The 54382-nt window shown below is 67.6% G+C and carries 57 protein-coding genes, 1 tRNA gene and 1 pseudogene (2 of these 59 only partly in view); 28 read left to right on the forward strand and 31 right to left on the reverse strand.

Annotation, left to right across the window (positions count from 1 at the left end):
* Positions 1–1016, forward strand: partial view of a cell wall hydrolase gene (locus tag ASE02_RS05870; RefSeq protein ID WP_056732113.1) — the 3' portion only. Its footprint begins 190 nt before the window's first position; the window shows 1016 of its 1206 coding nt (coding positions 191–1206); its start codon lies beyond the left edge, outside the window; the stop codon is at positions 1014–1016.
* Position 1017: 1 nt separating this feature from the next.
* Here ASE02_RS05870 and ASE02_RS05875 read toward each other — a convergent pair whose 3' ends face one another.
* Complete coding sequence (locus ASE02_RS05875) at positions 1018–1506, reverse strand: GNAT family N-acetyltransferase (protein ID WP_056732120.1); 489 nt, start codon at positions 1504–1506, stop codon at positions 1018–1020.
* Between the two features lie 56 nt (positions 1507–1562).
* Here ASE02_RS05875 and ASE02_RS05880 point away from each other — a divergent pair, with 56 nt between their 5' ends.
* Complete coding sequence (locus tag ASE02_RS05880; protein WP_200957616.1) at positions 1563–2168, forward strand: hypothetical protein; 606 nt, start codon at positions 1563–1565, stop codon at positions 2166–2168.
* Between the two features lie 168 nt (positions 2169–2336).
* Here the strand turns inward: ASE02_RS05880 and ASE02_RS05885 are convergent, their stop codons facing one another.
* Together ASE02_RS05885 and trxB are read right to left on the reverse strand one after the other, a co-directional pair.
* Positions 2337–3635, reverse strand: a complete 1299-nt coding sequence (locus ASE02_RS05885; protein WP_056732124.1) for a UDP-N-acetylglucosamine 1-carboxyvinyltransferase — start codon at positions 3633–3635, stop codon at positions 2337–2339.
* 89 nt (positions 3636–3724) lie between these two features.
* Positions 3725–4732 (reverse strand): thioredoxin-disulfide reductase, encoded by a 1008-nt coding sequence (trxB, locus tag ASE02_RS05890; protein ID WP_056732126.1) that lies wholly within the window; start codon positions 4730–4732, stop codon positions 3725–3727.
* Positions 4733–4843: 111 nt separating this feature from the next.
* Here trxB and pseI point away from each other — a divergent pair, with 111 nt between their 5' ends.
* Positions 4844–5902: a pseudaminic acid synthase gene (gene pseI / locus ASE02_RS05895; protein WP_056732128.1), complete on the forward strand. Its 1059-nt coding sequence runs from the start codon at positions 4844–4846 to the stop codon at positions 5900–5902.
* Between the two features lie 4 nt (positions 5903–5906).
* On the opposite strand, the gene pseG is transcribed toward pseI, so the two are convergent.
* From pseG to greA, 4 genes are read right to left on the reverse strand one after another with little or no spacing between them, the layout of a single operon-like run.
* Positions 5907–6956 carry a UDP-2,4-diacetamido-2,4,6-trideoxy-beta-L-altropyranose hydrolase gene (gene pseG, locus ASE02_RS05900; protein ID WP_056732129.1) on the reverse strand — a complete coding sequence of 350 codons (1050 nt, stop codon included), beginning with the start codon at positions 6954–6956 and terminating at the stop codon, positions 5907–5909.
* Between the two features lie 45 nt (positions 6957–7001).
* Positions 7002–7175, reverse strand: a complete 174-nt coding sequence (locus ASE02_RS05905) for a hypothetical protein (protein WP_156405925.1) — start codon at positions 7173–7175, stop codon at positions 7002–7004.
* 43 nt (positions 7176–7218) lie between these two features.
* Positions 7219–8217, reverse strand: a complete 999-nt coding sequence (locus ASE02_RS05910) for a mitochondrial fission ELM1 family protein (RefSeq protein WP_056732133.1) — start codon at positions 8215–8217, stop codon at positions 7219–7221.
* A gap of 7 nt (positions 8218–8224) precedes the next feature.
* A complete protein-coding gene (gene greA, locus ASE02_RS05915) occupies positions 8225–8698 on the reverse strand; it encodes a transcription elongation factor GreA (protein WP_056732134.1) in 474 nt (157 codons plus the stop codon).
* 221 nt (positions 8699–8919) lie between these two features.
* On the opposite strand from greA, the gene ASE02_RS05920 reads away from it, so the two are divergent.
* Complete coding sequence (locus ASE02_RS05920) at positions 8920–9543, forward strand: glutathione S-transferase family protein (protein WP_056732135.1); 624 nt, start codon at positions 8920–8922, stop codon at positions 9541–9543.
* Positions 9544–9554: 11 nt separating this feature from the next.
* Here ASE02_RS05920 and ASE02_RS05925 read toward each other — a convergent pair whose 3' ends face one another.
* Both ASE02_RS05925 and ASE02_RS05930 read right to left on the reverse strand, forming a co-directional pair.
* Positions 9555–10055, reverse strand: coding sequence for an ATP-binding protein (locus ASE02_RS05925; protein WP_162257137.1), 501 nt, complete (start codon positions 10053–10055; stop codon positions 9555–9557).
* A gap of 79 nt (positions 10056–10134) precedes the next feature.
* Positions 10135–10932, reverse strand: coding sequence for an SDR family NAD(P)-dependent oxidoreductase (locus tag ASE02_RS05930; RefSeq protein WP_056732743.1), 798 nt, complete (start codon positions 10930–10932; stop codon positions 10135–10137).
* A 124-nt stretch (positions 10933–11056) separates the two neighbouring features.
* Here ASE02_RS05930 and ASE02_RS05935 point away from each other — a divergent pair, with 124 nt between their 5' ends.
* Complete coding sequence (locus ASE02_RS05935) at positions 11057–11575, forward strand: GNAT family N-acetyltransferase (RefSeq protein WP_056732138.1); 519 nt, start codon at positions 11057–11059, stop codon at positions 11573–11575.
* A 19-nt stretch (positions 11576–11594) separates the two neighbouring features.
* Here the strand turns inward: ASE02_RS05935 and ASE02_RS22235 are convergent, their stop codons facing one another.
* The 3 genes from ASE02_RS22235 to ASE02_RS05945 form a co-directional block, all read right to left on the reverse strand.
* On the reverse strand, positions 11595–11843 hold the full coding sequence (locus ASE02_RS22235) for a hypothetical protein (RefSeq protein WP_156405926.1): 249 nt from the start codon (positions 11841–11843) through the stop codon (positions 11595–11597).
* 198 nt (positions 11844–12041) lie between these two features.
* Entirely contained in the window at positions 12042–15335 is a 3294-nt protein-coding gene (gene carB / locus ASE02_RS05940) for a carbamoyl-phosphate synthase large subunit (RefSeq protein WP_056732139.1), read from the reverse strand.
* A 192-nt stretch (positions 15336–15527) separates the two neighbouring features.
* Complete coding sequence (locus ASE02_RS05945; RefSeq protein WP_056732141.1) at positions 15528–15734, reverse strand: cold-shock protein; 207 nt, start codon at positions 15732–15734, stop codon at positions 15528–15530.
* Between the two features lie 804 nt (positions 15735–16538).
* On the opposite strand from ASE02_RS05945, the gene ASE02_RS05950 reads away from it, so the two are divergent.
* The 4 genes from ASE02_RS05950 to ASE02_RS05965 all read left to right on the forward strand — a co-directional run bounded on the left by ASE02_RS05950 (position 16539) and on the right by ASE02_RS05965 (position 19036).
* Positions 16539–17093, forward strand: coding sequence for a sigma-70 family RNA polymerase sigma factor (locus ASE02_RS05950; RefSeq protein WP_056732745.1), 555 nt, complete (start codon positions 16539–16541; stop codon positions 17091–17093).
* Positions 17090–17812 (forward strand): anti-sigma factor domain-containing protein, encoded by a 723-nt coding sequence (locus tag ASE02_RS05955; protein WP_056732143.1) that lies wholly within the window; start codon positions 17090–17092, stop codon positions 17810–17812. Before ASE02_RS05950 ends, ASE02_RS05955 begins: the two co-directional genes overlap by 4 nt.
* A 67-nt stretch (positions 17813–17879) precedes the next feature.
* Complete coding sequence (locus ASE02_RS05960) at positions 17880–18350, forward strand: YbjN domain-containing protein (RefSeq protein ID WP_162257138.1); 471 nt, start codon at positions 17880–17882, stop codon at positions 18348–18350.
* A 194-nt stretch (positions 18351–18544) separates the two neighbouring features.
* Positions 18545–19036 (forward strand): fasciclin domain-containing protein, encoded by a 492-nt coding sequence (locus tag ASE02_RS05965; protein WP_235536625.1) that lies wholly within the window; start codon positions 18545–18547, stop codon positions 19034–19036.
* Between the two features lie 61 nt (positions 19037–19097).
* Here ASE02_RS05965 and carA read toward each other — a convergent pair whose 3' ends face one another.
* Positions 19098–20264, reverse strand: coding sequence for a glutamine-hydrolyzing carbamoyl-phosphate synthase small subunit (gene carA / locus ASE02_RS05970; RefSeq protein WP_056732146.1), 1167 nt, complete (start codon positions 20262–20264; stop codon positions 19098–19100).
* A gap of 239 nt (positions 20265–20503) precedes the next feature.
* Positions 20504–21640, reverse strand: a complete 1137-nt coding sequence (locus ASE02_RS05975; protein ID WP_056732148.1) for a response regulator — start codon at positions 21638–21640, stop codon at positions 20504–20506.
* A gap of 156 nt (positions 21641–21796) precedes the next feature.
* Here ASE02_RS05975 and ASE02_RS05980 point away from each other — a divergent pair, with 156 nt between their 5' ends.
* From ASE02_RS05980 to sigJ, 4 genes are all read left to right on the forward strand, one after another.
* Positions 21797–22492, forward strand: a complete 696-nt coding sequence (locus ASE02_RS05980; RefSeq protein WP_156405927.1) for an HAD family hydrolase — start codon at positions 21797–21799, stop codon at positions 22490–22492.
* Positions 22493–22681: 189 nt separating this feature from the next.
* A complete protein-coding gene (locus ASE02_RS05985; RefSeq protein WP_056732152.1) occupies positions 22682–23062 on the forward strand; it encodes a hypothetical protein in 381 nt (126 codons plus the stop codon).
* 2 nt (positions 23063–23064) lie between these two features.
* Positions 23065–23616, forward strand: a complete 552-nt coding sequence (locus tag ASE02_RS05990) for a hypothetical protein (RefSeq protein ID WP_056732154.1) — start codon at positions 23065–23067, stop codon at positions 23614–23616.
* A 12-nt stretch (positions 23617–23628) separates the two neighbouring features.
* On the forward strand, positions 23629–24492 hold the full coding sequence (sigJ, locus tag ASE02_RS05995) for an RNA polymerase sigma factor SigJ (RefSeq protein WP_200957617.1): 864 nt from the start codon (positions 23629–23631) through the stop codon (positions 24490–24492).
* On the opposite strand, the gene ASE02_RS06000 is transcribed toward sigJ, so the two are convergent.
* The gene (locus ASE02_RS06000) at positions 24489–25433 is read right to left on the reverse strand and encodes a DUF808 domain-containing protein (protein ID WP_056732158.1); all 945 of its coding nucleotides are present in this window, start codon (positions 25431–25433) and stop codon (positions 24489–24491) included. The genes sigJ and ASE02_RS06000 overlap by 4 nt on opposite strands.
* Positions 25434–25672: 239 nt before the next feature.
* Here ASE02_RS06000 and ASE02_RS06005 point away from each other — a divergent pair, with 239 nt between their 5' ends.
* The 4 genes from ASE02_RS06005 to ASE02_RS22625 all read left to right on the forward strand — a co-directional run bounded on the left by ASE02_RS06005 (position 25673) and on the right by ASE02_RS22625 (position 31755).
* The gene (locus ASE02_RS06005; RefSeq protein ID WP_162257139.1) at positions 25673–26686 is read left to right on the forward strand and encodes a sensor histidine kinase; all 1014 of its coding nucleotides are present in this window, start codon (positions 25673–25675) and stop codon (positions 26684–26686) included.
* A 57-nt stretch (positions 26687–26743) separates the two neighbouring features.
* Complete coding sequence (dnaG, locus tag ASE02_RS06010; protein WP_056732162.1) at positions 26744–28648, forward strand: DNA primase; 1905 nt, start codon at positions 26744–26746, stop codon at positions 28646–28648.
* Between the two features lie 82 nt (positions 28649–28730).
* The gene (gene rpoD / locus ASE02_RS06015) at positions 28731–30677 is read left to right on the forward strand and encodes an RNA polymerase sigma factor RpoD (RefSeq protein ID WP_056732163.1); all 1947 of its coding nucleotides are present in this window, start codon (positions 28731–28733) and stop codon (positions 30675–30677) included.
* A 187-nt stretch (positions 30678–30864) separates the two neighbouring features.
* A complete protein-coding gene (locus tag ASE02_RS22625; protein WP_200957618.1) occupies positions 30865–31755 on the forward strand; it encodes a hypothetical protein in 891 nt (296 codons plus the stop codon).
* Positions 31756–31794: 39 nt separating this feature from the next.
* Here the strand turns inward: ASE02_RS22625 and ASE02_RS06025 are convergent, their stop codons facing one another.
* Together ASE02_RS06025 and ASE02_RS06030 are read right to left on the reverse strand one after the other, a co-directional pair.
* Positions 31795–32415, reverse strand: a complete 621-nt coding sequence (locus tag ASE02_RS06025) for a TIGR02466 family protein (RefSeq protein WP_056732165.1) — start codon at positions 32413–32415, stop codon at positions 31795–31797.
* Between the two features lie 48 nt (positions 32416–32463).
* On the reverse strand, positions 32464–32685 hold the full coding sequence (locus ASE02_RS06030) for a flagellar basal body rod C-terminal domain-containing protein (RefSeq protein ID WP_056732167.1): 222 nt from the start codon (positions 32683–32685) through the stop codon (positions 32464–32466).
* 141 nt (positions 32686–32826) lie between these two features.
* Between ASE02_RS06030 and ASE02_RS06035 the strand changes: the two genes are divergently transcribed.
* Entirely contained in the window at positions 32827–33186 is a 360-nt protein-coding gene (locus ASE02_RS06035; protein WP_056732169.1) for a hypothetical protein, read from the forward strand.
* A gap of 1 nt (position 33187) precedes the next feature.
* Here ASE02_RS06035 and ASE02_RS06040 read toward each other — a convergent pair whose 3' ends face one another.
* Positions 33188–34444 (reverse strand): serine hydrolase, encoded by a 1257-nt coding sequence (locus tag ASE02_RS06040; RefSeq protein ID WP_056732174.1) that lies wholly within the window; start codon positions 34442–34444, stop codon positions 33188–33190.
* A 186-nt stretch (positions 34445–34630) separates the two neighbouring features.
* Here ASE02_RS06040 and ASE02_RS06045 point away from each other — a divergent pair, with 186 nt between their 5' ends.
* The 3 genes from ASE02_RS06045 (at position 34631) to ASE02_RS06055 (ending at position 36558) form a co-directional block, all read left to right on the forward strand.
* Positions 34631–35509: an alpha/beta hydrolase gene (locus tag ASE02_RS06045; RefSeq protein WP_056732179.1), complete on the forward strand. Its 879-nt coding sequence runs from the start codon at positions 34631–34633 to the stop codon at positions 35507–35509.
* A 237-nt stretch (positions 35510–35746) separates the two neighbouring features.
* On the forward strand, positions 35747–36103 hold the full coding sequence (gene panD, locus ASE02_RS06050) for an aspartate 1-decarboxylase (protein WP_056732181.1): 357 nt from the start codon (positions 35747–35749) through the stop codon (positions 36101–36103).
* Positions 36100–36558 (forward strand): hypothetical protein, encoded by a 459-nt coding sequence (locus ASE02_RS06055; RefSeq protein WP_056732183.1) that lies wholly within the window; start codon positions 36100–36102, stop codon positions 36556–36558. Before panD ends, ASE02_RS06055 begins: the two co-directional genes overlap by 4 nt.
* A gap of 37 nt (positions 36559–36595) precedes the next feature.
* Here the strand turns inward: ASE02_RS06055 and ASE02_RS06060 are convergent, their stop codons facing one another.
* Entirely contained in the window at positions 36596–37333 is a 738-nt protein-coding gene (locus ASE02_RS06060; RefSeq protein WP_056732746.1) for an SIMPL domain-containing protein, read from the reverse strand.
* Positions 37334–37470: 137 nt separating this feature from the next.
* Between ASE02_RS06060 and ASE02_RS06065 the strand changes: the two genes are divergently transcribed.
* Positions 37471–37546 (forward strand) — tRNA-Ile (locus ASE02_RS06065).
* A 45-nt stretch (positions 37547–37591) separates the two neighbouring features.
* On the opposite strand, the gene ASE02_RS06070 is transcribed toward ASE02_RS06065, so the two are convergent.
* From ASE02_RS06070 to ASE02_RS06080, 3 genes are read right to left on the reverse strand one after another with little or no spacing between them, the layout of a single operon-like run.
* Positions 37592–38647: a 2-oxoacid:ferredoxin oxidoreductase subunit beta gene (locus ASE02_RS06070; RefSeq protein WP_056732184.1), complete on the reverse strand. Its 1056-nt coding sequence runs from the start codon at positions 38645–38647 to the stop codon at positions 37592–37594.
* The gene (locus tag ASE02_RS06075) at positions 38644–40470 is read right to left on the reverse strand and encodes a 2-oxoacid:acceptor oxidoreductase subunit alpha (RefSeq protein ID WP_056732186.1); all 1827 of its coding nucleotides are present in this window, start codon (positions 40468–40470) and stop codon (positions 38644–38646) included. The genes ASE02_RS06070 and ASE02_RS06075 overlap by 4 nt, the downstream gene beginning before the upstream one ends.
* A complete protein-coding gene (locus ASE02_RS06080; RefSeq protein ID WP_056732199.1) occupies positions 40461–42242 on the reverse strand; it encodes an FAD-dependent oxidoreductase in 1782 nt (593 codons plus the stop codon). Before ASE02_RS06080 ends, ASE02_RS06075 begins: the two co-directional genes overlap by 10 nt.
* A gap of 336 nt (positions 42243–42578) precedes the next feature.
* Here ASE02_RS06080 and ASE02_RS22240 point away from each other — a divergent pair, with 336 nt between their 5' ends.
* Together ASE02_RS22240 and ASE02_RS06085 are read left to right on the forward strand one after the other, a co-directional pair.
* On the forward strand, positions 42579–42743 hold the full coding sequence (locus ASE02_RS22240; protein WP_156405928.1) for a hypothetical protein: 165 nt from the start codon (positions 42579–42581) through the stop codon (positions 42741–42743).
* A gap of 171 nt (positions 42744–42914) precedes the next feature.
* Positions 42915–43673, forward strand: coding sequence for an NTP transferase domain-containing protein (locus ASE02_RS06085; protein WP_056732200.1), 759 nt, complete (start codon positions 42915–42917; stop codon positions 43671–43673).
* On the opposite strand, the gene ASE02_RS06090 is transcribed toward ASE02_RS06085, so the two are convergent.
* From ASE02_RS06090 to ASE02_RS06110, 5 genes are read right to left on the reverse strand one after another with little or no spacing between them, the layout of a single operon-like run.
* Positions 43670–44434: an NTP transferase domain-containing protein gene (locus ASE02_RS06090; protein WP_056732202.1), complete on the reverse strand. Its 765-nt coding sequence runs from the start codon at positions 44432–44434 to the stop codon at positions 43670–43672. The genes ASE02_RS06085 and ASE02_RS06090 overlap by 4 nt on opposite strands.
* Entirely contained in the window at positions 44431–45579 is a 1149-nt protein-coding gene (locus ASE02_RS06095; protein ID WP_056732204.1) for a GNAT family N-acetyltransferase, read from the reverse strand. The genes ASE02_RS06090 and ASE02_RS06095 overlap by 4 nt, the downstream gene beginning before the upstream one ends.
* Entirely contained in the window at positions 45576–46634 is a 1059-nt protein-coding gene (locus ASE02_RS06100; protein WP_056732206.1) for an LptF/LptG family permease, read from the reverse strand. The genes ASE02_RS06095 and ASE02_RS06100 overlap by 4 nt, the downstream gene beginning before the upstream one ends.
* Positions 46631–47872 carry an LptF/LptG family permease gene (locus ASE02_RS06105; RefSeq protein ID WP_056732208.1) on the reverse strand — a complete coding sequence of 414 codons (1242 nt, stop codon included), beginning with the start codon at positions 47870–47872 and terminating at the stop codon, positions 46631–46633. The genes ASE02_RS06100 and ASE02_RS06105 overlap by 4 nt, the downstream gene beginning before the upstream one ends.
* Entirely contained in the window at positions 47857–48294 is a 438-nt protein-coding gene (locus ASE02_RS06110) for an HIT family protein (protein WP_056732748.1), read from the reverse strand. Before ASE02_RS06110 ends, ASE02_RS06105 begins: the two co-directional genes overlap by 16 nt.
* Positions 48295–48357: 63 nt before the next feature.
* On the opposite strand from ASE02_RS06110, the gene ASE02_RS06115 reads away from it, so the two are divergent.
* Positions 48358–48828 (forward strand): DUF2141 domain-containing protein, encoded by a 471-nt coding sequence (locus ASE02_RS06115; RefSeq protein ID WP_056732209.1) that lies wholly within the window; start codon positions 48358–48360, stop codon positions 48826–48828.
* Here the strand turns inward: ASE02_RS06115 and ASE02_RS06120 are convergent.
* Positions 48819–49712, reverse strand: coding sequence for a metallophosphoesterase (locus ASE02_RS06120; RefSeq protein ID WP_056732212.1), 894 nt, complete (start codon positions 49710–49712; stop codon positions 48819–48821). The two genes, ASE02_RS06115 and ASE02_RS06120, sit on opposite strands and share 10 nt — an antisense overlap.
* A gap of 603 nt (positions 49713–50315) precedes the next feature.
* On the opposite strand from ASE02_RS06120, the pseudogene ASE02_RS22890 reads away from it, so the two are divergent.
* From ASE02_RS22890 to ASE02_RS06135, 3 genes and pseudogenes are all read left to right on the forward strand, one after another.
* Positions 50316–50868, forward strand: a pseudogene (locus ASE02_RS22890) (CDP-alcohol phosphatidyltransferase family protein); the annotation flags it as partial.
* A complete protein-coding gene (locus ASE02_RS06130) occupies positions 50853–51791 on the forward strand; it encodes a diacylglycerol kinase family protein (RefSeq protein ID WP_082601898.1) in 939 nt (312 codons plus the stop codon). The pseudogene ASE02_RS22890 and the gene ASE02_RS06130, both read left to right, overlap by 16 nt.
* Positions 51788–52711, forward strand: a complete 924-nt coding sequence (locus ASE02_RS06135; RefSeq protein WP_056732217.1) for a hypothetical protein — start codon at positions 51788–51790, stop codon at positions 52709–52711. Before ASE02_RS06130 ends, ASE02_RS06135 begins: the two co-directional genes overlap by 4 nt.
* Here the strand turns inward: ASE02_RS06135 and ASE02_RS06140 are convergent.
* The 3 genes in view from ASE02_RS06140 to ASE02_RS06150 are tightly spaced (at most 2 nt apart) and all read right to left on the reverse strand, a layout consistent with a single transcriptional unit that may run on beyond the window.
* The gene (locus ASE02_RS06140; RefSeq protein ID WP_056732218.1) at positions 52708–53925 is read right to left on the reverse strand and encodes a pyridoxal phosphate-dependent aminotransferase family protein; all 1218 of its coding nucleotides are present in this window, start codon (positions 53923–53925) and stop codon (positions 52708–52710) included. The two genes, ASE02_RS06135 and ASE02_RS06140, sit on opposite strands and share 4 nt — an antisense overlap.
* A gap of 2 nt (positions 53926–53927) precedes the next feature.
* Complete coding sequence (locus tag ASE02_RS06145; protein ID WP_056732219.1) at positions 53928–54179, reverse strand: acyl carrier protein; 252 nt, start codon at positions 54177–54179, stop codon at positions 53928–53930.
* A gap of 2 nt (positions 54180–54181) precedes the next feature.
* Positions 54182–54382 carry the 3' end of an NAD(P)-dependent oxidoreductase gene (locus tag ASE02_RS06150; RefSeq protein WP_082601899.1) on the reverse strand. Its footprint extends 825 nt past the window's final position, so the window shows 201 of its 1026 coding nt (coding positions 826–1026); the start codon falls outside the window, past its right edge; its stop codon occupies positions 54182–54184.

Raw genomic sequence — 54382 nt, forward strand, 5'->3', positions numbered from 1 at the left:
CCGATATGGATCCGGCCATGTTGGCGCTGGCCAAGCGCCACGACCCGGTCAAGCAGGCCGATCCCTGGGGCCGGACCATCGGCTGGGCCAGCCTGGATATCACCCAAATCCCAGACCTTGGCCTGGGTGAGACCTCGGTGGAGACCGCCGAGGAGATCAACTCCTTGCGGGGCTTCTCCAAGCTGCCGATCCGCCCCATGCGCCCCTTCGTGCTGGCCGCCAGCGGGCCTGACGGCGCCCGAGCGCTGAAATGCCTGGCCGAGGCGGTCTATTACGAAAGCGCCCGCGAACCGTTGCTGGGCCAGGAGGCGGTGGCCCAGGTGGTGCTGAACCGGGTTCGCCATCCGGCCTATCCGAAATCGGTCTGCGGGGTGGTCTATCAGGGCTCGGCCCGGGAGACCGGCTGCCAGTTCAGCTTCACCTGCGACGGCGCGCTGCGCTACGCCCCCGAGCCTGGCCTCTGGGCGCAGGCCGTGCGCATCGCCCGCCAGGCGCTGGCCGGTCATGTGAACAAGGCGGTGGGGTCGGCGACGCACTATCACGCCAACTATGTCGCGCCCTACTGGGCGCCGACCCTGGTGAAGATGAAGCAGGTCGGTCTGCACATCTTCTATCGTTGGACCGGCCCCTGGGGCGAGCCTCCGGCCTTCACCGGCCGCTATGCGGGCGGCGAGGCCTATCTGTCGCCGGCCATTCTCGGCGGGCTCGACGCGCGCACCAACGGCCTGCTCGATCCCGAGGCCCAGGGTATCGGCGGCGATCGCAAGCTGACCCTGGCGGTGGCGGGCGAGGTCAGGACCTATACCGTCGCCGACGCCGCGGCTCATGGCGGCGAGAAGACTCGGGTGCTGGGCACGCTCTATGCGCCGCGCCGCAAGCCGACGCCCGACGAGGTCCAGGAAATCAACAAGTCGTTGGCGGCCATGGAGGCGGCCAGCGGCGCTTCGCCCGCGCCGATCCCGTTGCCGGCGGCCTCGGTGGCTGCTCCGCAGGGCGGCGGGCCGGGCGAACCCTAGGCTAGCCGCTGAAGGCGTCCGGATAGGCGACCAGCAGGGCCTCGTCCAAGGCGCCGTCCTCCAGCGCCAGGGCCATGAAGGCAGGGCTGCCGGAATAGGGCGATTTGACCTTGGCGGCGGCCTGCGCGCTGAAGCCGAACTTCGGATAGTATTCCGGGTGGCCCAGCACGATCACCGCGCGGGCGCCGAACTCCTTGGCGGTTTCCAACGACGCGGCGGTCAGGCGCTTGCCGACCCCGTCCCGCTGGCGATCCGGCCGCACGGCCAGCGGCGCCAAGGCGGCGTAAAGGTGCACGCTGTCGGCCCAGAGGCGGCTGTAGAGGATGTGGCCGACGATCTCGCCGTTCTCGTCCTCCTCGATCAGTTCGAACATCACATCGCCCGCGGCTCGCAGGCGTTCGACGAGGTCGGCCTCATCGGCCTGACCAAAGGCGGCGTGGACGATGTCGCGGATGGCGGCGTGGTCGGCGGGGCGAGCGTGGCGGATCATCGGCGCAGTCTTAAGCGCAGGCGGCCTCATGGAAAGGCGGATTTGATCGCCGCCAGGTGTTCCCGCCACCCCGGCGCAACTACCGCGAGCGGCCGGCGTTCTCCCTGCGGCGCAATGGCGCCGGGCAGGGAAGCAAGCCGATGTCGAACACCAACAAGAGCGAACTGAGCCTCCTGAAGCACGACGAGGCCGAGGTCGTGCGCGCCTCGCATCATCCGGCGTTGCATGATCTTGACCGCAAGGCGCTGACGGAAACCCGGAGCCGGCTGCGTGAACTGCGCGACACCGAACGAACCCTGGCCCGCCAGAAGGTGCGCGAGACGCGGGGCAAGGCCGATGCGCGGGGCGGAAGCTTCCCGGGAACGGCGGAGCGCCCGCTGCAACGCAAGCAGGTGTTCGCCAGCGCGCTTCGACGGGTCAACAAGCAGGTGACCCGCCTGGATGCGATGGACGCCCGGGCCGCGCATGTCGGCGCCGCGCAGCGCGCCCTGGCGATGCGCAAGGCGGCCCCGGCGAAGTCTCACCCCGGCGCGGGCCAGACCGCCGACGACGGCATGCAGGCGGTCAGCTCCAAGACGGGCGCGACGTCGGTTCCGCCGGCCAAGGTCGGCAGCGTGTCTCAGGCCAACAAGAACGCCCAGGCCAAACGCGACAATCGCTGAGATCCGAGCCTCGCCGACAGCCCTGGTTTGGCTGGCTCATCCTTGCCGGTTCGTCATGGCCGACCATCTTGTGTCGGCCATCCATAGACGCCGCGCTGGCGGATCGATCTGGACGGTCGGCGCGTATGGACCACCGGGACAAGAGGCCCGGTGATGACGATCTGTTGGTTAGTCGCCGGCCACCCACGACACGTCGGCCCCCAGCGCGTTCAGGTTCTCGACGAACTTCGGGTGCGCGCGCTGGATGGGGCTGGCGTTGAGGATGGTGCTCTCGCCCTCGATGCTGGCGGCCAGCATGAACAGGGCGATGGCCACGCGGATGATGTAGGGGCTTTCCACCGTCGCTGGGGTCAACGGCTTGCCGCCCCAGGTGATCAGCCGGTGCGGATCGCAGAGCAGGGCGTGGGCCCCGAACTTGCCCAGTTCCGACGACCAGCCCAGCGCGCCGTCATAGACCTTGTTCCAGAACATCACCTGGCCCTCGGCGCGCACGCCCAGCGCCACGAAGATCGGCAGCAGGTCGGCCGGGACATAGGGCCAGGGCGCGGCCTCGACCTTGGTCAGGATGTTGGAGGTGAAGGGCTCGCGCACCTTCAGCGGGCCGTCGACGCGCGCCGTGCTCCAGCCGTTCTCGTGGGTCACCTCGACGCCGAACTTGGCGAAGGTGCGGTCCAGCAGCGGGAATTGCTCCACCGAACCGTTCTGGACGGAGATCTCGCCGCCGGTGATCGCGCCCATGGCCAGGAAGGTGGCGACCTCGTGGAAGTCGTCGGCGAAGGTGAACTCCACGCCGCCCAGGCTGTCGACACCCGCCACGGTGATACGCGATCCACCGACGCCCTGGATGCGCGCGCCCATGCCGGCGAGGAACTCGCAGAACTCCTGGACGTGCGGCTCGCAGGCGGCGTTGGTGAGCTTGGACGTGCCATTGGCGGTGGCCGCGCAGAGCACGAAGTTCTCGGTGGTGGTGACCGAGGCGTAGTCCAGCCAGTGGTTGACCGCCGAGAAGCCCTTGCCGGCGGTGATGACCGTGGCCGACGGCTCGCTGGTGACCTCGGCCCCGAAGGCCCGGAACACGTCGATGTGCGGGTCGATCTCACGCGAGCCGAGGGTGCAGCCGGTGACGTCCTCCTCCAGGCTGGCGCGGCCAAAGCGGTGCAGCAGGGCCGGGATCAGCATGATCGAGGAGCGCATGCCCAGCGGCAGGTGCGCGGCCTTGGGATCCAGACCCGTGCCGTGGTGCAGGCGCAGGGTCCCGGTCTCGAAGTCCATCTCCACCGTGCTGCCGAGATTGCGGAAGAAATCCAGCAACTTGCGGACGTCGGTGATGTCCGGGACCCGGTGCAGGGTGATGGGCTCGTCGCTCAGCAGCGTGGCGCAGAGCACGGGCAGGACGGCGTTCTTGTTGGCCGAGGGGGTGATTTTCCCTCGCAAGGCGCGGCCGCCTCGCACGATCAGGTTCGTCATGGCGGCGCGGCGCCTCGTTTCTTCGAAATGAGAGGCGGGCTGTCCGCCAAAAAACAGGAATTCCGGGCGTGGTTAGCGCCCGGTCTGGATCACCAGGCGCCGATTTTCTCGGCCTCTTGGTGGCTGATCGGATGGTGAGCCTTCTCGTGGTCTTCCTCGGCCAGCAGGCGCGCGACTTCAAGGGCGGCCATGCAGCCCATGCCTGCGGCGGTGACCGCCTGGCGGTAGACGTCGTCGGTGACGTCGCCGGCGGCGAAGACGCCGGTGACCGCCGTCGAGGCGCTGCCCGGCTTCACCTGCAGATAGCCCGAGGCGTCAGCCTCAAGCTGGCCGCGGAACAGTTCCGAGGCCGGGGCGTGGCCGATGGCGATGAACACGCCGTCGGCGGGGATCTCGCGGATCTCGCCGGTCTGCGTGTGCTTCAGCTTCACGCCGGTGACGCCCATCGGATCGCTGGCGCCGACCACTTCGTCGATGGCGTTGTTCCAGATCACCTCGATCTTGGGGTGGGCGAACAAGCGCTCTTGCAGGATCTTCTCGGCGCGGAACTCCTCGCGACGGTGCACGACCGTCACCTTGGAGGCGAAGCTGGTGAGGAACAGGGCCTCCTCGACCGCGGTGTTGCCGCCGCCGACCACCACGACCTCCTTGCCGCGATAGAAGAAGCCGTCGCAGGTGGCGCAGGCCGAGACGCCGAAGCCCTGGAATTTCTGCTCGCTTTCCAGGCCCAGCCACTTGGCCTGAGCGCCGGTGGCGATGATCAGGGTCTCGGCCAGCCAGACCTCGCCGCTGTCGCATTCCAACCGGAACGGACGCTGCGACAGGTCGGCCTTGATGACGATGTCGTTGATGATCTCGGTGCCGACATGGGCGGCCTGGGCCTGCATCTGCTCCATCAGCCAGGGACCCTGGATGACGTCGGCGAAGCCCGGATAGTTTTCCACGTCGGTGGTGATGGTCAGCTGGCCGCCAGGCTGGATGCCGGCGATCAGCACCGGATTGAGCAAGGCGCGCGCGGCGTAGATGGCGGCGGTGTAGCCAGCCGGGCCGGAACCCAGGATCAGGCAGCGGGTGGTGCGGGGAGCGTTCTGCGACATCCCGTCTATTTAGGTGAGATTCTGGTCGGATGCACCGGGCACGGGGCGCGGTTGGTTAACGCACGCTTCAAAGGGGGTAATTAAGCTGGGGGCGAACCGTCGAGAACCGCCATGACCAAGACCCCTGAGATCGAGATCGCCGGCCGCAAGATCGGCGCCGCCTACGAGCCCTATGTGATCTGCGAGCTCTCGGGGAATCACAACGGCAGCCTGGAGCGGGCGCTGGCCATGGTGGATGCGGCGGCCAACACCGGCTGCGACGCCATCAAGATCCAGAGCTACACCGCCGACACCATCACCATGGACGTCGACCGCCCGGAGTTCCGCATCCACGGCGGCCTGTGGGACGGGCGCAGCCTCTATGACCTCTACCAGGAGGCCCAGACCCCCTTCGAGTGGCACGCGGCGATCTTCGAACGCGCCCGCCAGCGGGGGGTGACCCTCTTCTCGAGCCCGTTCGACGAGAGCGCGGTGGACCTGCTGGCCGGCCTCGGCGCGCCGGCCTACAAGATCGCCTCCTTCGAGGCCGTGGACCTGCCGCTGATCCGTTACGCCGCGTCCAAGGGCAAGCCGCTGATCATCTCCACGGGCATGGCCAATCAGGCCGAGATGGCCGCCGCCCGCGACGCCGCCCTGGAGGCCGGAGCGCCTGGCGTGGTGCTGCTGCATTGCGTGTCGAGCTATCCGGCGACCTTCGAGGACGCCAATGTCCGCACCGTGGGCGATATGGCTCAGCGGTTCGGCTCGCCCATCGGCCTGTCGGACCACACGCCCGGCACGGCGGCCTCGGTGGCGGCGGTGGCCATGGGCGCCTGCGTCATCGAAAAGCACTTCACCCTGGCCCGGGCCGAGGGCGGCCCGGACGCGGCCTTCTCGCTGGAGCCGGCCGAGTTCACCGCTCTGGTGCGCGACTGCAAGGACGCCTGGAAGTCGCTGGGCCGGGCGCACTACGACACCCTGGGCTCAGAGCGCGGCTCGCTGGTGTTCCGCCGCTCGCTCTACGTCTCCGCTGACATCAAGGCCGGGGAGGTCCTGACGCGGGCCAATATCCGTTCGATCCGGCCTGGCAACGGCCTGCCGCCGGTGCATCTGGACGAGGTGCTGGGCAAGGCCGTGGTCCGCGACATCGCGCGCGGCGAGCCGTTGGCCTGGGAGATGCTGGGCCGATAGGGGCTCAGACCCGGACGGCGGCGTCCCGAGGCGCGGCGACGACTTCCAGGAAGGCGGTGGCGACCCGATCGGCGCCCAGGCCGTCGCAGACCTCCAGGCTGGCGGCGGTCAGCCGCGCGCGGCAGGCCGCGTCGGTCATCAGCCGCACGGCGGCACGGTCGAAGGCGGTTTCGAAGCCGTCGGCCTCGGCGTCCACCATCAGGACGGCGTCGCGATCGACGAGGGCGCGGGCGGCCGGGCGCTGGTTGTCGGCCAGGGTGATCAGCAGCGAGGGCAGGCCGAGCGTGCAGCGCTCCCAGGTGGTCGAGCCGCCGCCGCCGATGGCGATGTCGGCGTTCAGGGTCAGGTCGGCCATGTCGCGGGCGTCGACGTGCAGGGTCAGGCGCGGATCGTGGGCGGCGACCCGCCTCAGGCCGGGCAGACTCGGCGCCGTGCTTCCCAGCACCACGTCGAAGGCCAGCTGGCCGTTGCGCTGGCGCAGCCGGTCCACGACGCGCGCGGTGATGCCGCCGACGTCGGTGAGGCCCAGCGCCACCAGAATACGCTCCACCGGGCCGCCACGCCGCGCCAGCGCCTGCTCGCGCAGGGCGGCGAACTCGGGGCGCACGGGGGCGTAGTTCGGCCCCAGCAGCAGCCGCGCCTGGCCGGCGAACAGGGCGTAGTCGGCCTCCACCCGCGCGGGGCCGGAATCAAGGATCAGGTCGGCGGCGAGCGGCCGGTCGGCAAGGTCGTCGATGACCAGGGTCGGGCGACCCTGGGCGACGGCCTCGTGCTCGGCTCGGCCAAGGCCGTAGTGATCGAACACCACAGCGTCGAACCGCACGCCGGTGACGGCGTCCAGCAGCGTCTCGGCGTCGATGGCGGTGGCGTCCTCGCGGGCCATGTCCGGGGCGAAGGCGTCCAGGATGGCGACGGCTTCCGGCGGCGCCAGGAACACGCAATCGGCTCCGTGCTGCTCCAGGGCCCGCGCCAGACTGAGCGAGCGCATGACGTGGCCGCCCCCGACCGAGGGGCCTGCATTGACCACAAAAAGGATGCGCGGACGGAGAATCATTTCCGCCACATGGGAAGCCTAAAGCAACCTTTTGAAAAGGCTCTGTTAGCGCGCGGGCAGGCGAACGAAGAACAGCTCCGGATCGCCGGGGTCGAGGCGGTCGACCTGGCCGGCCGGCGCATAGCCGAGCGCGGTGAGCAAATCGCGCATGGGCGTGTTGGATTCATTGGTCGAAACAAACAGGCGCTGATCGGCGTGGGCCCGTTCGATGTCGTCCATCAAGGCCGAGGGGACGCCGCGGCGCTGGAACTCGGCCGCACGGTCAGCGCGTCCGTTCGTCAAGGCGGCGCAGCACCTCGTCGGCGGCACGGTCGGTCTCGGCCAGCGGCGGATACTGCCAGCTATGGAACGCCCCGCCGAACGGCCGTGCGGCGCCCAGGCTTTCCAGATCTTCGTGGAACAGTCGGAATTTCAGGCTTTCGCCGCTCATCTTCAGAACGAAGACCGGCTTGCCAGTCGATGCGGCGTCCGTGGCCAGGTTGGTCGAATCCTCGGTGACCAGGATGTAGTCGGCCGCGGCCAGGAACGCGAAATAGGGATTGTCGCCCTCACCGTCCCAGATCACGCCGGGCAGGTGTTTCAGGCGGGCGGCCAGGATCGCGCGCGCCGGTTCCGGCGTGCGGCGGGTGAAGCTGACCATCACCGAACCGCCCTCCTGGACGACCGGCAGTTCGATCTCGCGCGCCATGGCGGCGGCGCGTTCGACGTTGAGGTCATGAGCCTTCGACTTGCCGCCGATGATCACCGCCACGCGCGGGCGGGGCAGGGCGTCGAGTTCGGCCGAGAAGCGTTCCAGGTCGGCGGCCAGCCGCTCGGCGTTCACCCGGCCGGGCGATCCGGTGATCGGGAAGACGTTGTCGCCGACCAGCCTGTCGTGCTTGGGCGGAATGACCAGGTCGAACAGCCGCGTGGGCATGCGCGGGTCCTGGATCTGCACGACATAGGTCTGCTTCCTCGACCAGCGCCTGACGCGAATGGAAAGCGGCAAGGTCGCGCGACCGGCCGCGATCCAGAGATCGGGCCAGGGCGGAGCTATGTCGCTTTCAGGCGTGAGCAGCCGGCGCGGGGCCAGGTTCAGCCACCATGGCAGCCGCCCGATCCAGCTCTTCCAGCCGACGCGCTTGACGATGATCCTGGCCGGACGCTTGCGTGCGATGGCGTTGGCGAGGCCCACGACCTGGGCCTCGATGCCCGCACGCCCGTCCGAGACCGCCCAGATGATGAGCGGAGTCTCGGCGGACGTCGGATAGGATTGGGTCAAGTCGTGCCTAGACCCACTCGACCTTGAGGATCTCGTAGGCCTTGCCGCCGCCGGGGGTGTTCACCTCGACGACGTCGCCCATTTCCTTGCCGATCATGGCGCGGGCGAGCGGGGACACGATGGAGATCTTGCCCTTCTTCACGTCGGCTTCGTGTTCGCCGACGATCTGGTAGCGAGCCTTCTCCTCGGTGTCTTCGTCGACCACGGAGACCGTGGCGCCGAACTTCACCTGACTGCCGGAGAGCTTCGATACATCGATGACCTGCGCGCGCGCCATGCGGTCTTCGATCTCGGCGATCTGACCTTCAATCCACCCCTGACGCTCCTTAGCGGCGTGGTACTCGGCATTTTCAGAGAGGTCGCCATGCGAACGCGCTTCCGAGATCGCAGCGATCACGGCAGGGCGCTCAGAGGTCTTCAAACGCTTCAATTCATCGTCGAGGACTTGCCAGCCCTCGGCGGTCATCGGGACTTTTTCCATGATAGGTGAGGACTCGGTCGCCTTTAAGGGAGTTCGTTGCCGGCCGCGGGCGCGGGCGTCCGGGGGGGTAGAGGATAGATGCGGCGGCGCAAAAACTCAAGGGCCGCTCCGGACCATTGTTCCGGCGGCATCTTTTGCAGGCCCCGTGAAACCTTTCAGAGAACGGGGTGGCAAGGGTCGTAGCGCGTACCTAGATTGGCGCCAACCCTGAAAGGCGCAGCATGAAGTCCAAGCCCGCGATCACCCTCTACCACTCGCCGGGCAGCCGCGCTTTCACCGCCTACTGGCTGCTTGAGGAGTTGGGTGTTCCCTTCCAGGTCACCAATGTCGACATCCGCAAGGGTGATCAGAAGAAGAAGGAATACCTGAAGCTCAACCCCTCCGGGAAGGTGCCGACCATCACCGACGGCAAGGTGGTGGTCAGCGAGAACCCGGCGATCTGCATCTACCTGGCCGACCGCTACGGCTATGGCGGACTGGCGCCGAAAATCGACGCCGCCGCGCGCGGGCCTTACCTCAAGTGGATGGTCTATTCGACGGCGGTGCTCGATCCGCTGGTCAGCCTGCATCCCAAGCATATCGACCTGCCGGGGGCCGAGACCGGCTTCGGCGGCTTCGACGACATGGTCGAGGTGCTGTCCAAGACCTTGCGAGGTCGCAAGTACCTGCTCGGCGACAAGTTCTCGGCCGCCGACATCATGCTGGGCTCGACGATCTCGGCGGCGCTGCGGCGCAAGGCCTTGCCCGACCTGCCGGTCCTGGTCGACTACAACGGCCGCCTGAGCGCCCGGGCCGCCTATCACCGCGCCGCCGATGCGACCTGGCCGGAGTGGCTGTTCGCCTGAGGCTCGAAGGCTCAGGCGCTCTCGGAGATGATCGCGCCGTGCAGTTCGGCCGCGTCGGGGGCCTCGTAGACGCCCTCGATGAAGTCGAACATCTCCGGGCTGACGGCGATGGCGAAGGTTGCGCCGCGCACCTCGTTGCGCTCCAGCACCCGCGCGCGGCGGATCTCCGGCGAAGCGGTCACGAAGTGGAACTGGATCGGCAGCTCCACCGCCGCGGCGATGTCGGCCACGCGGGCGCGGTCGGCCTTGCGCATCAGGCCCAGGTCCAGCACCACCGAGGTCCCGGCCGCGATCACCCCGGCCGCCGTCGACCAGATCTGCGTCTCGCAGCGTTCGACCCGCTCCATCATCCAGTCGAATTCCAGCGGCTCAGGCATGTCGGCGGCGAACAGCCGGGCCATCCAATCGTCGATGGCGAAATGGACGGCGGGTTCGCGGCGCGCGAATTCCTTGGCGTAGGTGGATTTTCCGGCGCCGGAGGGGCCGAAGACGACGTGGAGCGTGGCGGTCATGGCCCGCCCGTAGAGCATTTCCGATCGCTCGGAAATGCTCCGGGGCGGGTATTTTTCGCCGCAGCCCCAGCGCGGGCGGCTACTTCACCGAGAACCCGCCGTCGATGGCGATCTCGGCGCCGGTGACATAGCGGCTCTCGTCGGAGGCCAGCCAGAGCACGCCGTTGGCGATGTCCTCGGGGTAACCCTTCACGCCCATCGGCACGGCGTCCACGGTCATGGCGTCCAGCACCGCCGGGCGCGGCGGGCGGGCGTTGTCGCCGACCTCGCCGGTTCCCATGATCGAATCCCAGATCGGGGTCTCGATGATGCCGGGGTGGACGGAGTTGACCCGCACGCCGTCCTTGGCGGCGGCGCATTCCAGGGCCACGGCCTTGGTGAACAGCCGCACGCCGCCCTTGGTGGCGCAATAGCCGGCCAGGATCGGCGAGCCCTTCAGGCCGGCCACCGAGGACATGTTGATGATCGAGCCGCCGCCGTTCTCGCGCATCAGCGGGATCGAATGCTTCACGCCCAGGAAGACGCCGTCGAGATTGACCGCCGTCTGCTTCTGGAAATCGGCCAGGGGCATGGTCAGGACCGAGCCGCTGATGCCGATGCCGGCGTTGTTGACCAGGATGTCCAGGCGTCCGTGCTGGGCCTTGATGGCCGCGACGACGTCGATCCAGGCCTGCTCGGCGGTGACGTCGTGATGGAGGTAGCTGGCCTTGCCGCCGGCGGCGGTGATCGCCTCGACCGTTTGCGCGCCCTTGGCGTCCTGCAGGTCGGTCACGACGACGACCGCGCCCTCCTGCGCCAGGCGTTCGGCGCAGCTGCGGCCGATGCCGCTCGCTCCGCCCGTGATGAGCGCAACCTTACCCTCGACCCGTCCGGCCATGACCATCCCTCCCATTGGTGATCGTTGTTTAGTTGAGCTACGCCTAGCCTAGCTCGGCGATCAGGGCCAGCTTCTGCCGCAGCTAAAGATTCGGGCCGCGAGCCTGAACCAGGAGGGAGTTTTCATGAGCATCACCATTCGGCCCTGCGTCGCCGGCGACGAGGCCGCCCTGGCTCTGGTGGGGCAGGCGACCTTCCTGGAAACCTATGCCGGGGTCCTGCCGGCCGCCGACATTCTGAGCCACTGCAAGACCCAGCATGGGGAGGCGTTCTACGCCAATTGGCTGGCGAAGCCTGGCTACAGCCTCTGGGTCGCGGAGATGGACGAGGGCGGGGCGGCGATCGGCTACGCCGCCCTGACGCCGCCGGACCTGCCGGTGCCCACCGGCGAACGAGACGTTGAGCTGAAGCGAATCTATGTCCTCAACCGCTTCCACGGCACGGGACTGGGCGCGAAGCTGATGTCCACGGCGATGGAGAGTGCGACGAGCAACGGCTTCACGCGCATGCTGCTGGGCGTGTTCGGTGGAAACGCGCGCGCAATCGCCTTCTACGCCCGCCAGGGCTACGCCGAGGCGGGCGTCCGGAAGTTCCGTGTAGGCGCCAATGAGTACGACGACCTGGTCTTGGCTCGGTCTCTCTAGGCCGCCGGGGCGGAGGCGCTTACCAGGTCACGTTACCGTTGGCGGTGAGCAGGCCGACCAGCATGGCGGCGCCCAGGGCGATGATCAGACCCACGATGATAAGGTCTGTGTATCCCTCGAAGCGCTCCAGCAGGTGCCTGTTCTTGTGATGGTGGACCTCACCTTCATGATGTCCGGATTGCATGGCTTTTCCTTCGCATACTGTTCCAGAGGACATGTCCTCCGCCAGACTGCGACAGGCGCCCAGGTGGGCCTTCCGGCTGGTCATCAGGGGCCGCCGGAGCTCGCCCACTTTCGCGCCTGCCGAAGCAAGGCGATACCCGGAGCGTGCGCCCCGAACGAACAGTGGTCAATGAGGTTTCACGGTTAAGTGCTTCGCAAACCTAAGTTTGCGAGCCGGTCGCATGATCATGATCGACGCGGCGGCGCAGAGGCGAACAGGCTCGCCTCTGCGCTTGGAGGGCCGTTAGGCGTAACTTTGCAGCGGACGCACGTCCAAGGTGTCCGTCGCCGTCGCCGCGATGGCCTGGGCGGCCGCCAGGGCCCCCGCGGCGGTGGTGAAGTACGGGGTCTTCATCATCAGGGCGGTGCGGCGGATCTCGAAGGAGTCGGCCAGGGACTGCTTGCCTTCGGTGGTGTTGAAGACCAGCTGGACCTCGCCGTTCTTCATGGCGTCGACGATGTGCGGACGGCCTTCGAGGACCTTCTTCACCTGCACGACCTCAAGGCCTTGCTCGGCCAGGTAGGCGCCGGTGCCGGAGGTGGCGAGGATCTTGAAGCCCTGGGCGATCAGCAGGCGCACCGGCTCGACAATCCACGGCTTGTCGTCTTCACGGACCGAGACGAAGACGGAACCGGTTTTCGGCAGGATCACGCCGCCGCCGAGCTGGCTCTTGGCGAAGGCGCGGGCGAAAGCCGGGGCGGATGAGGTTTCGCCGTCGCGGACCCAGTCGAGGCCCATGACCTCGCCGGTGGAACGCATTTCCGGGCCCAGCACCGTATCGACGCCGGCGAAGCGGGCGAACGGGAACACCGCTTCCTTCACCGCCACGTGGTTGAACGGCTTCTCGACCAGGTCGAAGCTGGAGAGCTTCTCGCCGGCCATCAGCTTGGCGGCGATGGAGGCCAGCGGCTTGCCGATGGTCTTGGCCACGAACGGCACCGTGCGGCTGGCGCGCGGGTTCACTTCCAGCACATAGATGCGCGGCGCTTCGGAGTGGGGTTCTTCGATGGCGAACTGCACGTTCATCAGGCCGCGCACCTGCAGGGCGCGCGCCATGGCCTCGGTCTGGCGCTTCAGCTCGGCGATAGTCTCCGGCTTCAGCGAGAACGGCGGCAGGGAGCAGGCGCTGTCGCCCGAGTGCACGCCGGCTTCTTCGATGTGCTCCATGACGCCGGCCACGAAGACCTGGCCCGCATCGTCGCACAGGGCGTCGACGTCCACCTCGGTGGCGCGGCTCAGATACTGGTCGATCAGCACCGGGCTGTCGCCCGACACCTGCACGGCGGTCTTGACGTAGCGTTCGAGCTGCTCGTCGTCGCGGATGATCTCCATCGCCCGGCCGCCCAGCACGTAGGACGGGCGGATGACGATGGGGTAGCCGACCTGATGGGCGCCGGCGAAGGCCTCGTCGCGCGAGCGGGCGATGGCGTTGATCGGCTGGGCGATCTTCAGCTTGTGCAGCAGTTGCTGGAAGCGCTCGCGGTCCTCGGCCAGGTCGATGGCGTCGGGGCTGGTGCCCAGGATCGGGATCCCGGCGTCTTCGAGCGGCTTGGCGAGCTTCAGCGGCGTCTGGCCGCCGAACTGCACGATCACGCCCAGCAGGGTCCCACGGGTCTGCTCGACTGCGATCAGCTCCAGCACGTCCTCGGCCGTCAGCGGCTCGAAGTACAGGCGGTCGGAGGTGTCGTAGTCGGTCGAGACGGTCTCGGGGTTGCAGTTGACCATGATGGACTCGACGTCCAGGTCGCCGAGGGCGAAGGCCGCGTGGCAGCAGCAGTAGTCGAACTCGATGCCCTGGCCGATCCGGTTGGGACCGCCGCCAAGGATGATCGCCTTCTTACGGTCGCTCGGCTCGCTCTCGCACTCGGGAATCTGGCCCAGCGCGCCGCTCTCGTAGGTCGAATACATGTAGGGCGTGGCGGCGCGGAACTCGCCCGCGCAGCTGTCGATGCGCTTGAACACCGGGCGCACGCCGTGGGCGCGGCGTTGTTCACGGACCTCGGCCTCGGTGGTATGGGTCAGCTTGGCCAGGCGGGCGTCGGAGAAGCCCTGGGCCTTGATGGCGCGGAATTCGGCGGCGGTGGCGGGCAGGCCGCGATCACGGAGGTCGGCCTCGACCTGGACCAGGGTTTCCAGCTGGCGCAGGAACCACGGCTCGTACGAGCAGGCCGCGTTGATCTCTTCGACGCTGAGGCCGTGGCGGAAGGCCTGGGCGATGACCAGCAGGCGGTCGGGGGTCGGCTTGCCCAGCGCGCGGATGACGGCGGCGCGGCCGGTCTCGGCGTCATGAGCGCCTTCGATCTCGACCTCGTCCAGACCGGTCAGGCCGGTTTCGAGGCCGCGCAGGGCCTTTTGCAGGCTCTCGGCGAAGGTGCGGCCGATGGCCATGACCTCGCCGACCGACTTCATGGCGGTGCTGAGGGTCGGCTCTGAACCCGGGTACTTCTCGAAGGCGAAGCGCGGGATCTTGGTGACGACGTAGTCGATGCTGGGCTCGAACGAGGCCGGCGTGGCGCCGGTGATGTCGTTCATCAGTTCGTCGAGGGTGTAGCCGACGGCCAGACGCGCGGCGACCTTGGCGATCGGGAAGCCGGTGGCCTTGGACGCCAGGGCCGAGGAGCGCGACACCCGCGGGTTCATCTCGATGACGACCATCCGGCCGTCGGCCGGGTTCACCGCGAACTGCACGTTGGAGCCGCCGGTTTCGACGCCGATCTCACGCAGGACGGCGATCGAGGCCGCCCGCATCTGCTGATATTCCTTGTCGGTCAGCGTCAGGGCCGGGGCGACGGTGATCGAGTCGCCGGTGTGCACGCCCATCGGATCGATGTTCTCGATGGAGCAGACGATGATGCAGTTGTCCGCCTTGTCGCGGACGACCTCCATCTCGTACTCCTTCCAGCCGAGCACGCTCTCTTCGATGAGCACTTCGGTGGTGGGCGAGAGGTCGAGGCCGCGTTCGACGATCTCTTTGAATTCTTCGAGATTATAGGCGATGCCGCCGCCGGTGCCGGCCAGCGTGAAGGACGGGCGGATGATCGCGGGCAGGCCCACGAACTCCAGGCCTTCGAGGGCCTCGTCCATGTTGTGGGCGGCCTTGGACTTCGGGCTCTCAAGACCCAGCTTGTCCATGGCGTCGCGGAATTTCTGGCGGTCCTCGGCCTTGTCGATGACGTCGGCTTTGGCCCCGATCATCTCCACGCCGTACTTGGCGAGCGCGCCGGAGGCCTCGAGGGCCAGGGCGGTGTTCAGCGCCGTCTGGCCGCCCATGGTCGGCAGCAGGGCGTCCGGGCGTTCCTTGGCGATGATCTTTTCGACCATCTCGGGCGTGATCGGCTCGATGTACGTGGCGTCGGCCACGTCCGGATCGGTCATGATCGTGGCCGGGTTCGAGTTGACCAGGATGATCCGATAACCCTCGGCGCGCAGGGCTTTGCAGGCCTGGACGCCGGAGTAGTCGAACTCACAGGCTTGGCCGATGACGATCGGGCCAGCGCCGATGATGAGGATCGAGGAGATGTCTGTGCGTTTCGGCATGTCCACTCGCGCGCATGGGCGGTCGCGCATCAAAGCGCGCCCGGTCCCGGTCAAACTGCAGGTTAAGTGGGCCGTTTAGAGACGGACTCGCCCGGGCGCAAGTCGCCGATTGGCCTAAACAAAAAGGGCCGGCGTCTCCGCCGGCCCCTAGTCGTTCTAACACAAGGACCCGTAAGCCCTTGCGAGGTATTTTTAGACCTGCAGATTGCCGGCGGACATCTTGCCGCTGCGACGGTCTTGCTCGAGTTCGTAGGTGACCTTTTGGCCCTCGTTCAGGCTGCGGAGGCCCGCACGCTCGACGGCCGAGATGTGAACGAAGACGTCAGCGCCGCCATCGTCGGGTTGAATGAAGCCGTAGCCCTTGGTTCCGTTGAACCATTTCACAGTGCCGGTAGCCATAGAGGTGTCGTCCTTGGGATAGTAAAATCCGCAACCCAAGCCTTTTGAGCCGCGCATCAAATTTCGGGAGGGTCGGGGAGCAGGTTCGGTGCGCCGGAATTTGGAGCGTCGAAAATCAGCCGAACCATACGAGTTTGACGATCCGAGCCTAGCGCGCTTCCAGAGGCCCCGCAAGACGATCGACGGGACGTTGCTCTACGCGCAGCGCGTGCCCAGCAGGTGTTAAGCATATATCGGGCAGGTGAGGTATTCAGTGGTCCGAGGTGGAGGTCTCGTTGCTGCAACGCCTCGCGGCGATAGTCGTCTTTGAGTTTTATGCGGCGCTGGGGTCTTGCGGTCTGGCGGGGGCGAGCCGCTTTCGAAGCTGCGCTCTTGGTCTTCGCGTCGGAGGCGCCGGCTTGGGGGCTCCCGTTTTCCCGTCGCCGCGCAGGCGGTCGCGCGTCAGGGTAAGTCGCGAAAAATCAGTGTGATAAACGCCGCTCCAGCCGTCCGGCCCTGGCGGATGCGTGGTGGCGGGAAAGCCACACTCCACGCCTCTCCGCGGTTGGCCGTGGAGCCGAGGCCGCCTTGCGCGATCAGCAGTTCTTCGACGGCGGCTGTTTTCGTTCATACGTGACGGCGGAGCGCGGCGGCTGATCTGGGTTTTGGGAAAACTCAGGAAATCTTTCCCGGTCGCCCTTCCAGCGGCGACGTTGCTGGGCCGCGTCAAGGTATTCGTCGGCGGTCAGGCCAGGCGCTTCCAGGCTTCCCTTGACTGGCCGCCTGGGGCAGCTTGGTTGCCGAACGTCGTCTGTGAAGGGCGCCTTGGCCGCGATCTCCACCCATGATCCGCTCGCCGATCTGTTGCCGCGCATAGCGTCCGGCGATCGCGCAGCTCTGCAGCAGCTCTATCAGGCGTCCTCCGCGAAGCTTTTTGGCGTCTGCCTGCGTATCCTCTCCAACCGGGATGAGAGCGAAGACGTGTTGCAGGAGGTCTATCTGACGATCTGGCGTAGGGCCGACCGCTTCGATGCGGGCCGGGCCAGCGTCATGACCTGGATGTCGACCATCGCCCGCAACCGGGCCATCGACCGGCTGCGGGCCCGCGGTCCGCTGGCCTACGCCCAACCGGTCGACGAGATGGAGATCGAGGACACCGCGCCCCGCGCCGAGGCCTTGCTGGAGGCCGCCCAGGATGGCGCGGCGCTGCATCGCTGCCTGGCCGAGCTGGACGAGCGGACGGCTAAGGTGATCCGCATCGCCTTCTTCGAGGGCGTCACCTACGAGGCCCTGGCTCAGCGTCTCGACACGCCGCTGGGCACCGTGAAGAGCTGGATCCGGCGCGGCCTGCTGAAGCTCAAGGGGTGCCTTGAGCGATGAGCGACATCGGTCCCGAACTCCCGCAAGATGAAGCCCTGGCCGCCGAACACGCGCTGGGCGTGCTGACCGCCGCCGAGCGCGCCGCCGCCGAGCTGCGGATGGCGAGCGACCCTGCCTTTGCGGCCAAGGTCGAGGCCTGGCGCGAGCGGCTGGCCTCTCTGGCGGAGGAGGTGGAGGCTGTCCAGCCTCCCGCCGGCCTGTGGCCGCGCATTGCTGGGGGCCTGTCGGTCAATGACAACCAGGCGGTCGTGCGGCGGCGGCTGCGGTTCTGGCGCGGCGCGACGGTGGGGTCGCTCGCTCTTGCGGCCGCCAGCCTGGCCATGGTCGCGGTGCTCGCGACCCGCCCGCCGCCGATCATCGTCACGCCGCCGCCTGGGCCGATGATGAACGCGCGCCTGATGCCGACGTCCGGCGGGCGGCCGATGTTCCTCGCCGCCTATGATCCGCAGCGCAAGGCGGTGCTGGTCGCCTCGCTGGTGCCGCCGGGTTCAGACCCGACCCACAGCCACGAGCTTTGGCTGATCCCGGCCGACGGCAAGCCGCGCTCGCTGGGGCTGGTCGAGCAGGGAGCCTCGAAGTCGATGCCGATCTCCGACCGAATGGCCGCCATGGCCACCGAAGGTGCGTCGATGGCGGTGTCGGTCGAGCCCATGGGCGGCTCCCAGCAGGATGGTCCCTCGGGACCGGTGGCCGCGATCGGCAAGCTGGCCAGGATCTGAGCCGTACGCCCTGGCGTTGCAGCTTCGAGGCGCCCTATGTTCCTCGCAAGAGTTCAGAGGATTGATGATGAGAGCGCTTTTGCTCGCGGCGAGCGTCGCGGCTTTGGTTGGCCTGGGCGATGCGCAGGCCGTGGAGTTCCACAAGGACGGCATGACCGCCAAGGAGGTGCAGTCCTGGCTCACCGACAGCGGCTACAAGGCCGAAATGGCCAAGGACACCGACGGTGACTCCTATCTGAAGAGCGCCTCGGACGGGGTCAGCTTCGACGTCCACCTCTATGACTGCAAGAAGGACCGCTGCGCCTCGATGCAGTTCATCGCCGGGTTCGACCTGGACGAGAAGCTTGAGCTGGCCAAGGTGAACACCTGGAACGAGGGCAAGCGCTACGTGGACTGCTTTCTCGACGACGAGGGCGATCCCTGGTTCACCTATGACGCCAATGTCAGCCCCGGCGGCAGCCGCGAGGCCCTCGACGACGACTTCGCGGTCTGGCTGAGCTTTGTGCCGGACATGAAGGAACTCGCCGGCTGGAAATAGCGTCGGCCGGAAACAAATAGCCGGCGGGACTGCATCTCCGCAGATCCCGCCGCCGTATCCTTGATGTCGCCGTCGCAGCGACAAGAAAATCAAGGACACCAGGAATGACTTCCAAGTTTATCCCGGCGCTCGTCGCCGGCGTTGCCGCCGCATGCCTTCTAGCTGGTGGCGCATCTGCTCAAATGGCAAGTTCGATGGGCGCCGAAAAGACTGTGATGGTCGGCGGGGCGGCGATGTACCCGTCTCGGAATATTGTCCAGAACGCCGTCAATTCGAAGGATCACACGACCTTGGTGGCCGCGGTGAAGGCCGCCGGGCTGGTCGACACCCTATCGGGTCCAGGACCGTTCACGGTCTTCGCGCCGACCAACGAGGCCTTCGCCAAGCTTCCCGCCGGAGCCGTCGAGGGATTGTTGAAGCCCGAGAACAAGCCGGCCCTGGCCAAGGTGCTGACCTATCACGTCGTGGCGGGCAGGCTGACCGGTGCGGATCTGGCGGCGCGGGTGAAGGCCGGTGGCGGCAAGGCTGTGCTGAAGACGGTCGAGGGCGAAAACCTGACGGTCATGGCCATGGGCGGCGGTCTGGTCGTCCACGACGCTAAGCATGGCGCTTCGAAGGTGACGATCGCCGACGTCAATCAGTCCAACGGCGTGATCCACGTGGTGGACACGGTGCTGATGCCCTGAGGATCGAACATCGCCGAAACCCTCCCTCCAACGTGGTGGGGGAGGGCGTCGGCGAACTGTCCTACTTGCGGGCGTCCATCAGGCCCGCGAAGCGCTCGAACAGGTAGAGCGAGTCCGTGGGGCCGGGAGAGGCTTCCGGGTGATGTTGCACCGAGAACACCGGGCGGTCCTTGAGGGCGATCCCGGCGTTGGTGCCGTCGAACAGCGAGATATGGGTCTCGACCACCGGCTCGGGCAGGCTGTCGCGATCGACGGTGAAGCCGTGGTTCATCGAGACGATCTCCACCTTGCCGGTGGTGACGTCCTTGACCGGATGGTTCGCGCCGTGGTGGCCCTGTTCCATCTTCACGGTGGTGGCGCCCAGCGCGCGGGCCATCATCTGGTGCCCAAGGCAGATGCCGAAGATCGGCACGCCGCTTTCGACCAGCTTCTTGATTTCGGGAACCGCGTACTCGCCGGTGGCCGCCGGATCGCCGGGACCGTTCGACAGCAGCACGCCGTCGGGCTTGCGGGCCAGGACGTCCTCGGCGGAGGTCTTGGCCGGCACCACGGTGACGCGGGCGCCGATCGAGGTCAGGGCGCGCAGGATGTTGCGCTTCACGCCGTAGTCGAGAACCACGACCTCGTATTTGGGCTCGCCGGCCTTGGCGTAGCCTTCCGGCCAGGTCCACAGGCCTTCGTCATAGACGAACGGCTGCAGGCAGGAGGCGTCCTTGGCCAGGTCCAGGCCTTCGAGACCGGCCCAGGCCTTGGCCTTTTCGGTCAGGGCGGCGATGTCGAACTGGCCGTCGGGCGAGTGGGCGATGACGCCGTGCGGCATGCCCTTCTCGCGGATCGCGCGGGTCAGGGCGCGGGTGTCGACGCCGGCCAGGCCGACGACGCCGCGACGCTTCATCCAGGTGTCGAGGTCGCCTTGCGAGCGCCAGTTGGCCGGCGGGGTCGGCACGTCGCGGAAGATCGCGCCGCGCGCCGCGGTCTCGGCCGAGCCGGACATCTGCTCGATGTCCTCGGTGTTGACGCCGACATTGCCCATGTGCGGGAAGGTGAAGGCCACGATCTGGGCCATGTAGGAGGGGTCCGTCAGGATCTCCTGGTAGCCGGTCATGGCGGTGTTGAAGCAGACCTCGCCAACCGCGTCGCCCGTCGCGCCGACGCCGACGCCTTGCAGGACGGTTCCGTCCGCCAGGACCAGAACGCCGGTGACACCTGGAAGGAGTTCAACAGTCATCTCGGCGTCTCCATGGATGGGCCGCATGCTCGCAAAAAGGCGGGCCAGGGAGAACCCCGCCCGTTCAATCTGTCCGCTTGTGTCGGCAAACGGCCGCGTAGGTACTGACTCGCGGTCGCTGGGTCAATGCGGGTCTCTAACGCACTTCGCCGCGTCTTGATCCTCCCAACCGTCGATCGCCTTGTGGAAAAGGACGCGGTCGGCTTTGACCTGACGCTGGCAGGCCTTCTGCAGCCGCCTTAGGCCAGGACGCCTGAGATCGCGCCGAACAACGCCTCGGCCCTGATCGGCTTGCCGATGTGGCGGTCGGCGCCGGCCGCGGTCGAGGCCTGCAGGTCGCCCGGCGAGGTGTTGGCGCTGATGACGATGATCGGCGCGCGCGGCAGGCCCGGCGCCTCGGCCTCGCGGATCGCGCGGATGGCGGCCAGCCCGTCCATCACCGGCATGCGCAGGTCCATCAGCACGACGTCGAAGGCGCCGCCGCGCCAGGCCTCCACCGCCTGCTGGCCGTTCTCGACGCTCACCACCTGCGCGCCAGCCGCGCCCAGCATCAGCTCCAGCACCTTGCGGTTGGTGGGATTGTCGTCGGCGGCCAGCACCCGCAGCGGCGGGCCGTCAACATCGTGGGCGACGGGGGCGGGCGGCGAAATGTCGGTGGCGAGCGCGGCGTCGCCATAGTCCAGCAGCCCGGTCACCAGCTTCTCCAACTGCCCGGCCGAGGCGGCGATATCGGCCAGCAGCGCGCTCTGGGTCTTGGATAGATGGGTCTTCTCCAGCGCCTGGATCAGGCCGGTCACCCCGTTCAGCGGCGTGCGCAGCTCGTGGCTCATGTCGGCGACGAACTCGCTCTTGGCGCGGCTGGCGACCTCGGCGCGGTGCAGGGCGTCTTCCAGCGCCGCGGCCTGGCGCTTCATCTGGGTGATGTCGACGCGCAGGCCGATGACCCCGCCGTCGGCGGTGCGGCGCTCCTCGATCATCAGCCAGCGGCCGTCGGCCAGGCGCTGCTCGTGACGCTCGCCGGTCGGGTTCAGCAGTTTGTCGAGCCGGGCGGAGAGCCATTCTTCCTCGCGGCCGACCGCGTCGGGATAGTCGCCGCGCGCCACCCCCTCGCGCAGGGTGTCGGCCAGCCGGGCTTCGGAACTGAAGAGGTCGGCCGAGCGGTGGTAGATCTCGGCGTAGCGTTTGTTCCAGAGGATGTAGCGGCCCTGGTGGTCCAGGAAGACCACCCCCTCCGGCAGCAGGTCGATGGCCTCGCGCAGGCGATCGCCGGCCATGCGCGCCTTCGCCTCGGCGTCGGCCAGGGCCTTGCCGCCCAGCAGGCGACCCAGGCCGCGCGCCAGCACGCCGCCCCAATTCCGAAGCCCCGCCTTCGGCATGTATACTGACCCCAACGAACCGCTTGGGTCGATCAGATGGCGCGGCAGGATTGCTGGAATGCGTCCGCCGCCCGTTCGACGTGCAGAAAGTGAAAAGCGCCCAGCAATTGGGCGCCTGGGTTCGCTTTTCGCGCTCGAGCGGTTATTTCAGCGGCCATGAGCATCACCACGGTCGGCTTGGACGCTGACGACACCCTTTGGCATAACGAAACCATCTTCCGTCTGACCCATGACAGGTTCACAGACCTGCTGTCCGACGTCGCGGACAAGACCGTGCTTGAGACGCGGCTGGCCGAGGTGGAGAAGCGCAACCTGCGGCTCTACGGCTATGGGGTGAAGGGCTTCACCCTCTCGATGATCGAGACGGCCATGGAGCTGACCGGCGGCGAGGCCCCGGCGCGGGTGATCCGCGAGATCCTGGCGGTCGGTCGCGAGATGCTGACCGAGCCGGTCGAGCCGCTGCCTGGCGTCGACGACACCCTGGCCGAGCTTTCCAAGCTCTACCGGCTGGTGCTGATCACCAAGGGCGACCTGCTGCATCAGGAGCAGAAGCTGGCGGCCTCGGGCCTGGGCGACCTGTTCGCGGCGGTCGAGATCGTCAGCGAAAAGGACGCTTCGACCTACAGCCGGGTCTTCGCCCGCCATGGCACCGGCGCCGCGCAGGCGGTGATGTGCGGCAACTCCATGCGCTCGGACATCCTGCCAGCCGTCGAGGCGGGCGCCTACGCAGCTTACATCCCCTATCCGCTGATCTGGGCCCATGAAGTGGCCGATGCGCCCACCGGCCATCCGCGCTTCGCCGAACTGGCCTCGATCCGCGACCTGCCGGCCTGGATCGCCGGGCTGAGCTGAGGCCCGCCACCCAACGCTCGTCATCCTCCGGGCTCGCGAAGCGAGATCCGGGGGACCCAAGCTGAGTTGCGAACCTAGAANTTTGGGTCCCCCGGCTCGTCTTTCAGACGACCGGAGGATGACGAGCGGCGTGGATGTCACAACGCGCGCCTGCGATCCGTCCTTGAGGCGAAGGTCGGAGGAAATCACATGTCGCGCATACTTTCGGGCGGGCTCGCGGTGGCTTTGGGCGCCAACGCCCTGGCCATGCTGCTGGCCTCATTCTGGTGGTACAGCGCCGTGCCGGGCGTGATCGCCACCGGCGCTTATAACCCTCATTTCGTCAGGGATATCGGCGCGGCCTATCTGGTGACGGCAGGAGGGCTGGCCTGGTTCGCCTGGCGGCCGGTCCAGGGCTGGCCGGCGCTGGTCGCCGCCGCGGCGTTCCTGGTGTTGCACGCAGGCATCCACATCTTCGACGCCAGCTGCTCGTCCAATCCGGCCGCCGACCTGATCCGCGATCTGCCCGGCGTCTATCTGCCCGCCGTGCTCGCGGCAGGACTCGCCGTCTTCGCACGCCGTGGAGCCTGACCATGTTGAAAGCCATGATCGCTCGCCAGATCGACAAGATGGAACGCCTGTGGGGCTATGACGCCAGCTATCTGCGCCTAGTCCTCAAGGTGAACCCGATGAGCGCGCTGAAGTTCGGCATGGTCAGCCAGATGGTCGATCTCAAGGCGGCGCCCGCCGAGGCCGTCGCCGCCGCCAAGCTTGTCGGGACCCTGGCCGAGGACTGCGGGCCCTGCACTCAGATCGTCGTGGACATGGCCGCCGCCGAGGGCGTCGCGCCGAACGTGCTGCGGGCGATTCTGGCTGGGAACGAGGCGGAGATGGGCGAGAGCGCGGCCATCGCCTGGCGCTTCGCCCGCGCCAGCCTGGCGCGTGACCTGGAGGCGGTCGATCCGCTGCGCGAGGCGATCGTTCGGCGCTGGGGGGAGGCGGGCCTGGTCGCCATCAGCCTGTCGCTGACCGCCGCACGGATGTATCCCACCTTGAAGTACGCGCTCGGCTACGGCCGAGCCTGTTCGAAGGTCACCGTGGCGGGGATCGCCACCCCCGTCGTCCATGTTCCGATCGCCGCCTGAGGGAGCGTCATCGTGGCTGCAGACATCGAAGCCTTCGAAGCCCAGCGCCCGCGCCTGACGCGGCTGGCCTACCGCATGCTGGGCTCGGTCGCCGAGGCCGAGGACGTGGTGCAGGACGCCTGGCTGCGTTGGACGCGAACCGGCGATGAGGTGCTCGATCCCGCCGGTTGGCTGGTCCGCGTCACCAGCCGCATCTGCATCGACCGGATGCGCTCGGCCAAGGCCCAGCGCGAGGCCTATCGCGGGCCTTGGCTGCCGGAGCCGCTGATCGAGGAGCTGAATGTCGATCCCGTCGAGCGGGCCGAGGACGTGTCGGTGGCCTTCCTGCTGGCGCTGGAGCGGCTGTCGCCGCTGGAGCGGGCGGTCTTCCTGCTGCACGACGTGTTCGACGAGGACTACGGCTCGGTGGCCGAGACGCTGGGCCGTAACGAGGCGGCCGTGCGCCAGCTGGCGACCCGCGCTCGCGCCCACGTCCGCGACAACCGGCCCCGTTTCACCGTCAGCCAGGAGGACGCCGCCAAGCTGGCCGCGGCCTTCATGGCGGCGGCCGCGCAGGGCGACATGGCCGCGTTGTCGGCGGTGCTGGCCGAGGACGCGGTGATGGTCTCCGACGGCGGCGGTAAGCGGAAGGCCTCGCTGCGCCCGCTGATCGGCCGCGAGGACATCATCCGGTTGCTGGAGGGTATCGCCTGGCGGGCCGGCGGCGAGGAGGTCTGGCCGCTCAGCTTCCGCGCTGTGCGGATCAACGGCTATCCGGGCATCGTGATGGAGCGTGAGGACGGTCCCATGACCGTGGCTTTCCAGCCCGGCGAGGACGGCAAGCTGGCCGCCATCTATATGGTCCGCAACCCCGACAAGCTGACTCGTCTGGGTTAGGCCGCCTGGTGCGCCTTGCGGCGCGGCAGCAGGTGGATCACGCCGACGATGATCGCACCGACCACGAAGCCGACCACGGCCGAGCCTGCGGCCATCGCCGTCCAGCCGGTCACGGCGCCGATGCCGGGAACCGCGCCGGCCCAATGCGACAGTCCCTCGACCCAGTGGGGGATGGGGGTCAGTTTGAAATGCGCCAGGCCGTGGACCAGGATGCCGCCGCCGACCCACAGCATGGCCCCGGTGCCGATCAGGGTGAGCCAGTGCATCACCACCGGCATGGCCTTGACCATCACGCGGCCGAGCGCCTGAACCGCCGACGTCCTGCGCGCGGCCAGGTGCAGTCCGATGTCGTCCATCTTCACGATCAGGGCGACGACGCCGTAGACGACGATGGTGATCCCGACCCCGACCAGGGCCAGGGCCCCAGCCTGGACGCCCAGCGGCCGGTCGGCCACGTCGGCCAGGGCGATGGCCATGATCTCGGCCGAGAGGATCAGGTCGGTGCGGATCGCGCCGGCGACCTTCTGGTCCTCCAGGTCCTTGGCGCTGAGCGCCAGTTCGTCGGTGATGTCGTCGTCGCCGTGCGGGCTGAACGCCTCGATGATCTTCTCGGTCGCCTCGAAGCAGAGATAGGCGCCGCCCATCATCAGCAGCGGCGTCACCGCCCAGGGCGCGAACGCGCTGAGCAGCAGCGCGCCGGGCAGCAGGAACAGCAGCTTGTTGCGCAGCGAGCCGATGGCGATCTTGACGACGATCGGCAGTTCCCGGTCGGGCGTGAAGCCCATCGCATAGCCCGGCGTCACCGCGGTGTCGTCGACCACCACCCCGACGGCCTTGGTCCCCGCCTTGCCGGCCGCGGCCGCGACATCGTCCAGCGAGGCGGCGGCGATCTTGGCGATCCCCGCGACGTCATCGAGCAGCGCGACAAGACCGGAAGCCATCGGCGGAACCTCTGTTGATCGAAAGACTTGAGCCTATGGGCTTCGTCGCTACGGGTTCAGGCCATGACCGTAAAGTCTCTTCGAGCCTATGTGCGGTCGCGACATGCGAACGCCATCCCAAATGGCGGTTCCCGCCCCGGCTCCTGTCGGGCTTGAGGCGGTTATAAGGATGGGCCTGCCCGATGCCGCGGCGGGAAGATCAGCAAGCCTCGATCCCCTTCGCGGTCGGAGGCGGCCGGATGGCGCGTCTTGTGCGCGAATTCGACTGGGCGGACACCCCGTTGGGGTCCCCGGAGACCTGGCCGCCCGAGCTGAAGACCGTGGTCGGCTTCGTTCTGGAGACGCATTTCCCAAAGGCGGTGGTGTGGGGGCCTGATCTGGTTACGATCTATAACGACGCGTTCCTGCCGATCCTGGGCGACAAGCCAGAGGCTCTGGGGCGTTCGTTCGCGCAGGTGTGGGCCGAGGTCTGGGACCAGATCGGGCCGATCGCTCAGCGCGCCCTGGCCGGCGAGGCGACCTTCATCGAGGACTTTCCGCTTGTCATCGATCGGTCCGGGCGGCCGGAGCAGGCGTGGTTCACCTTCTGCTACAGTCCGCTGCGGCTGGCGGACGGGACTGTCGCCGGAATGATGGACACCGTCATCGAGACGACCGCCACAGTCAGGGTGCGGGCCGAACTGGATTTGCTGACCCAGGAGCTGGGCCACCGCTTGAAGAACGTCCTCGCCATGGTCCAGGCGATGGCGGCGCAGTCGTTGAAGGACGTTGCGGAGCGCGATGCGGTCGAAGCCTTTACCGATCGTGTCGTGGCGCTGGGGCGCGCCCACGACGCCCTACTTGCGCAAAGCTGGTCGGCGGCTGACTTGCGACGGGTCGCCGAGGCGACGCTTTCGCCCTTGGACGGCCTGAACCAGGTCCGGCTCCAGGGGCCCGACATCCAGATCGGGCCGAGCGCGACGATGACGCTGTCGTTGATTGTGTATGAACTCGCCACCAACGCAGCCAAGTACGGCGCTCTGTCGGTTCCCGAAGGGCGCGTGGATCTGTCTTGGCGCTTGGCGGGGGAAATGCTGCGGATTTACTGGCGGGAGTCCGGCGGCCCGACGGTGCCGCCGCAGTCGCGCACGGGCTTTGGGTGTCGGTTGATCGACATGGGGTTCGGCGCGGGGAGCGCTGTGGATCGGCGCTATCGGCCAGAGGGGTTCGAGGCCGACCTGGAAGCCCCCATGCGCAATCTGCAGGATCACTGAGGGCAATTCGACGAGAGGGGCTGCGCCTGGAGCCTTAGGCGCCGTATCATCAGCGCCGTGCGTGTAGACGAACACTTCCTCGACGAGATCAAATCCCGCCTCCGTCCCTCCGACGTGATCGGGCGGACGGTGAAACTGCGCAAGCAGGGCAGGGAGTTTGTCGGGCTCTCGCCGTTCAACAAGGAGAAGACGCCCTCGTTCTACGTGAACGACGAAAAGGGCCAGTTCTTCGACTTTTCATCGGGCAAGAACGGCGACCTGATCTCGTTCCTGCAGGAAACCCAGCGGCTTTCGTTTATGGAAGCCGTGGAGCGGCTGGCGGCTGAGGCCGGGCTGACCATGCCCGCCGCCGATCCGCGCGCCGCCGAGCAGGAGCGCCAGCGCCAGGGGCTGTCGGACTGGATGGAGCTGGCCGCCCAGTGGTTCGAGGCCGCGCTGCGCAGGCCCGAGGGCAAGGAGGCGCGCGCCTATCTGGACCGCCGCGGCCTGCCTGAGAGCGAGTGGGCCCGGTTCCGGCTGGGATTTTCGCCGGCCAGCCGCACGGCGTTGAAGGACTATCTGATCACCAAGGGCGCCAAGCCGGCCGAACTGGTGGAGTCCGGCATGCTGATCGCGCCGGAGGAGGGGGGCGCCCCCTACGACCGGTTCCGCGATCGCATCATCTTCCCGATCTCCGACGCGCGCGGCCGGATCCTGTCGTTCGGCGGCCGGGCGATGGATCCCCAGGCCCGCGCCAAATACCTGAACGGTCCTGAGAGCCCGCTCTTCCACAAGGGCCGCACCCTCTACGGCATTGCCGAGGCCCGGAAGATCCTGGCCGCCGCGCCGGGCGCCGAGACCCCGCCGCTGGTGGTGGTCGAAGGCTATATGGACGCCATCGCCTGCCAGCGCGCCGGGATCGCCGCCGTGGCGCCGATGGGGACCGCCCTGACCGAAGAGCAGATGGAGGTGCTCTGGCGTCTGCATCCGGAGCCGACCCTGTGTTTCGACGGCGATCGGGCCGGTCGCCAAGCCGCCTCGCGGTCCATCGACCGGGCGCTGCCGCTGCTGAAGCCTGGCAAGAGCTTCCGATTCGCCATCGTGGAGGGCGGCAAGGACCCCGACGAAGTGCTGCGCGAGCAGGGGCCGGCCGCGCTCCGCGCCCAGTTGTCGCAGACCACGCCATTCGTGACCGCGCTCTTCACGCGCGAACACGACCTGGAAACGCTCGACACCCCCGAGCGTCGGGCCGGCTTCAAGAACCGGCTGCGCAACGCCGCCGGCACGATCGCCGACAAGGATTTGCAGCAGGCCTATCGCGAGGCCCTGATGCAGCGCTTCGACGAGAGTTCGCCGCAGAAGCGCCAGAACCAGGAGGATTTCGGGTCGCGCGCGCAACGCGGAGGCTTTGGCCAGTCAAAGGGTTGGCGCGGTCAGGGCAAGGCTTGGGTGGACCCCGCGCCGACCGCCGCAGGCAAGGCCGCGGCCCAGCGCTTGGCCCATTCCCTGGACCCGGTGGCGGCCGCGATGGCCAAGCACGCGCTCAGCGATCCGGCCGTGCTGGACGACCATCTGGAGGACCGCTTTATCTCCAAAGGGTTCGGCGATCCGGCGCTCGAAGAGTTGACAGGCGAAATCATCCGATTCCGTTTGGACACCGATCATCTTGACACCGAGGTCCTCGCACGCCATCTGGCGTCTTGCGGGTTTAATGCGCTGCTGACAGACATCGACCGGGCCGCTGCGAAATCGGGCGCGCCCATCATGAAACCGGATGTCTCCCTCGAAGTCGCTAAATCCCAGTGGTCGCAAGCATTCGTGGGTCTTTCGAGACTCGCGGCGCTCGACGAGGCTATTGCGTCCGCAAAGGGAAACCTGAGCGGTCGTTCCGACATGGAAGCCCTCGAGCGCCTGAAAGGCGAACGTGACGCACTGAAACGCGCGATCAGAACGGGAACGATTTGGGCGGGAGACGTGTCGTAAGGAGTACGACGGGTCTATTCGCTATTCACCATCTTCGGCCCGACCCTTGCATGGGGTCGTCAGTCGAAATCCGGAGACCTAGATGAGCACCAATACGGCCGAAGCGGAAACGACTGAATCGACTGGCGGCGACGGGCCCCTGCTCGACCTCACCGACGCCGGCGTCAAGAAGTTCATCAAGCAGGCGAAAGCCCGCGGCTACGTCACTATGGACGAGCTGAACAAGGTCCTGCCGTCGGAAGAAGTGACGTCCGAGGCCATCGAAGACACGCTGGCCATGCTGTCGGAGATGGGCGTCAACGTCGTTGAAGCCGAAGAAGACGCCGAGGGCGGCGAGGTCGCCGTGCGCGAGGAAACCCAGGTCGTGGAAACGACCAAGGAGCCCGCCTACGACCGAACCGACGACCCGGTGCGCATGTACCTGCGCGAAATGGGCTCGGTCGAGCTGCTGTCGCGCGAGGGCGAAATCGCCATCGCCAAGCGGATCGAAGCTGGCCGCGACACGATGATCCGCGGGCTGTGCGAGAGCGCGCTGACCTTCGAAGCCATCATGGTGTGGCGCGAAGAGCTGGGCACCGGCCGCATTCTGCTGCGTGAGGTCATCGACCTCGAACAAACCTATGGCGGCGTCAACGCCGCGGCCGCCGAACTGCTGGCCGCCGAGGCGCCCCCGCCCGCCGAGGAATCGGCCGAGGTCACCGAGGACGGTGAAGCGATCGCCAAGGGCGAGAGCGACGACGACGACGACTTCGATGACGGCGCCGGTCCGACCATCAGCGCGATGGAAGGCGAACTGCGCGAAGGGGTCATGGCGACCCTGGACGCCATCGCCTCGGAATTCGACTCCTTCCGCGCCCTGCAGGAAAAGCTGGTCGGCAAGCGCCTCAAGGGCGAAGACCTGTCGGACGCCGACCGCAAGGCCTACACCACCGCTTCGTTGGCCATCGTCCAGCACCTGAAGACGCTGAAGCTGAACAACAACCGCATCGAGGCGCTCGTCGAGCAGCTCTATGCGATCAACAAGCGTCTGATGGGTCTTGAAGGCCGGCTGCTGCGCCTGGCCGACAGCTACGGCATCTCGCGCTCGGAATTCCTCAAGGCCTATTTCGGCCAAGAGCTGTCGCCCAACTGGGGCGACAAGGTGAAGCCGCTGGGCGTGCGCTGGACGAAGTTCGTCGAGAACGACGCCTCGCAGATCGGCGACATCCGCAACGAGATCGCCGCCCTGGCCACCGAAACCGGCGTGCCGATCGACGACTATCGCCGCATCGTCCACACGGTGCAGAAGGGCGAGCGCGAGGCCCGTCAGGCCAAGAAGGAAATGGTCGAGGCCAACCTGCGCCTCGTGATCTCCATCGCCAAGAAGTACACCAACCGCGGCTTGCAATTCCTTGATCTTATTCAGGAAGGCAATATCGGCCTGATGAAGGCGGTCGATAAGTTCGAGTACCGCCGCGGCTACAAGTTCTCCACCTACGCGACGTGGTGGATCCGTCAGGCGATCACCCGCTCGATCGCCGACCAGGCCCGCACGATCCGTATTCCGGTGCACATGATTGAGACGATCAACAAGATCGTCCGCACCTCGCGCCAGATGCTGCACGAGATCGGCCGCGAGCCGACCCCGGAAGAGCTGGCCGAAAAGCTGGCCATGCCGCTGGAAAAGGTCCGCAAGGTCCTGAAGATCGCCAAGGAGCCGATCTCCCTCGAAACCCCGATCGGGGACGAAGAAGACAGCCACCTGGGCGACTTCATCGAGGACAAGAATGCGATCCTGCCCATCGACGCGGCCATCCAGTCGAACCTGCGCGAGACCACCACCCGCGTGTTGGCGTCGCTGACGCCGCGTGAGGAACGCGTCCTGCGCATGCGCTTCGGCATCGGCATGAACACCGACCACACCCTCGAAGAGGTCGGCCAGCAGTTCAGCGTCACCCGCGAACGGATCCGTCAGATCGAAGCCAAGGCGCTTCGCAAGCTGAAGCATCCGAGCCGCTCGCGGAAGCTGCGCAGCTTCCTCGACAGCTAATCGACCTCCCGGTCTCCGGGACAGCAACACCGGCGCTCTGATCGCGCCGTCACGCCCTCGACCAAGGTCTCTCCAGACTTGGTCGAGGGCGTTTTTATGTGCCCTTGCCGAGGTTTGGCGCAGGGTGGCGGATGACATAACGCCGATATCGGATCAGGCTGCGCCCATCAGGAGATAGGCGGGCGCTATGAAGAGGCTGTCTTTCATCGCCGGCGTGATCGGCATCCTGGGCGCGTCCGGCGCGGCGGCTCAGACCGCGCCGCCGCGGATGAGCCAGGCCGAGGGGCTGCAACTCTTCCAGGCCGCCGGCTTCAAGATCGCCGGGGGGAAGGCGATCAATGTCTGCGGCACGGCCTCGACGCCCAAGGTCACCTATCTCGACCTGAACGGCGACGGCGCCCCGGAGGCTGTCGCCGTCGACCAGAACGTCTCCTGCTACGGCGGGGCGGGGGAGTGGTTCACCGTGGTCGCCAAGGGCCGCGACGGCCGGTGGCGGGCCATTGCGCGCGACACCGGCGCCCTGACCTGGGAGCCGACCCGCACCGCCGGATGGCTGGACGCCCGCGTGGTCAGCAACTGTCCCCGCATTTGGAAATATGCCGGCGACGGCTATGTCCGGCCCAACGCCTGCGCGGCCGAGCCGGCGGGAAAGCCTGCGGCCGGGGGCGTCACCGCCGCCGAGAAGGCCGCGGCCCTGCGCGCCGCGGGCTTCACCTCGCGTGGCGGCAAGTGGACCAGCGGGGATGCGGAGTGCGAGGCCTTCATCGAGCCTGAAGGCGTGCGCGACCTGAACGGCGACGGCCGCAAGGAGCTGATCATCACCGAGACCGGCTCCTACTGCTATGGCAACACCGGCCAGGGCTTCTATCTGATGGAGAAGGCGCCGGCCGGGACCTGGCGAACGGTCTACCAAAGCCAGGGCATCCCGGAGATCCTGGCGACCAAGGGCGCGGGCGGCTGGCCGGACATCGAGGTCGGCGGGCCGGGCTTCTGCTTCCCGATCATTCGCTACAACGGCAAGACCTACGCTTTCAACCGCCAGAAGGAATACCAGCCCGGCGCCTGCGCGCGGCGGTAGGCACCGCACCGGCCCTCTCCCAAGGGAGAGGAATGTGACTCACCGCCAGGCGTAGTTGAAGCTGACCGAGATCCGTTCCTGCTTGGCGGCGTTGGCGGGGACCTCGTGGCGCAGCCAGCTTTCCCACATCAGCACCGTGCCGGGCTCGGGCTGCAGGTAGACGAAGCTGCGGGCGCTTTCGGCGGCGTCGGCCGTGCGGGGCGGGGCGGCCATCATCAACGGCAGGCGCGGATCTTCCAGCTTCAGGGCGCTGGCCCCCGGCGGGATCGCGACATAGACCGTACCCGACAGCACGCTGTGCGGGTGGATGTGGCCCGAATGGGCGGCGCCCGGCTTAAGGATGTTGACCCACAGGCTGTCGAGCTTCAGCCGGCGGCGGCCGAGATCCAGCTCCAGATCCTTGGCGAAGGCGGCGGCGTGGCGATCCAGCTTGCGCTTCAGGTCGTCGAAGATGCTGGCCCGGGTCGGCAGGTCGTCGAGTGAGGCGTAGGAGGTGTAGCCGCCATAGCGGTGCTCCTTGCACCAGGCGCGGCCGGCCATGTCCTCGGCCGCCAGCATTCGGCAGGTGTCCTCGAGCTCCGCATTGAACGCGGCGAAGTCGCGATCGCCTGCGAGGGAGGCTTCATAGACCTGGGTGACGAAGAGGGAGCGTAGCGCCATGCCCTGGCCGCTACTGGGCCTGGGGGCGCTTGTCAAAGGCTCTGCGTCTTAGGCCAGGATGTCGAGCAGGTCGCCGACCATGTCCTGCGAGGTGCGGATCACCGCGGCGTTGGCCGAGAACTCGTGCTTGGCGGTGATCTGTTCGACGATCTCGCCGGGCAGGTCGACGTCTACGTCCTCGACGCCCATCTGGACGACGCGCGTGGCCGAGGCCTCGAACCGGCGGCTGGCGGCGAGCATGCCGTACTGAGCGGTGGCAATCGGATCCATGACGGGCCCTCCCACGTTCACATTGCGCGCTTGCGGTTAAGTCTTCGCGCAGGTGTGTGGTGAATGCTCGGTTAGCGTGTCTCCGCCCGAAATGCGCCACGCTCTTGATGCTACAGTGAAGCTGAACAGGAGGATTGTTCCATGATCCGCACCGCCCTCATCGCCGCCGTGGCGTTTGTCGCTTCCGCCGGCCTGGCCGCCGCCCAGGCGCCGCTGTCGCAAAACCCGCCGACCCAGACCGTCATCTGCCTGGACGTCAGCGGTCAGACCCTGCCGGTGGTCTGCAAGGTGCCAGGCAGCCGCCTCGATAAGCGCGAGGACATCTGCATCTGCAAGCGCGGTACGCGGGTCGACGTTCCGATCTGCCCCGACGGCGTGAAGCCTCAAGCCGAGACCCGCAAGTACGAGAAGGCCCGCAAGCTGGCCGCCAAGGACGGCAGCCTGATCGGCGACCTCTATGAAGGCCAGCCGATGTGCGTCGCGGGCCGCAACACGTACTAGACTAGCGGGCCTTGCCCAGGGCCGCGTAGGTCAGCTTCTGGAACACCGGAAGCGCCGCGCGGCCGCCCATGCGTTGGCCGGTGGCGAGCTGCGACGCCGCGCCGGGCTCCAGCGGCATGGAGTTCTGGATCAGATAGATCATCACCATGTCCTCGACCGGATCGGCTTGCCACCAGGTGCCAAATGCGCCCGGCCAGCCGAACGATCCTTCCGAACCCGCGCCCATCCAGGCCTGCTTGGCCGGATCGGTGATGACCGAGGCCCCGAGGCCAAAGCCCTGGCCCAGCCAGAACGGGATGCCCATGAACGGGATCGCGCGTTGCTCGGGCGTGAGCTGGTTGGTCAGCATCAGGTCCAGCATCTCGCGCTTCACGTAGCGCACGCCGTCCAGTTCGCCGCCCGCCAGCATCATGCGGGCGAACTTCAGGTAGTCGTCGGCGGTCGAGATCAGCCCGCCGCCGCCGGCGCAGAACACGGGCGGGGCGTCGCTGTGCGGGAACGAGATGTCCTGCATCTGGTCGGTCGCCGGATTGATCCGGTAGAGCTTGGCCATCCGGTCACGCTTCTCGGGCGGGCACCAGAAGTCGGTGTCGTTCATGCCGAGCGGCTTCAGGATCCGCTCCATGATGAAGTCGCGATAGGGCATGCCGGCGACCCGGCCGACCAGGAAACCCAGGACGTCGGTCGCGTGGCTGTAGTGGAAGCGCTCGCCAGGCGGATAGGACAGCGGCAGGGAGGCGAGGCGCTTAAGCCATTCATCGGGGGTGTGAAGCACCAGCAGCGGCGATCCCAGGACCTCCTCATGGGCGGGGCCGATCGGGCCGGCCGAGGTGAAGCCGTAGGCCAGGCCTGAGCGGTGGGTCATCAGGTCGTTGAGGGTGATGTCGCGCGGCGCGGGATAGGTCTCGTCCAGCGGCCCGTCGGCGGCCTTCAGCACCTTCATGTCGGCGAATTCCGGCATCCACTTGGTGATCGGATCGTCGAGCTTGAGCTTGCCTTCCTCGACCAGCATCAGGGCGGCGATGGAGGTGATCGGCTTGGTCATCGAGGCGATGCGGAACATCGTATCGCGGGTCATCGGCAGGCCGCCGGCCACGTCGCGATGGCCGATGGTGTTGACCTGGGCGATCTCGCCCTTGCGCCACAGCAGGGTGACGAAGCCGGAGAGGTCGCCGGCCTCGATCACCGGCCCGAGCGCCGCCGGAATCGCCGTCAGGCCTTCGGAAGAAAAGCCGCCCAGAGCCTGATCGCCGTCCATGTGTCGCCTCGCCCGTTGTCGCGTCGGGTCCGCTGCGGCCCGACCTTTGACGACGATATGCGATGGATGACGTCGCGAGCGTCAAGGGTGCTTTGTCGCGCGCAGTCGGGGTGAGCGCCGATCAACGACATCATGTTTGAACTCGGCTCGGTTGCGCCTCCCCAAAATTGCCCGTAGCTCAAAGGGATGGTCCGCCTCATCCGTAACCTGGCCCGCCTCGTGCGTCCGTTGAGCGTCGCGGCCATGGCGATGACCGTGGCGGCCTGCACGCCGCTGGCCGTCTTTGCGACCTTCACGCCGCGTGATCCGGCCGTGCTCAGCGCCATGGACCAGTCCTATGGCGACAAGTCGCGCCAGACCCTGGACGTCTACGCGCCCCGGCAGATCAGCGCCGCGCGGCCGATCGCGGTGTTCTTCTATGGGGGCGGCTGGGAGAGGGGCCGCAAGTGGGACTATGGCTGGGTGGCGCAGGCGCTGGCGGCCAAGGGGTTCGTCGTCGTCCTTCCCGACTACCGGCTCTATCCCGATGTGCGCTTCCCGGCCTTTCTGCGCGATAGCGCCAGGGCCGTCCGATGGGCGGTGGAGCACGGGCCGGCCTATGGCGGCGATCCGTCCCGGATCGTGCTGCTGGGGCACTCGGCCGGCGCCTATAACGCGGTGATGCTGGGCCTGGACCCGCACTATCTGAAGAACGCTGGAGTGGATCCGGCCCACATCCGCGCCGTCGCCGGCATCGCTGGGCCATACGACTTTCTGCCGCTTCCAAACGATATGCAGCGGGTGTTCGGCGCGGCCCCTGACCCGGCGCTCACCCAGCCCGCCCATTTCGCGCGGGCCGACGCGCCGCCGATGCTGCTGGTGACCGGCGACGCCGACAAGGTCGTCGATCCGCGCAACACCGCGCAACTCGCCGCGGCCCTGCGCGCGGCAGGCGCGAAGGTGGAGGAACGTCACTATCCCCACGTCGGTCACAACGAGATCATGGCCGCCATTTCGCGGCCGTTCCGCGACCGGGTGAGCGTCTTGAGCGACGTCTCCGGCTTCCTGCTGGAAGAGGCCAAGTAGGGCGGCCGGCTCACGGGATTGTCAGGCTGGGATCGATTCATCTGATCTGCGAATCATTTCCGATAGCGCCTTCAAATCTATGATGTTTCCGGATCCGTCATGGCGGCGGGTCGGCGCGACATATTGACGTTATGCGAGCGGCGCTGCGGCGCCGCAATTGTGCGCCATTTGTTTCGAGGTTATATCCGGCGGCCCCTAAGTTCAGGGGTTTGTGCGTCGCACCTAGAAGGACCGCCCATGCTGGTGACCTTGATGAAGGCCAAGCTGCACCGCGCCACGGTGACCCAGGCCGATCTCGAATATGAAGGCTCGATCGCGATTGACCGGGACCTGCTGGACGCTTCGGGCATCCTCCCGCACGAGCAGGTCGATGTGCTGAACATCACCACCGGCGCGCGCTTCACCACCTACGCCATCGAGGCCCCGCGCGGCTCCAAGGTGATCGGCGTCAACGGCGCCGCCGCGCGTCTGGTCCAGAAGGGCGACAAGGTCATCGTGGTCACCTACGGCATGCTGCCGGAGGAAGAGGCCCGCAACTATTCGCCCAACGTCGTGCTGCTGGGCGACGGCAACCTGATCAAGAAGGCCGCGTGAGGACCCGCGCCGCCGCGCTCATCCTGTCGGCGGCGGTCCTCTGCGCCTGCGCGCCGACCGCGCCCAAGGGTGTGGATAAGGCCGCGCTCGACGACGCCGTCTCCCGCGCGATCGGCGATCCCGGCACCTGCGTCCTGATCGCCAAGGGCGATAAGCTCGTCTATCGCTATGGGAGCAACGTCGTCTGCGGGCGCACGCTGCCGGCCTGTGACCAGAGCGTGCCGCGTACGCTCGCCGATCTGCTGGCGGCCGCGCCCGCCGTTGGGCAGCCGAGGACGGCAAGCTGCCGCAGCAACGCCCAGGGCACCCGTGTCGTCGCCTGGGCTGCGGGACCGATCGAGGGCGGAGACCTCGTCTACGCCGCGGTGATGGAGGGCGATGAAGTGCCGCCCGGCGTGATCATCGCCGACAAGCTCAAGACCGCCTTCACCCGCGCCGGCATGGGCGCGAAATAGCCCTCCTCCCCGAGGGGAGAAGGGCCGGCCAAAAGGCCTATTTCGTCAGTTCGTACAGTCCGGTGATGTCGACGCGGACGCTCAGTTCGCCGCCGGAGACCGGCACGGCGCCTTCCATTTTGTCCATGCGGGCATAGGCCATCATCGGCATCGGCGGCTGCGGGGAATAGCCGCCGCCTTCGCTGAGGGTCACCAGGCGGCTGACCCGGTGGCCGGTCGCCTTGGCGTAGAGGTCGGCCTTGGCGGCCAGGGCCTTGACGGCTTCATGGCGCGCGGCGTTCTCGGCGGTGGTCGGATCCTTCAGGCCAAACGAGATGCCGTTCACCTGGTTGGCGCCGGCCTTGACCGTGGCGTCGACAGCCGAGCCCAGCTTGCTGAGGTCGTTGACCGTGATCGTCACCTGGTTGGACGCCTGATAGCCGCGCAGTTTCGGCGGTTCATTCTGCACGTAGTCGTACTGCGGGTTGAGGTTGAGGCCCGAGGTCTGGATCTCCTTGTCGGCGATGCCGGCCTTGCGCAGGGCGGCGATCATCGAGGTCATCTGCGCGCTGTTGGCGGACAGGGCGGCCGCGGCGGTCGGGGCTTCGGTCTGAACGCCGAGGTTGATCGTCGCCTTGTCGGGCGCGATGCGGGTCTCGCCATAGGCCGAGAGGTTGAGGGTCGTGGCTTTGAACATCGAATCTGCCGAAGGCGGAGGGGTCTGGGCGAAAGCGGCGGGCGCGGCGGCGGTGGCGAGCAGCAGGGCCATGACGCCGGCGCGAACGAGGGTTTTCATCAGGATCTCCAAAATCACCCGTTTTCCGGGCGTTCCATGCATCGGATGATGAACGGAGTTGTGCTTCTGACAAAGCGAAGCTGAACGGCAGCTTTAAGGCGCGTGCAGGTCATGGTAACCCGCACAGGCTGCTGCAGGGGCCTGTAGCTCAATGGTTAGAGCCGACCGCTCATAACGGTCTGGTTGTAGGTTCGAGTCCTACCGGGCCCACCAGCGCCTTTTGACAGGCGGAAAATCCCCCTCGCGAACCCTAGACGCCTAGCGCAGCGAGGCGTTGAGCTTGGCGAGGGCCGCAGCGCCGGGGGTGAGTTCGCGTTCGGTGAGGCTGTTCAGCGGGGCGTCGACCGTGCCGAGGTTTTCGTGCAGGTCGCGGGCCTCGGGGTCTAGGAACAGCAGGCCGGTGACGATCTCGCCGAGCGCTTGTCGGGACTGGAGGTAGGCCAGCGCGCCGACCCGGTCGGACGGATCATAGTGCTCGGCCAGCTTGTGCAGTTGCAGGACCGAGCCGTCGTGCTGGGTGACAGGGACCGTCTCGCCCGGCGCATAGTCGACGGTGATGGTGTCGCGGTGGGGGATGACGTCCATCCGGTTCACCGCCTCGTTGTGCTCGCGCACATAGTCATAGGACTTGGTGGAGCCGGCGTGGTTGTTGAACTGAACGCAAGGGCTGACGCAGTCGATAAAGGCCGCGCCGCGATGGCTGAGCGCCGCCTTGATCAACGGCACGAGCTGGGCCTTGTCGCCGGAGAACGAGCGGGCCACGAAGGTCGCGCCCATCTGCAGGGCCAGGCTGACCAGGTCGATGCCGGCGTCGTGGTTGATCACGCCCTTCTTGGATTTCGAACCCTTGTCGGAGGTGGCGGAGAACTGGCCCTTGGTCAGGCCGTACACCCCATTGTTCTCGACGATGTAGAGCATGTTCACGCCGCGCCGGATCGAGTGCGCGAACTGGCCAAGACCGATCGAGGCCGAGTCGCCGTCGCCCGAGACGCCCAGATAGATCAGGTCGCGATTGGCCAGGTTGGCGCCGGTCAGCACCGAGGGCATGCGGCCGTGCACGGTGTTGAAGCCGTGGGAATTGCCGAGGAAATAGTCCGGCGTCTTCGACGAGCAGCCGATGCCCGACAGCTTGGCGATGCGGTGCGGCGGCAGGTCCAGTTCGTAGCAGGCCTGGATGATCGCCGCGGAGATCGAGTCGTGGCCGCAGCCGGCGCAGAGCGTGGAGACCGATCCTTCGTAGTCGCGCCGCGTAAAGCCGAGCGCATTGGGCTTGAGCAGGGGGTGATGCAGCTGGGGCTTGGTGATGTAGGTCATTCGGCGGCCTCGTGGATCGGCGTCCGGTCGGCCATCAACCCCTGCACCGTGCCGGCGATGAAGCGGGCGGTGATCGGGGTGCCGTCATAGTGCAGGACGGCGGTGAGGCGCGAGGGATCGACGTCGCCTTCGTTGATCAGCAGGGAGCGGAGCTGGCCGTCGCGGTTCTGTTCGATCACGAACACCCGGTCGTGGGCGGCGATGAAGGCGAACACCTCGTCGGGGAAGGGGAAGGCGCGGACCCGCAGGGCGTCGAGGTGCAGGCCGCGATGCTCCAGGTCGTCCAGCGCCTCGTGCACGGCCGGCGTGCTGGACCCGAAGAAGATCACCCCGTCGCGGGTGGCGCGCTTGGCGTCGCGGCGGATGGGGGCGGGGACCAGGCTGCGAGCGGTGTCGAACTTGCGCAGCAACCGCTCCATGTTGCCGACATAGACCGAGCCCTCTTCGCTGTAGCGGGCATAGGGATTGCGCGAGGTGCCGCGGGTGAAATAGCCGCCCTTGGTCGGATGGGTGCCGGGATAGGTGCGGTAGGGGATGCCGTCGCCGTCGACCTCGAGGTAGCGGCCGAAGTCGCGCCCGGACTCCAGGTCGTCATAGGTCATGACCTTGCCGCGATCGAGCTTGCGCGCGTCGTCCCATTCGAAGGGCTTGGTCAGCCACTCGTTCATGCCGATGTCGAGGTCGAGCATGACGAAGATCGTGGTCTGCAGCCGGTCGGCGAGATCGAAGGCGAGGCCCCCCATCTCGAAGCACTCGCCGGGATCGGCGGGCAGCAGCAGCGGATGCTTGGAATCCCCGTGGCCGGCATAGGCGGCGGCCAGCAGGTCGGCCTGTTGGGTCCGGGTCGGCATGCCGGTCGAGGGGCCGCCGCGCTGGACGTCGAAGATCACCGCCGGAATCTCGGCGAAATAGGACAGGCCGATGAACTCGGTCATCAGCGAAATCCCGGGACCAGAGGTGGCGGTGAAGGCCCGCGCCCCGTTCCAGCCGGCGCCGATCACGATGCCGATGGAGGCGATCTCGTCCTCGGCCTGGACGATGGCGTAACGCGCCTTGTCTGTGCCGGGCTCGATGCGCAGGTCTTCGCAATAGCCGGTGAAGGCCTCGGCCAGCGAGGTCGAGGGGGTGATCGGATACCAGGCGCAGACCGTGGCTCCGCCATAGACGGCGCCCAGGGCGGCGGCGGCGTTGCCCTCCACATAGATCCGGTCGCCCACCTTGTCGGCGCGGCGCACCCGCAGGCGCAGGGGCGTCAGGTTCTCGGCGACGTAGTCGCGGCCCATGTGCAACGCCGCGACATTGGCCGCGATCAGCCGGTCCTTGCCGGCGAACTGTTCGGCCAGCAGGGTCTCGATGACGGCGAGTTCGATATCCAGCAGGGCGGCCAGCGCGCCGACATAGATGATGTTCTTGAACAGCTGCCGCTCGCGCGGGAGCTGGTAGGCGGCGTTGCACATGGCGGTCAGCGGCACGCCGACCACAGTGATGTCGTCGCGGAACTTGGCCGCCGGCAACGGCTTGGTGGAGTCATAGAAGAGATATCCGCCCGGCTCGATCTCGGCGACGTCGCGGTCCCAGGTCTGGGGGTTCATCGCGACCATCAGGTCGACCCCGCCCCGGCGGCCCAGGTGGCCCGCCTCGGTGATCCGCACCTCGAACCAGGTCGGCAGGCCCTGGATGTTGGAGGGGAAGATGTTGCGGGCCGCGACCGGCACGCCCATCCGCAGGATCGCCTTGGCGAACATGCCGTTGGCGCTCGCTGACCCTGACCCGTTGACGTTAGCGAACTTGACGACGAAATCGTTGACGGCCTCTAGCGGCATGATCCCCCCGCATGGGTCATATCCAGGAGGAACTTCTGCATGTCCCAGGCCCCGGTGGGGCAGCGCTCGGCGCAGAGGCCGCAGTGCAGACAGACGTCCTCGTCCTTCACCATCACCCGGCCGGTCTTGAGCTCGCCCGAGACCATCAGGGCCTGATCGGCGTTGAGCGCCGGGGCGCTGAGGCGGCCGCGCAGGTCGTCCTCCTCGCCGTTGTCGGTGAAGGTGATGCAGTCCACTGGGCAGATGTCGGCGCAGGCGTCGCACTCGATGCAGGCCGACTCGGCGAACACCGTCTGGACGTCGCAGTTCAGGCAGCGCTGGGTCTCGCGATAGGCCATCTCGCGGGCGAAGCCGAGCTCGACCTCCAGCCGCACGTCCTTCAGCGCCTGCGCCTTCTCGCGCAGCGGCACCTTGTAGCGGCCGTCATTGGCCGGATCGTTGTCATAGCTCCACTCGTGGATGCCCATCTTCTGGCTGGCCATCGAGAAGCCGGGCGGCGGGCGGGCCGTCAGGTCCTCGGCCTTGCAGAGCTTGTCGATGGAGATCGCCGCGTCGTGGCCATGGGCCACCGCCCAGATGATGTTCTTGGGGCCGAAGGCGGCGTCGCCGCCGAAGAAGACGCTGGGCAGGGTGGATTGGAAGGTGAGGGTGTCGACCTTGGGCATGCCCCACTCGTCGAACTCGATCCCGACGTCGCGCTCGATCCAGGGGAAGGCGTTCTCCTGACCGACCGCCACCAGGACGTCGTCGCATTCAAAGTGTTGGTCGGGTTCGCCCGACGCGACCAGCTTGCGGCGGCCCTTGTCGTCGAACTCGGGCCGGACCTTCTCGAAGGTGACGCCGGTCAGCTTGCCGTTCTCGTGGGTGAAGGCCTTGGGGACCAGGTAGTTGAGGATCGGAATGTCCTCGTGGATGGCGTCTTCCTTCTCCCAGGGAGAGGCCTTCATCTCGTCGAATCCGGAGCGGACGATCACCTTGACGTCCTCGCCGCCCAGGCGGCGCGAGGTGCGGCAGCAGTCCATGGCGGTGTTGCCGCCGCCCAGCACGATGACCCGCTTGCCGATCTTGTCGACGTGCTCGAACGAGACGTTGGACAGCCAGTCGATGCCGATATGAATGTTGGCGGCGGCCTCCTGGCGGCCGGGAAGGTCCAGGTCGCGGCCGCGTGGGGCGCCTGAGCCGATGAAGACCGCGTCGTAGTCTTCGGTCAGCAAGGCCTTCAAGCTGTCGATCCGCTGACCCAGCCGGACCTCCATGCCCAGGCCGGTGATGTAGCCGACCTCTTCGTCGATGACTTCCTCGGGCAGGCGGAAGCGGGGGATCTGGCTGCGGATCATGCCGCCGGCCTTGGCCTCTCCGTCGAACAGGGTGAGCTCGTAGCCGAGCGGGGCCAGATCGCGCGCGACGGTCAGCGAGGCCGGGCCCGCGCCGACCAGGGCGATGCGTTTGCCGTTGGACACCGCGACCGGGACGGGCAGCCGACCGGTGATGTCCTCCTTGTTGTCGGCGGCGACGCGCTTCAGGCGGCAGATGGCGACCGGTTCGTCCTCGACCCGGCCGCGTCGGCAGGCCGGTTCGCAAGGTCGGTCGCAGGTCCGTCCGAGGATCCCCGGGAAGACGTTCGACTTCCAGTTGACCATATAGGCGTCGGAGTATCGGCCTTCGGCGATGAGGCGGATGTATTCTGGGACCGGCGTATGGGCGGGACACGCCCACTGGCAATCGACGACTTTATGAAAGTAGTCAGGCCCCTCGGTACTGGTGCGCTGCACAACGGCTTCCTTCCACAGACGCCGTTCTCTCGCGGATGCGCAGACGAGGGCCAATGAAAGCAGGCTCGCCTTACCGCGACGCAGCGTTCTGAGTGATCGTAGGACCGCTTCGGACCGTCAGCCAATACATTTCTTGACCAAAATGACATCTGGGCGTGCGCCGTGGTGACTGACCGACAGCTTCGAGGCGCCGACTGACACTTCGCAGGTGTCGGGCCGCCTGCGCTCAACATGGCGTGATGTCGGCGAGATTCGCGGCGCCTGACCCCTATCAGGGGTTGGTTCGTCATAAACCTCTGCTTAACAATTGCGGCGCGCCAACCAGGGAGGTTTCCGATGCCGAGCCAACTGTTCGAAGTTGCGTCCCCGTTCGACGAAACCGAAGTCGCTGAAGCGATAGACGCCGCGGACCAGGCGCTCGACGCCCAGTCGCTGGAGATCAACGCCCGTCGCGCCCTGGTCGAGAACGCCGAGAGCCTGCGGCTCGCCCGTTCGCTCTAGGCCCGGCGCGCCACCCCTGAGATGTGTCGCGGGGGCCGGTCTACGGCCTGCGCGCGAAACGTCGCATTGTACGCGGCGCAATCACGCCTACGTGCGTGATGCGATGGCGTCTGGTAGACGAGGTATGGGCGCTCTCGAGCGCCGGGGGATCGGGTAGCGACAGTGTCAAAGATGAATATCGATAAGGCCATCATCCTGAGCGCTGGCCAGGGGCGACGCCTGTCGCCGCTGACCGACACCCGGCCGAAGTGCCTGATCGATCTGTCGGGCAAGAGTGTGCTGCACTGGCAGCTGCTGCACCTGCGCGCCGCGGGCGTGAAGGAAGTCGTGGTCGTGACCGGGTTCGGGGCCGAGGCGGTCGAGGAAGAGATCGAGCAGCTCGCCCTGACCGATCTTAAGGTCCGCACGCTGTTCAACCCGTTCTATGGCCTGACCGACAATCTCGCGACCTGCTGGCTGGCGCGCGATGAGATGCGCGGACCCTTCCTGCTGCTGAACGGCGACACCCTGTTCGAGCCGGCGATCGCCTCGCGGCTGCTGGTTGCGCCGGAATCGGCGGTGACGGTGACCGTCGATCGCAAGAGCGCCTACGACGCCGACGACATGAAGGTGCTGACCGACGGCACGCGCCTGCGGGCGATCGGCAAGACGATCCCGGCCTTCGACGCCGAATCGATCGGCTTCCTGCGGTTCTCCGCCGAGGGCGCGGCCGCCTTCGTGCGGACGGTCGAACAGATCATGCGCTCGCCCGAGGGCCTGAAGCGCTGGTACTTGAGCGTCATCAACGAGATGGCCGAGGCGGGCGAAGAGGTTTCCGTCACCTCGATCCAGGGGCTCGGCTGGGCCGAGATGGATTTCCCCGAAGACGTGGTCCGCAATCTCGAACTGACCGAGAGCTGGTCGCGGGCCCCGGCGGCGGTGGCCGTCTAGCTCTCGACCAGACGGCGGACTAGATCGAGGTCGGCGGGCTTGTCGACATCGACAGCCGCCAGACCGAACGGCGTGCGCACCGCCGCGGCCTCCACCCCGGCCTTGCGGCCCAGGCGGCGCACGGCGTCGTCGAGCGTCAGACGTCCCAGGACATAGCTGATCAGCATGCGCGGGCCGAGCATGGCCGCGATCTTCCACGGCTGCTTGCGGTGCGCCTCGACCTGCCGCCAAAGATCGATGACCGCCAGGGCGCGTTCGTTACGCAGGTAGAAGAGATTGCAGCCGGAATAGCCGCCGTCGCGGAACTTCATGTAGCTGCGCTGGGTGCCCGGCGCGGCGGCGCGGACCACGGCCTCGGGCGCCAGCAGGGCGGCGACGTCGGCTTGCGGCGGGATATCGGCCAGGAACTGCTCGACCCATTGAGCCTGCAGCAGCGCATGGTCGACGGTGGTGACCAGGATCGGCAGGCCGAGCGCCCGCGCGCCCTGGCTAACGCTCAGGCTGGGGCTCGGCGAGGCGGGAAGGGCTTCGAGCTCGGCTTTGGTCTTGAGGCTCCCCAAGGCCGTGATGATCCCGGCGTCGGCGGTCGAGACCCCGATATGGCTCGCGCCAGCGCCGTCCAACGCGCCGATCACCCGCGCCAGCAGGGTCTCGCCGCCCAGGACGATCAGGCCCTTGTGGGAGACCTGGGCGTACTCCGACAGCGGGTCGGGCTCGCCGCCGCGCGATCCCGCCAGGACCAGGGCCGTAAAGGGCGTCACGCCAGGGCCTTCTCGTAGATCCGGTAGGTCTTGTAGATGTGCGCGCCCAGCGACTCGCAGATCCGCCGCATCGGGGCGTTGTCCTCGAGAATCCAGGAGAACTCGTAGCGCTCGTAGCCCAGGGCGCGGGCCTGGGTGGCGCTGGCGTCCATCAGCTGGAAGGGCAGCATCTGGCCCCGCATGCCGTCGCCGAACTTGCGCTTCACGCCCATCAACGGCACCCGGACCGACTTCACGCGGCTGACCTTCAGCCGCCACAGCAGCTTGGCCCAGCCGAACGGCGCCAGCCGTCCATCGAGGTCGGTGATCGCCTCGTTGACGTTCGGCAGCATGGCGACGAACCCAGCAACTTCGCCGTCGATCTCGGCGAACCAGACCAGGCGCGGGTCGATGATCGGCCGCAGCGACTTGGCGAGCTGACGGGTCTCGGCCTCGGTGGTGGGGGTGAAGCCCCAGTTGCCGCTCCAGGCGTCGTTGAGGATCTCGGTCAGCGAGGCGACCTCGGCGTCGAACCGCTTCATGTCGACCATGCGCAGCGTGACGCCCGGCGCCAGGCCGCGGCGGATGCGGCGGATGATCGGCGCCGGCACGTCGTCGGTCATTTTCGACAGATAGGCGTAGATGTCCTTGGCCTTGGTGTAGCCTTGCGCCTCGATCCGGGGGCCGGCGTACTGGGGATCGTGCCCCATCAGCACCATCGGCGGGGTGTCGAAGCCGTCGACCAGCAGGCCGACCTCCTCGTTGACCGAGAGGTTGAAGGGGCCCAGCGCGGTGACGCAGCCGCGCGCCTTCAGCCAGGCTTCGGCGGTCTCCAGCAGCTTGGCGAACACCTCGGCGTCGTCTTCGGCGGCGATCATGCCGAAGTGGCCGACGGGCGCCTTCGGGTCGCTGGGCGACAGGGCGTCGATCTGGGCGCTGATCCGGCCGACGTCGCGGCCGTCGCGGCTGGCGATCCAGAGCTGGACCTCGGCGTGATCGAAGAACGGGTTGGTCTTGGCGCTCAGGGCGGCTTCGCGCTCGCTGATCAGCGGCGAGATCCAGGCGGGATCGGCGGCGTTCAGGGCCATCGGCAGCCGGATGAACCGCGCCATATCGGCCTTGGAAGCGACCTCGGTAATCGTCAGCGAACCCACGCGGGGGATCATCCTTCCATCTTGAGCAGGGCCGTCGTGGCCAGGGCGGCGAACACCACCGGAGCAGTCCACGCCGCCAGCACCGGCGAGAGGGCGGCGCCTTCGCCCAGCGCGTTCAGCAGGCCGTCCGTCACCAGGAAGGCGAGGCCGGCGCCAAGGCTGGCGGTGGTGAGGATCGCGCCCTCGCGGTTACGGAAGTTGCCCAGCGCCACCGGCACCGACAGCAACAGCATGACCATGATCCCGACCGGCCCGGCGAAGGCGTGCTGCAGCCGCACGGCGTAGTAGCTGTCGGGGCGTTCGGAGCCGCCGCCTTCCAGGGCGCGTCGCGCGTTGGCGGCGTTCGGGGTCTGTTGCGGCGACAGCAGGACCTGCACGTCGCGGGGCTGCAGGGCCGTGTCCCAGACCAGCTCGGCGGCCGAGGAGGTCATGGCCTCGTCATCGGTGAAGCGCACCATCCGCGGCGCCTGAAGCTTCCAGCCGTCCTTGCTGTAGCTCGCTGACGGCGCCTCGATACGTTCGGCGACCCGGCCCGTGGCGTCGCGGCGATAGATCTTCACGTCCTTGAGATGAGACCCGGCGACGTCGCCGGGCTGGGCGACCACCAGGTCGGCGCCGGACCGGAACGGGCGGGGGCCGGGCGTGTCCGGGGTTTTGGGCGCGGTGTCACGCCACCAGGCTTCAAGGATCGGGTCGGTCCTGGGCGCGATCAGTTCGACGGTCGCATAGTCGAGCAGCATCATGGCGGCGGCGGCCGGCGCCGCCATGCCGACGAGCCGATAGACCGAAACCCCGGTGGCGCGCATGGCGATCACGGCGCTCTCCCGGGCGAGCTGGGAAAAGGCGAACAGGCCGCCCGCCAGGACGCTCAACGGGGCGACCTGTTCCAGCAGGCGTGGGAACCGCAGGGTGGCGTAGTAGGCGACGCCGCCGAGGCCCAAGCCGCGGTCGAGGATCTCGGTGGTGACGTCGAGCAGGTCGAGGATCTGCAAGATCGCCAGCAGGATGGCGGCGGCCGCGAGAATCCGCAGCGCGACGGTGCGCATCACATAGATGGTCAGCTTCATGTGGAGGCGGCCCGCTTGAGGCGCACGGCGTCGGCGGCTCGTCCGCAGGCGTCGTAGATCGATACGATGAACAGGCTGATCGGCGTCTCGCCCGGGCGATTGCGGCTGCCGGCGAACATCCAGACGCCGAAACCGGTGAACAGCAGGAACGGCGTCCAGATCGCCGCGAAGGCCGGGATGTGTCCAGCCTCCGCCAGGCTTTGGCCGAGTTGCAGCGAGTGCTGGAAGGCCAGCAGCAGGACCCCGGCGAAGATCAGGCCGGGCGCCCGGCGTCCGCGCTTGGCCGCCAGGCCCAGCGGGAAGGCGATCAGCGGCAGGAAGGGCAGGAAGGCGGCCCGCGCCAGCCGCGCATACAGTTCGGCCAACACCGTCGCGCGCGGCAGCAGGCTGTTGGGCGACTTGGCCATCTCGGCCAGTTCGCCGAGCGTCAGTTCGCGCTCGTCGCCGCCGCGCGCCCGGAGCAGGGCGCTGGAGCCGGCCAACGGGGCGTCGGTCGTGAAGGTCTGGAACTGCAGGATGTCATACGCCCCGTTCGGCGACTGCAGTATCCGCCGCCCGTTGCGCATCACCAGGGTCACGGTCGCACGGTCGGGCGAGACGTGCAGATCGGCGGTCTGCGCGGTGATCACCTCCTCGCGGTTGTCAGCGGTGATGCGGCGAATGAACAGGCGTTCCAGCCGCTGGCCTTTCGGATCGGCCTGGTCGGCGGTCATGATCAGCCTGTCTTCGGTGACGAACGCCCCGGCCTGAAGCTGGCCGTTCCACCCGGCGGTCGCCGCCGCGTGCATCACCGCGCGATAGGCGTAGCGGCTGTAGGGCTGGGCGTAGCCGAACACGATGATGCTGAGGACCGCCAGCAGGACGCCGAGGCCGATGAACGGCGCGGCCAGGCGGGTCAGCGAGACGCCGCTGGCGAGCAGGGCGTCGATCTCCGACCCGTCGCTGAGCTTGGTGATGACGATGAACAGCGCCACGAAGAACGCCACCGGCAGGGCCAGCCCGAAATAGTGCGGCACCAGCTGGCTGGTGAGCTGCACCACGAACCCGAATCGATCGCTGCTCTGGGAGAGCAGGTCGAGCAGACGTAGGGCGCGCTCCAGCAGTAGTGCGACCAGGGTCACCGCCAAGCAGCCCAGCATAGGTCCGGTGGTCAGCCGCAGGACATAGCGGTCGATCAGCGACGGGCGCAAGCTGCTCCCGGCCGCGGTCTCGCGGGCGTCGGTCACGCCGCTAGCCATTCGCGTCGCCATGCCTGCGCCAGGGTCTCGAGGACCTCGGGGCCGAGTTCGACCGCCGCGCCGAGCGCCGGAGGTCCCGGCCAGCCGGCGTCGGGGAAGCTCAGCCCGGCATGCTCGCGGGCGCCTTCATAGCGGGGGATGACGTGGAAATGGACGTCAGGATCGACCATCATCAGCATGAGATAGTTGATCTTTTCGTATTTTACCTTGTCTTGGAGCAGGCGTTCGATTCCTTGGACGGCGACCTGTAAATCGGCGAAGGCCGCCGGGCTGATATCGGAGAACGCGTGGACCGGCTCCTTGCATACCAGGACGAGCGACCCAAATGTGGGTTGCTTGGGCCGGACCAGCACCAGCCAATGGCTGGTCTCGGCCACCATCGTCCGGGGAAAGCCGAAATTCACGGCGGTCTGGTTACTCATGAAGCAGCCTGCTTGTCTGGCGTCAGCCGCCGTGGCGCGCACCATAGGGAGTCGTCGTTTTCCATGAAAGTCCGAACCGGCCTGGCGGCCGCGGCCTTTGTCGCTATCTCGTCCCTGGCCGGCCCCTCGCTGGCGGCGGACGAGTGCGCCGGCAAGCCCAGCGACAACAGGTTGACGGTCAGCGTCACCGGCGTCCGCCCGGCCCAGGGCGAGGTGGCGATCACGCTCTATCCCGACGACGCCAAGCGATTCCTGGCGCCGAAGGGCAAGCTGCTGCGTCAGCGGGTTCCGGCGAAGTCGCCGACGACCAGCACCTGCTTCTATCTGCCGGCGGCGGGCGTCTATGCGATCGCGGTCTATCACGACGTCAACGCCGACCATGATTTCAACCGCAGCCTCGTCGGCATGCCGACCGAGGGCTACGGCTTCTCCAACGACGCGCCGACCAAGATCAGCCTGCCGGCGTTCAGCACGGTCCGTTTCCGCGTGCCGGCGGGGACCAGTCGCACGACGCTTCGCATGCGTTACCCCTGAGGGCCGTCCAGCACGTAGCTGCCTAGCGGCTCGAACGCTCCGGTCTGCGCCGACAGCCCGCGTGCGATCACCCGGATCCGCCGCTGGGTCGGGTCGATCTCGATCCCATGCCACCGGGCGCCCGGATGGCGCCCATGACCGACGGCCGAGGCCGAGGGGACGCCCAGCACTGGGATCGCGCCGGCAGGGCCGGGCATGGTGCTGACCGCGGCCTCATGGGCGTGGCCGTGCAGCACCAGTTCGGCGCCGTGGGTTTTCAGCAGCGCGCTCAAGGCTGGCGCGTCCTCCAGCGCCTTGCGCTTGGAGACGATCCCCGGCGTCGGGGGATGGTGGATCATGATCACCCGGAACAGACCCTCGCGCCCCAGGCGTTCCAGGATCGCCTCCAGGCGGCCGAGTTGCTCGCGTCCCAACCGGCCGCTGGCTAGTCCAGGCGCGGTCGGCGTCGCCGAGCAGAGGTTCACCAGGGCCACGGGGCCGCGTTCGCGCACAGCCGGAAAGGCGGGCTGGCCGGGGTCTTCCAGCCATTCGCGCCAGGGGGCGAAGGCGTCCGGCGCGTTCCTCCCCACCAGGGCGTCGTGATTGCCGGGACTGACCGTGACGCCCGAGGCCGGACCCAGGGTCTGCAGCCAGGCGCGCGCAGCGGCGAACTCGGCCTTGGTCGCGAAATTCGTCAGGTCGCCGGTCAGGGCGATGTGGTCGGGAGCATAGGCGCCGATGTCGGCGCTGAGCGCCTTCAGAACCTGCGGCTGATGCTCGCGGCCCTTGCGGCGCCAGGCGATGGCGCTGAGCAGGCGCTTGGACGCGAAATCGGCCGCCCGCAGCGCGCCGGGCGGCGGCGGAAGGTGGGGATCGGACAGGTGGGCGAGGCGAAACGGAGGCACGGTTGAAGATGGTTTCTGGTCAGGCGGCGGCGAAGCTGATTATCAGGTCTTTATAATCACAGGTCGGTTGGCGGAATTGACGATATCAGCAGAGGCTACCGGCGCAGCCGGCCCCACGGCCATGGTCGTGGGCGTCGCGGAAGGCCGCATTTGGGGGATGAGTTCGGCGGAGCGCCTACAACGCATCTTTCGCCGGCTCGGTCTTCCGGAAAATGACGGCGCGGCCGACGCAGCGGGCGCCGTGCTTGTCGCCGATGCGCGCTGGGTGTTCGATCAGGCGCTGATCGGCGCCTTGGCGAAACATCCAGGCGTCATACTGGTGGACGATGATGGCGTCCCCGCGGCCATCCATGGAAAGGGCGAGGCGATGCGCGTCGCGCTTCAGCGCCTGGCGGCCGGCGAGGACCTGGCCGCGGTCGCGCCTGACTATCCGCGCCTGACGGCCTTGGAGGTCGGTTCGACCTACAACAGCGAGCTTCGCAAGAAGGAGCCGCCGATCCTGCGGCGACTGACCAAGGTCAATGTCGGCGAAGTTGAGAAGCGGCTGTTCCAGGGCTCCTATAAGGGCGTCACCGACTTGGTGACCAAATATGTGTGGCCGGNCGCGAGCTTCCTGCTGGTGCTGGCCGCCTTCGCCCTGTTCTGGACCGGTCATTTCGGCTGGGGTCTGGTCTGCGCCTGGATCATGACCTTCCTCGACACCGTCGACGGCAAGCTGGCGCGGGTGACCCTGACCTCGTCGAAATGGGGCAACGTCTTCGACCACGGTATCGACCTCGTCCATCCGCCGTTCTGGTGGTGGGCTTGGCTGGTCGGTGTCCAGGCGAGCCTCCATCCGGTCGGGGCGCCGACGCTGATCTTGCTCGTAATCGTCGCGGGCTACGTGATCCAGCGGATGCTCGAGGGCGTGTTCCTGGGGCTGTTCAAGGTCGAGATGCACGCCTGGCGGCCGTTCGACAGCTTCTTCCGGCTGATCACCGCCCGCCGCAACCCGAACCTCATCCTGCTGACCGGGGCCAGCCTGGTCGGGCGTCCCGACGTCGGGCTGGTGCTGGTGGCGGTCTGGACGGCCTTGTCGCTGCTGGTTCACCTGATCCAGGTGCTGCAGGGGCTGATCACGCCCCGGGGGCAGGTGACGTCGTGGCTGGCCCGCTAACGAAGGTCGGCGTGGTCCGCAATCCGCGGAGCCACGCCAATCGCCTGCGGACGGGGGCCTCGGCTGATGCGCGGCCAAATGGGGTGCATTGGGTCGAGCCCGAGACACCGGCCGCCCTGGCCGAGGACATGCGGCGGTTCGCCGCCGAGGGCGTCGACCTGGTGGTCATCGACGGCGGCGACGGGACGGTGCGCGAGGTCCTGAGCGCGCTGCCCGAGGCCTATGGCGAGCATCCTCCGGCCCTGGCGGTGCTGGCGTCCGGCAAGACCAATATCCTGGCGCTCGATCTGGGCGCGGGCCGCGAATGGAGCCTGGAGGCGGTGTTGCGCCGGGCGGCGGAGGACGAGCCCGCCTACAAGACCCGCACGCCGCTGCAGGTCAGCTGGGCCGATCCGGCGCGGCCGGCGGTCTGGGGCTTCGTTTTCGGCCTGGGCGCGTTCGTGCGCGCCACGGAGATGTCCCAGTCCGTCCATCGGATGGGGGCCTATCACAGCCTCTCGGTGGCGCTCATCCTGGCCGGCGCGGCGATCGGGACCCTGTTCGGCGGTCGGCGCGACCAGTGGCGGCAGGGCGTGCCGCTGACCGCCCACCTGGACGGCGAGGCGCTGCGGGCCGGCGAGCGGTTCCTGCTGATGGCGACGACGCTCAAGCGGCTGCCATTCGGCCTCAAGCCCTTCGGACCGCCGACCGACGCCATGAAGGTGCTGGACGTCGATGCGCCGCCCCGCCGGCTGCTGGCGGCGCTGCCGACGCTGCTGCGTGGCCTGGACGCTCCGTGGCTCGGCCGTAACGGCTATCGGCGGCGCGAGGCGGCGCATCTGACGGTGTCGCTCGCGGCGTCGGTCATCGTCGACGGCGAGGTGTTCGCAGGCGGCGAGATCGCCGTCCGCCGTGGCCCGCCCATGCGGTTTCTAGCGCCATGACCAAGTCGCAGGATCTAGACCGTCTGATCGGCGCCGAACTGGGCGTGGTTCCGCCCGCCCACGCCGCGGCCATGGGCGCTGACCTGGCGGGCCGGTTTTCGACGGCCGCGGCGGTGCTGTTCTACGGGTCGGTGCTGCGCACTGGCGATCTCGACGGCGTCATGGATTTCTACGTCCTGACGCGGGAAACACGCCCGGGGCTGCGAGGCCTGGCCACCCGGCTGCTGTGGCCGGATGTGAGCTATCACGAGTTCGAGGCCGACGGCCGGGTCTACCGAGCCAAGGTCGCCACGATGACGCTGGCTCAGTTCCGCCGCGCGGTGACGGGGGTCGGCGTCGACACCACCATCTGGACCCGCTTCGTCCAGCCCTGCGCCTTGGTGTGGAGCGCCGACGCGGCGGTCGCCGCGCAGGTGCGCGAAGCGGTTGCGGCGGCGGCGATCACGGCGGCGCGTTTCGCCGCGGTGGTCGGACCCGAGCGCGGGGCGCCGCAGGCCTACTGGACGGCTCTGTTCCGCCAGACCTACGCCGCCGAGTTCCGGGTGGAGGCGCGGGGGCGCGAGGCGCAGATCATCGGCGTCGATCCGGGTCGCTATGACGCCGTCCTGCCGGCGGCCTGGGAGGCTGGCGAGGTTCCCTTCGAACAGGTGGGCGGCGAACTGCAGCCGACCCTGCCAGCGGCCGAGCATGCACGCCTGTTGCGGGCCTGGCGGCTACGTCGTTCGCTGGGCAAGCCGCTGAACCTGGCGCGGCTGGTGAAGGCCGCCTTCACCTTCGAAGGCGCGGCGCGCTATGCGGCGTGGAAGATCGAGCGCCACACGGGCTTGCCCGTGCCGCTGACGCCCTGGCGGGAACGCCATGTGATCCTGGCGTCCCCGGGGGTGTTCTGGCGGCTCTGGAAGGCCCGGCGGAAAGCCTAGGCCAGGGCGCGCTTGGGTTCGTCCTTCAGCAGGCCGAACTCGCCGGCCACCTTCTCGACGACCTGAAGCACGCGCTCGATCTGCTCGGGCGTGTGGGCGGCGCTGACGCTGCTACGCAGCAGCGGGCGGTTGTCGGGCGTCGCCGGCGGCAGGGCCAGGTTCAGATAGACGCCGTTCTGCAGCAGGGTGTTCCACATGCCGATGGCCACGGCCTGGTCGGGCATGGTCACGGCCACGATCGGGCTGCAGTTCGGGCCGGTGGCCAGACCGAGGGCGGTGAGGCCGTCGTACAGGTGCTTGGCGTTGGCGTGCAGTTTGTGGCGCAGGGCAGGGGTTTCCTGAACCTTGCGCAGCGCCGTGACGGTCGAGGCGACCACCGCCGGCGGCAGCGAGGCGGTGAACATGTAGGGGCGGCAGACGACGCGCATGACGTCGAAGCCTTCCATGTCGGAGACCACGAAGCCGCCGACCGAGCCGAGGCTCTTGGAGAAGGTGCCGACGATGACGTCGACGTCGGCTTCAACGCCGGCTTCCTCGGCCAGGCCGCGCCCGGTGGCGCCGAGCACGCCCATCGAGTGGGCCTCGTCGACCAGCAGGTAGGCGCCCATCTCGCGTTTGACCGCGACGATCTCCTTCAGCGGGGCGACGTCGCCGACCATCGAATAGATGCCCTCGACCACGATCAGCTTCTCGCCGGGCGTGTCCTTCAGGCGGCGCAGCCGCTTGTAGAGGTCCTCGGGATCGTTGTGGCGGAAGCGGGTGACCTCGGCGTGGCCCATGCGCGCGCCGTCATAGATGCTGGCGTGGCTGTCGGCGTCGAGCAGCAGGTGGTCGTCGCGGCCGACCAGGCTGGAGAGCACCCCCAGATTGGCCTGATAGCCGGTGGTGAACACCATGGCGTGGCGACGGGCGTAATAGGCCTTCAGCGCGGTCTCGAGCTGCAGGTGGCCGTCATAGCTGCCGTTGGCGATTCGAGAGCCGGTCGTGCCGGTGCCGCCTTCGCGCACCGCCTTGACCGAGTCCTCGATACAGTCGGGGTCGAAGGTGAGCCCGAGGTAGTTGTTGGTGCCGAGCAGGATCGTGCGCTGACCGTCGATCACGCCCTCGGTGGGTGAAATGACGGAATCGAAGCGCACGCTGAACGGGTCAGCGGAAGCCTGGCGGATCGCCTGGTAGGCGTCCCGGGACGCTGCGTGTCTATCGAGCAGAGCCATGCTCAAGCCTTATTTCGAATGTTGTCTATCAGGGACGACAGGTCGCCCACGGTTTGAACTTCGCTCAGCCGATCGATTGGGATCGAGATATCGAAGCTGTCTTCTAGCTCCATGACGATGTTCATGAGCGCGAGCGAATCGACGGCGAGATCGCGGGAGATATCCGAGGCGGCGGTCACATGGACGCTTCGGCCCAGGACCACTTCAGCGGCACGCGCCACTTCGAGTACAGTGGTGTTGGTGATCAAGTCCATGATTATAGATGCGTCCCCCTCGAACGATCATCCGCGAACGTCGCATATTTGACGCCGTCCGCCGAGTAGGTCTGCAGCATCTTTTCGCGAATTGCTGCTGGTTTGCCGAAGATAACGCCGCTGGCCTCATATCCCTGGACGCTATGTAGGAAGCCGCGAGCCAGATCGAAGAGGGGCGCGGGCAGATCACTCATCTGCTCTTC

This window comes from Phenylobacterium sp. Root700, assembly GCF_001429025.1.
Lineage (GTDB): Bacteria > Pseudomonadota > Alphaproteobacteria > Caulobacterales > Caulobacteraceae > Phenylobacterium.

Excerpts from the sequence above, each read along its gene's own strand:
- ASE02_RS05875 (WP_056732120.1), bottom strand. The coding sequence starts at position 1,506 with ATGATCCGCCACGCTCGCCCCGCCGACCACGCCGCCATCCGCGACATC.
- ASE02_RS05885 (WP_056732124.1), bottom strand. The coding sequence starts at position 3,635 with ATGACGAACCTGATCGTGCGAGGCGGCCGCGCCTTGCGAGGGAAAATC.
- trxB (WP_056732126.1), bottom strand. The coding sequence starts at position 4,732 with ATGTCGCAGAACGCTCCCCGCACCACCCGCTGCCTGATCCTGGGTTCC.
- pseI (WP_056732128.1), top strand. The coding sequence starts at position 4,844 with ATGACCAAGACCCCTGAGATCGAGATCGCCGGCCGCAAGATCGGCGCC.
- pseG (WP_056732129.1), bottom strand. The coding sequence starts at position 6,956 with ATGATTCTCCGTCCGCGCATCCTTTTTGTGGTCAATGCAGGCCCCTCG.
- ASE02_RS05905 (WP_156405925.1), bottom strand. The coding sequence starts at position 7,175 with ATGGACGACATCGAACGGGCCCACGCCGATCAGCGCCTGTTTGTTTCG.
- greA (WP_056732134.1), bottom strand. The coding sequence starts at position 8,698 with ATGGAAAAAGTCCCGATGACCGCCGAGGGCTGGCAAGTCCTCGACGAT.
- ASE02_RS05920 (WP_056732135.1), top strand. The coding sequence starts at position 8,920 with ATGAAGTCCAAGCCCGCGATCACCCTCTACCACTCGCCGGGCAGCCGC.
- ASE02_RS05925 (WP_162257137.1), bottom strand. The coding sequence starts at position 10,055 with ATGACCGCCACGCTCCACGTCGTCTTCGGCCCCTCCGGCGCCGGAAAA.
- ASE02_RS05930 (WP_056732743.1), bottom strand. The coding sequence starts at position 10,932 with ATGGCCGGACGGGTCGAGGGTAAGGTTGCGCTCATCACGGGCGGAGCG.
- ASE02_RS05935 (WP_056732138.1), top strand. The coding sequence starts at position 11,057 with ATGAGCATCACCATTCGGCCCTGCGTCGCCGGCGACGAGGCCGCCCTG.
- ASE02_RS22235 (WP_156405926.1), bottom strand. The coding sequence starts at position 11,843 with ATGACCAGCCGGAAGGCCCACCTGGGCGCCTGTCGCAGTCTGGCGGAG.
- carB (WP_056732139.1), bottom strand. The coding sequence starts at position 15,335 with ATGCCGAAACGCACAGACATCTCCTCGATCCTCATCATCGGCGCTGGC.
- ASE02_RS05945 (WP_056732141.1), bottom strand. The coding sequence starts at position 15,734 with ATGGCTACCGGCACTGTGAAATGGTTCAACGGAACCAAGGGCTACGGC.
- ASE02_RS05955 (WP_056732143.1), top strand. The coding sequence starts at position 17,090 with ATGAGCGACATCGGTCCCGAACTCCCGCAAGATGAAGCCCTGGCCGCC.
- ASE02_RS05960 (WP_162257138.1), top strand. The coding sequence starts at position 17,880 with ATGAGAGCGCTTTTGCTCGCGGCGAGCGTCGCGGCTTTGGTTGGCCTG.
- ASE02_RS05965 (WP_235536625.1), top strand. The coding sequence starts at position 18,545 with ATGGGCGCCGAAAAGACTGTGATGGTCGGCGGGGCGGCGATGTACCCG.
- carA (WP_056732146.1), bottom strand. The coding sequence starts at position 20,264 with ATGACTGTTGAACTCCTTCCAGGTGTCACCGGCGTTCTGGTCCTGGCG.
- ASE02_RS05975 (WP_056732148.1), bottom strand. The coding sequence starts at position 21,640 with ATGCCGAAGGCGGGGCTTCGGAATTGGGGCGGCGTGCTGGCGCGCGGC.
- ASE02_RS05980 (WP_156405927.1), top strand. The coding sequence starts at position 21,797 with ATGAGCATCACCACGGTCGGCTTGGACGCTGACGACACCCTTTGGCAT.
- ASE02_RS05985 (WP_056732152.1), top strand. The coding sequence starts at position 22,682 with ATGTCGCGCATACTTTCGGGCGGGCTCGCGGTGGCTTTGGGCGCCAAC.
- ASE02_RS05990 (WP_056732154.1), top strand. The coding sequence starts at position 23,065 with ATGTTGAAAGCCATGATCGCTCGCCAGATCGACAAGATGGAACGCCTG.
- ASE02_RS06000 (WP_056732158.1), bottom strand. The coding sequence starts at position 25,433 with ATGGCTTCCGGTCTTGTCGCGCTGCTCGATGACGTCGCGGGGATCGCC.
- ASE02_RS06005 (WP_162257139.1), top strand. The coding sequence starts at position 25,673 with ATGGCGCGTCTTGTGCGCGAATTCGACTGGGCGGACACCCCGTTGGGG.
- rpoD (WP_056732163.1), top strand. The coding sequence starts at position 28,731 with ATGAGCACCAATACGGCCGAAGCGGAAACGACTGAATCGACTGGCGGC.
- ASE02_RS22625 (WP_200957618.1), top strand. The coding sequence starts at position 30,865 with ATGAAGAGGCTGTCTTTCATCGCCGGCGTGATCGGCATCCTGGGCGCG.
- ASE02_RS06025 (WP_056732165.1), bottom strand. The coding sequence starts at position 32,415 with ATGGCGCTACGCTCCCTCTTCGTCACCCAGGTCTATGAAGCCTCCCTC.
- ASE02_RS06030 (WP_056732167.1), bottom strand. The coding sequence starts at position 32,685 with ATGGATCCGATTGCCACCGCTCAGTACGGCATGCTCGCCGCCAGCCGC.
- ASE02_RS06035 (WP_056732169.1), top strand. The coding sequence starts at position 32,827 with ATGATCCGCACCGCCCTCATCGCCGCCGTGGCGTTTGTCGCTTCCGCC.
- ASE02_RS06040 (WP_056732174.1), bottom strand. The coding sequence starts at position 34,444 with ATGGACGGCGATCAGGCTCTGGGCGGCTTTTCTTCCGAAGGCCTGACG.
- ASE02_RS06045 (WP_056732179.1), top strand. The coding sequence starts at position 34,631 with ATGGTCCGCCTCATCCGTAACCTGGCCCGCCTCGTGCGTCCGTTGAGC.
- panD (WP_056732181.1), top strand. The coding sequence starts at position 35,747 with ATGCTGGTGACCTTGATGAAGGCCAAGCTGCACCGCGCCACGGTGACC.
- ASE02_RS06060 (WP_056732746.1), bottom strand. The coding sequence starts at position 37,333 with ATGAAAACCCTCGTTCGCGCCGGCGTCATGGCCCTGCTGCTCGCCACC.
- ASE02_RS06070 (WP_056732184.1), bottom strand. The coding sequence starts at position 38,647 with ATGACCTACATCACCAAGCCCCAGCTGCATCACCCCCTGCTCAAGCCC.
- ASE02_RS06075 (WP_056732186.1), bottom strand. The coding sequence starts at position 40,470 with ATGCCGCTAGAGGCCGTCAACGATTTCGTCGTCAAGTTCGCTAACGTC.
- ASE02_RS22240 (WP_156405928.1), top strand. The coding sequence starts at position 42,579 with ATGCCGAGCCAACTGTTCGAAGTTGCGTCCCCGTTCGACGAAACCGAA.
- ASE02_RS06085 (WP_056732200.1), top strand. The coding sequence starts at position 42,915 with ATGAATATCGATAAGGCCATCATCCTGAGCGCTGGCCAGGGGCGACGC.
- ASE02_RS06095 (WP_056732204.1), bottom strand. The coding sequence starts at position 45,579 with ATGATCCCCCGCGTGGGTTCGCTGACGATTACCGAGGTCGCTTCCAAG.
- ASE02_RS06100 (WP_056732206.1), bottom strand. The coding sequence starts at position 46,634 with ATGAAGCTGACCATCTATGTGATGCGCACCGTCGCGCTGCGGATTCTC.
- ASE02_RS06105 (WP_056732208.1), bottom strand. The coding sequence starts at position 47,872 with ATGGCTAGCGGCGTGACCGACGCCCGCGAGACCGCGGCCGGGAGCAGC.
- ASE02_RS06110 (WP_056732748.1), bottom strand. The coding sequence starts at position 48,294 with ATGAGTAACCAGACCGCCGTGAATTTCGGCTTTCCCCGGACGATGGTG.
- ASE02_RS06115 (WP_056732209.1), top strand. The coding sequence starts at position 48,358 with ATGAAAGTCCGAACCGGCCTGGCGGCCGCGGCCTTTGTCGCTATCTCG.
- ASE02_RS06135 (WP_056732217.1), top strand. The coding sequence starts at position 51,788 with ATGACCAAGTCGCAGGATCTAGACCGTCTGATCGGCGCCGAACTGGGC.
- ASE02_RS06140 (WP_056732218.1), bottom strand. The coding sequence starts at position 53,925 with ATGGCTCTGCTCGATAGACACGCAGCGTCCCGGGACGCCTACCAGGCG.
- ASE02_RS06145 (WP_056732219.1), bottom strand. The coding sequence starts at position 54,179 with ATGGACTTGATCACCAACACCACTGTACTCGAAGTGGCGCGTGCCGCT.